Raw genomic sequence first — 57671 nt, forward strand, 5'->3', positions numbered from 1 at the left:
GAACTTGAGGAAATTGGTATCGAATGTTTTGATATCAAGCTATCTCGAAGTGGAATTAATCCTTTTTTTGAAATCATGACATTTTACTCAATTCTAAAAGTAGCATCTTTATTAAAACCAGATATAATTCACTCCATTACTGTAAAACCAAATATATATTCTGGCATAATTGGTAGGATCATTCATAGACCTGTAGTGAAGAGCGTTACTGGTTTAGGCGTTATTTTTTCTAACGACTCTATTTTTTTTCGTTCAATAAGGCCATTAATAACTAATTTATATAAACTCGCAGGTTCATCTAAACGCGGTGCTTTTGTATTTGAAAATCATCATGACCTGAGTTTTTTCAAAAAAAATAAAATAACTAACTCTCAAAGTATGTACTTTGTTGAAGGAGCCGGCGTTGATCCGAATATATTTTCATATGATGAAAATATATTCGGAAAACCGAAAATTAAACTACTTTTTGGAGCCAGACTACTGAAGGATAAAGGGCTCGATACGCTTATTATGGCACTTGATGCGTTGCATAAAGAACGGGATGATTTTGAATTATCTATCGCAGGTATTTATGATCTACGTTCTAGGAATTCATTGGCTAAACAAGAAATCGAAGATATTTGCTCTAGACCATTTGTACAATGGTTGGGACGACGTAATGATATGGATGTAGTTATCAAGGAAAATGATCTTGTTGTATTGCCAACACGTTATGGCGAAGGTATTCCTAGGATACTTATTGAAGCTGCATTCTGTGGTCGCCCAGTACTGACGACTAATGTCCCCGGATGTAATGAGTTTATTGAGAATGGCGTCAATGGATACCTTGTTGAGCCCGCAAATGTTGATGCATTAAAAAGAATGCTTTCTCACATTTTTGATAATCAAGATGAAGCCAAAATATTTTCAGCCAAACTCTATGATAAAGTCAAATATGACTATTCAGACTCATCTATCATAGCTAAATTTCAAAAAATCTACTGTAATTTACAGCAAGATTCTCATCTTTAATTTTCTTTAAAAGATGGGTGAGTATTTATCGAACACTTGTATATAAATCATCCAGTTGTTATATCACGAAGATGTTAGTGTAAATTACAAGCGGGTTTATCTGTGGTGTCAGGAGTATAGGATGGCCGTAAGTGCAAGTGATTGAGCGCCTGTTATTATTGCGCCCTGCCTGAAATAGTTTAATGTATGTGATCATGGATGCACAGCTGACTGACTTACATGGATGATTTCACCAAAGAATGCCTAACCATCATTGTGGTATATGAGATATCAGGCATGTAGGTGTCGCATATTCTCTGCATTACTCTATTCTGTAGTTATCCAGCGGTAATTACGAATAGAGTAGAGTCATGAGTTGGCTTGGTAGCCTCGGGATCCATGGGCTCATGAACATGATGTGGCATTGAGGTTGATGCAACTGGCCGAACCTACGCAAGTAGTTTATTGGGCATTTTATCTGCTGCTTTCGGGATGGGTGTCCCAACGGACATTAGTTCTGGGATATGGCTCATGCGATAAACATTATGAGTTAATAGTAGATAAATTATAATGGATATTGCCGAATTTATCGCGTGGCTATCTTATTACACTTGGGTTTTCAGTAATCTGGTGTAATGGTGATTTTGGCAGTAATAAAATGACATAACGAAGTGAGTACTGTATTTAATTGAGAAGAGGTCAATAATACTTCACCGTTTTAGCAGTGGCTTACTTAATCCGTTTTACATCGGTATGTTTTTCACTCGCCGCTTCATGGTAAATATCAGCTAGCCATCCAGCTATTTCATCTTCAGCTAAAAAGGATGCAATAATGACGTCATATATACGAGATGACTTTCCCTCGTTGCTCTCCATCCGGAATAGCTGCCATTCATTGGCAATTTTTTTAACACTGAGACGGCGACCAAAAAAATCATAAATAAGCATAATAAAGCCCTCTATCTCAATAGATGCTATGCTATCAGTTAACGTCTGTAGAATATGAACAGCAAGATGAAAACGATGCGAATCTCAAGCATGTGAACTTAGTTTGAAGGGGGTATCGCTACTTAACGAAGGCTCGGTTTCACGACTGAGTCTTTTTGTTTATGAATCATCCACAACAGATTAGTCCCAATACTTTTATCACCCAGGCAAGCGTCACTTAGTTTCTTACTCGCAATATAAATAGATTGACATCGCTGAGAGATAGTTTGCAAGAGCTCACATTTTATTCAAGGCAATGGTATCAATAGCCATATAAAAGCTGTTGGGAACGAGGGGCTGTACTGCCAGTTGATGTAGAAAATTGGCCAGGTAGAGGAAGTGATTGTCCGGTTTTAAATACAAAAGGCCGCCACTAGCATCTAATTACTTGTAGACATGATGTTTCGTGGCGGAAGCAAGACCTAATCCATAACCTTTTACAGGGTCTCATAGCTTGCTTACAGGTTGACAGACATGAAAGCGCTGTGGATTTGGCACTAAAATGATTGATCAAAAAGTGATCAATTACAATTGATTTGAAATGACATGCATCACATAACCACAAGTATGCTCGCTAACTCGCTTATTTATATAACGAGGCCCACACAAGGTATGGGGAAGCAAGTAATATATGCAGAATACTTATTTTAACGTTGGTTTCTCAATGGCTGTTTGGGAGCATAGAAGGATTTCAACCTTCTCTTTAGCACTGCAAGCTGGGGGAGGTTAAATCAGAGGATCATCATTTAATAATCATCCTCAACGTCTTTAGCTGCCGAGCGAAAAATGAGCCAGACTATCACCGCGATGATCACAACAATACCGGCTATTATCAACGTTATCTTCAATTCCAAAATTGCCTTATTCAAAGTGTTATTAATACTCATCGCGGTTGAGTAACTAATAAAATAGCGTATAACGCTCGACATTGCTGGATTGAACGCTTTCTCCGATCAATTAAGTTATGTGATAGCGCTGGCAGGGATGCTAGCAGATATTAAAAGCATAATCGATATGCTACATAGCAATTAGGAGTATTGCTTAGTGGCGATGGTGAGTGTCAAAATTAATGCACGAAAACAGTGCATATCATCAGTAGATAGCCATTCTGATTAAATAGAAACCTTTATTTAATAAATTATTTGCCATGATAGACAGCTTCAATATTGTAACCATCTGGATCAAGAACAAATGCAGCATAATAGTTTTCATGATAATGAGGACGGTAGCCAGGCTCTCCATTCGATATTGCACCAGCTTCCATGGCAGCATTATAGAATTGATTGACCTCATTTTTGCTTGCAGCACGGAAAGCGATATGGCTTCTTGGGGTATAAGGTTTACCTTCCATTACCCAAAAGTCACCGCCGGGATCATCCCCATTGGCTGAAGTTTTCACACCAAAACCACAGGCATCACCAAGGTTTAGACGTATCTCGTAATTGAGAGGTGCAAGCGCTGCACTGTAAAAATCTTTACTTATTAATATATTAGTAACGTTAATCCCCGTATGGTCTATCACTCTTTATCCTTTCTATTAAATGCCAGCCATTAATCTCATTCGAGTATAACTCACACAGAACATCTTATAATTTGATGCTAATCTCAATCCTTATTAAGACATTGCATAACTTGCAGCCACGCTGTTTCTGTTTCTTTTCCCAGTTGTTGGAATACCTGTCGTAGCAGTTGCATTTGTGTCTCTGTTAATTGAGATTCAAGCTTTTTACCGGCGGGGGAGAGAGATAACTGCCGCACTCTTTGATCATATTCGGCGGTGGTAACCGTGATTAGCTCCATTTTAACTAATTGTTTTAATGGTGCATTAAGCGCTTGTTTGCTGATTTTCAGAATTCCCAACAAGGCATTGATGGCGATATCAGGATTGTGTCCGACAAAGTACAGGATGCGGTGGTGAACCCGACCTAATCCTCGCTGAGCCAGTAATTTATCCGGTAGTTCAGTAAATGTCCGATAACCAAAATAGAACTGTTCGATGGCTTGATGCAGTCGTTGGTCTTCCTGTTGCGGGACGTTTTTGGAGGTTGCCATCGGATTTTTATCACAAATTAAAAAATAATTAGGTCAATACTATTGACGTAATCAGCCGTCCATTTTACTGTCCATAAAGGTCAAGTATGTTGACCTTTATGGAAGGACTGCCATGAATAAGACTGTAGTGGATCAGAATAATCGATTTTCCTCACGGCTGCACGATCTTCACCCCTCGCCTATACGGGAAATACTCTCTGTTATTGAACGGCCTGGGATGATCTCATTTGCTGGCGGCTTGCCTGCGGTTGAAAGTTTCCCGCACTTGCACCTGGAAGGAATGCCGCAATCGATGTTGCAATACGGGGCCAGTGAAGGGGAAACAGAATTGCGCAGGCATATTGCGCAGAATTTATGTAGGCGCGGTTTATCTTGCACTGAGGAGCAGGTCCTGATTATTTCAGGCTCGCAACAAGGAATTGATCTGGTCGCTAAATTATTTATTGATGCAGGAACACCTGTCGCTGTTGAGTCGCCCACTTATTTGGCGGCATTGCAGGTATTTCGGTTCTTCGGGGCACAATTTGTGGCTTATGATTCGGCACAACCTGATATTGATAAACTCAAAACAGAAAAGCCTGCTTTTGCCTACAGCATCCCAACTTTTCAGAATCCAAGTGGTCACTGTCTTGATAGTACACAGCGGGCCACATTAGCAAAGGCGTGTGATGACCTTATGTTGCCGCTGTTTGAAGATGATCCCTATCATGACCTGGTCTATGATCCGTGTGAGCGAAAGCCGGTATGTGCCTTATTACAGCACGCACCGTGGATTTATCAGGGGTCCTTTTCTAAAAGTTTATCCCCGGCATTGCGGTTAGGCTATCTGGTTGCTTCGTCAGAGTTAATTCCTTATCTGACACGGCTAAAGCAGGCGGCTGATCTACACAGTAGCCGAATCAGCCAATGGCTGGTATTGCAACAGCTAGGTGCCGCCAACCATGCTGAACATATGGACCAACTGGCCACATATTATAAGAGTCGTCGTGATGCATTTGAGATCTCTTTACAACGCCATTTTGGTTCTCTTGCCACTTGGGAGAAACCTGCCGGTGGGTTATTCTTCTGGCTCACACTTAATCATTGTATTGATACTCGTAAACTATTGCCTAAAGCACTCGAAAAAAATATTGCATTTATGCCGGGCGAATCGTTCCTGCCATATCCGTCAGAGGGCTGTGGCCAGTTACGACTTAACTTCAGTCATGCAACAGAAGAACAAGCTGATATTGGTTTACAGACGTTAGCTGCTTTGGTGAGAGAAGATTGTTAATATTCTAAAATAGCTTACAAATAGAATGGCGAGAGCCGCAATAATAGAGAAAATTAATTAATAGGCGGGAGTCTTTCCCGCCAATATATTTTTGTTATTAAATATGTCTATGAGAAAGGATGTTCTTTCTTTAGAATTTTATCAATTATATTTAATACGCCAGAGTCGTTATTTGATTCGGCCTGATACTTTGCTACATTCTTAATGTTGTCTGGAGCATTTGCCATGGCATAACCAAAGCCGGCGTACTGTAACATTTCAATATCATTGCCACCATCGCCAAAAGTTACGACTTGTTGATCAGTTACATCCCACATTTTTTGGAGTAGTTTAATACCATTGGCTTTATGAATGCCGGGTATTATAAGGTCTACAGAACCATGTCCACTTGATACCGGGGTCACTATATCTGCGAGTTCTTGCTCGATAAATTTCATAAAGTCTACCAGTTTCTCATTGGGTAAACTTATCGCAAATTTGAATGCAGACTCTGTTACTTGATCGAAATTATCGATAATTTTAAGGCGATGGTAGTATTTACTCATTGTAGTGTAGAAATAATTATCTGAAGAGCTCAGCATGTAAGCGCCATTTTTGCCACAAACAATGACATCAAGATAGGGTATTGGTAGTAATGTTTTTAGCACTTTATTACAATCTTCATCAGAGATTGAACCGCAGAAAATTTCAGTATTCTTGTTACTGACATAAGCCCCATTTTCAGCAACAAAAGCGATTTCATTGGCAATCTCAGGGAAGAATGAAATTAGCTGATAATATTGATTACCACTGGCAACAACAAATTTTATTCCATTTTCTTTTAGTTGTGAATATTGTGTAATAAACCGTTCCCTATCAAAACTCATCTGATCATTGAGAAAGGTTCCATCCATATCAACAGCAATGATTTTAATGCTCATACAATTTCCCTCTTTAACATCTTGGTTTGATAGAGAATATCTCGGCATAGTATACCTAAAAAAAAGCTAGCATAATTTTGCTAGCAGGTAAAATTACCATACTCAGTCACACTTTTATCTTCAAAAAACAGATTGACCCACTATCCACCGGCTTTATTTATCGGTAGATAAATGTTTAGTCACTGGAATATTTCAGTTTGAATGCCCCAACTGCTATGACAATAAATGTCAGGGCAACCACTGTGAATGCAGTGTAGAGGTCAGTTATATGTGCAATAAAACCGATCAGTGCCGGCCCCCCTAAAATACCGAAATAACCCAGCGTTGCGACCATGGCTACCGACATGTTCACGGGCATTACACTTTCCTGGCCAGCCAGCGTGATAAGTACCGGAACAATATTAGCTGCACCTATTCCTACCAGTGCAAAGCCAAATAACGTAAATTTCCAGTCAGGTATTATGACGGCAATGGCATAGCCGGTCATGGCGATGATACTGCTAAAAATCAGTACATGCTTGCGTCCCAAAATACTGACAACTTTATCACCAGTGAAACGCATTACAGACATGGTGCCACCGAAAATAGCAAACCCCCAACCGGCATGTGCTATGTCAAGGCCACGGTCATTGGTTAGAAATACGCCACTCCAATCTAATACTGCACCTTCCGCCATAAAACAAATCATGCACATAAGTGCCATTAATATGAGCCTGAAGTTTGGGCGTGGTTTTATTTTTGGCTGTTGATTAGGTTCTTTATGATCGCCAAAAGGGATTAATTCCTTGAAAACGACTGAGGTAATTATAGCCATTATCACGACGGCAATCAGCGTTACGGGGAGGGGCATTAAGCCAAGAGTAAATAATATTGCACCGCCGCCAGCACCCGCAATTGAACCAATGCTGAATAAACAGTGGAAACCTGACATCAGTGGTTTATCCGAGGATTGTTCAACCAGAGAGCCTTGGACATTAACCGCAACGTCGACTAAACCAATGCCTGCGCCAAAAAAGAACAGACATAGTGCCATCAAAGGGAACTGATCAATAATTGCCAATGTGGGCAGGAAAACAGCGCTAACAACGATACCTAATAGTATTATTCTTCTACAGCCGAAGCGGCCAATCAGTTTGCCAGAGAATAGCATTGCCAGTAGGGAGCCTGTTCCCAAGCAAAGTAATAACATCCCCAAAGAGCCTGCATCAAAATGAAGTCTATTCTGTGCATAGGGCACCAACGATGCCCAAAGGCCCATAGCAAATCCAGCGACAAAGAAGATAGAGCGCGTAGATGTGCGTGTAGCCGGTGTATCCAGAGGGTAGTCGACGACATGGCTAGACATTTAAGCACCTTTCTCTGGTAAGTGGCAGCGAGCAAGTAATAAGTATAGCCACTTTATAAAAGACTTATATTAAGTTGTGAAATATACAGTGGGTACCTGGCTTGTCAAGAACATTTTTGCCTATCAAGGTGGTTTGCCGACTAGAGAAAAGGGCATACGACGGTTAGGATAGCCTGAAGATGGGCGAGGGGGCTCTAGAAAAAGTTTCTCATCATAGATACCGCTGAATACTAGATCTCAAATACTCGAAAATTATTATAGGCATCAAGAGTGTATTCTGATATTCCATTGTGATAATCGTACTTAATGTTGTCGCGATAGACAAAATGGGGTATGTGTTTGCAATCAAATTTTTTGAGTAATTGAGCAGATAATTCTGCAATGCAATTTTGACTGATATGTTCTCCTGAGATGGCTATGGTTGCAGGGTTAATCATGGCGATCAACGATGAAGTAATATAAATAAGTCGTTGTTGCACCAGTTCATGGTGAGAATTTATATTAGTCCCTAGATTGTCATAAAATGGCAGTTGCGACACTTCACCTGCAAATTGACTTGCACCACGTAGCATTTTACCTGAAATAACAATGCCACAGCCGGCACAATGTCTTGGTGGCATAAAAATATAGGCGATAGGTTCATTTATATTACGGCAGTGATTACGATAAAAACCAAATGCGGTATAATTCATGTCATTCCCCGCCTGAACAAAAATACCGAATCGGTTACTTAATAATTCAGTGATTGCCAATCCCTCCAGGCGGGTAATATCGCAAGTAAGTATTTTTCCATCCACAATGACACCGGGCAATCCTAGCCCTATTGCTTTGATATTATTGTATTTATCTGAAAATTCTTGAATTTGCGCGAGCAACATATCTTCAGTTAAATCAGAATATATTTTATCGTACTCAACAATGATTTTGCCATCTGCAGACCTTAGGGATGACGATATAACGCCGGAGGTATCGCTCCCTTCAATATAAATACTTAATATGCTAAAGTAATTTGAGTTGTATATATAGCGCTTTGCTGGCCGGCCACCACGTGATTCATCAATAGATTCTTCAATGATTTCGCCCTTTGAACATAATTCATTCAAAATGGTGCCACATGTTGCCAAGCTTAATCCAGTTTGAGCAGATATATCGCCTTTGGTTGCGGATGACAGCGATTTTAATGTGCTTGCAACCAACATAATATTTTTTTGTTTCATCTGCCGGGTGGTATTAAGCGGTACAGTAGTCATTTTCTTCACCAAATATTTAATTGAAATGAATATAACATGTTCGTATTTATGAAGAAATAATTATCATGGCATTTATCCGTATGGTTGTGGTGATTAAACTTTGCTATAAATGAGTACAGTTGTCGAGCTATAACCACCAGTGGTATTTTCTGTTTTCGTGACTCTCGCGTTTCACGATATTGATGCTTTAGAGGCTGCCTTGTAAAGGGACTATTTGATGGAACCATTACTGACGGATCGTTTGCTATTAATACCTTTAACCCTACAGGATGCTGACCAGATACAGCTAAAATTTCCGGTATGGGAAGTGGTGAAGTATTTAGATGCTTCTGCCGTACCTTGGCCTTACCCAGCCGATGGTGCCCTGACCTTTGTCCGTGATATTGCATTACCTAAGATGCAATGTGGTAGCCGTTTTTTCTGGTCAATCAGGCCGAAGGTTTCACCAGAGACCTTGATTGGTGTTATTAATTTGGCCTGTGATACAGACGATCACCGTGGCTTTTGGTTAAGCCCTGTGTGGCAAGGGCAGGGGTTAATAACGGAAGCCAGTGATGCAGTCACTCACTTCTGGTTTACACAATTGGACCAGCCTTATTTACGAGTGACAAAGGCCGCACCGAATAAGGCGTCAGCCGCCATATCACGTAAAAATGGTATGCGTTTGGTTGCAACGCAGGAGCGAGACTACGTTAGTGGGCATTTCCAGACGGAAATATGGGAAATCAGTCGCGAAGAGTGGTTGAGAAATAAGCGCTGAACCATGGCATGCCAGCTTTGAGGTTATTAATGAGACTAACCGAATGAATAAAATCTGTGGTTGGGCGACAGACTCTTGTTGATAGGGTTGCTAACATGGTGCATATACCGCACAAAGGAGGAGTACAACAATGGGAAATCGCATCACTTTAGCGCGTGTTTACGATGTTCAGCCGCCATATCAAGCCAATACCTTTCTGACTGATCGGCTGTGGCCGCGAGGCATTAGCAAAACCCGGCTGTTAGGGGTGGTATGGTTAAAAGAAGTGGCGCCGGAAAATGCATTACGAAAATGGTTTCATCAATGTTTAGATTGGCCAGAGTTTGTGGTGCGTTATCAGGCCCAGCTTGATAGCTCAACGGCCTGGCAACCTTTACTAGACGTACTGAAACAACAGCCAATTACGTTGCTGTATGGCAGTCGCGACACGCAACAGAATCAGGCGGTAGTGTTACGTGATTTTCTGCTTAGCAAGCTATAGTATTTTCTCTTGTAATACCCATACTGCGGCTTCAACCCGCGATTTCAGCTTCATTTTTTTCAACAGATGTTTGACATGAACTTTAACGGTGCTCTCTGCAATCAGCAATTTCCGGGCAATGGTTTTATTCGGTAACCCTTTAGCGATCAGCTTCAATATGTCGCGTTCACGTGGGGTGAGGGTGTTAATATCGCGCTCATTATCAGACCGATTCTCGCGGAGGTTGATTGCCAGTATCGACATCAATGCGTCGCTGAGAACCATTTGTCCTGCTGCTGCATCATACAATGAGACCAGCAAATCTTCAGGGTCCATATCTTTTAGCAGATAACCATCGGCCCCGCGTTTTAAGGCACTGATGACATCATCCTGATGGTCAGAAACGGTAAACACTACAATTCGCCCGGATAGTGGCTGCTGACGCAATCTATCCAGTGTTTCCAATCCATTCATGCCCGGCATGTTTAAATCCAGCATGATCAAATCAGGATCAAGATTGGTGGCGAGAATAATACCTTGAGCACCGTTGCTGGCCTCACCTGCGATGGATAACCCAGGTGCCATGCTGATTAATTGCTTAATACCGTGCCTTAGCATCGGGTGGTCATCAATCAACAGGATGGTCGCGGCGTCTTGTTCACTCATGAATAGTTCCTGTAGCTGAGAGGGTAAATACCTCGAACGGAAGGGTTGATCGATATTCTTCCTCATCCTTGACTATTACCCCATAACCAATAGGGAGTACCCCCTAATAGTCAACGGGTGTATTACTCGGTTTCAAGAAAACATTCACATCGGCAACTAAATGAAAAGAGGCTCTTTTTTGCCAGTAAACCTACTACCCACAAATGATGTATGGGTATTGTTAGCTAAAAGTTAACTTCACATCCTCTTGATGTAAATCAACTTTGAAATAGCCTCTGGTGCCTAGGGTGACGCATTACTTCCCGTTTGTGGTCACCCTGACTGAGGTTTTTATGTCGCACTCTCCGACACCATTAACTAACTCATCATCTTCCGCTATCCCGGCAAAGTTAGCCGGTGGTCAATCAATACCGCAGTGGTACCCGGAAGATCCACAGTTCTGGCAACAGGTAGGGCATAGTGTTGCCCGGCGAAATTTGTGGATTTCAGTACCAGCATTGTTACTGAGTTTCTGTGTCTGGATGCTGTTTAGTGCGGTCGCAGTGAATCTGAATAAAGTGGGCTTTAACTTCACCACCGATCAACTGTTCATGCTGACAGCATTACCCTCAGTATCGGGGGCACTGTTACGTGTTCCATACTCGTTTGTCATACCGGTCTTTGGTGGTCGTCGCTGGACGGCTATTAGCACATTGTTTCTGGTTATCCCCTGCCTCTGGTTAGGTATCGCGGTACAGGACAGCACCACCCAGTATGGAACATTTGTATTGATTTCATTGTTGTGTGGTTTTGCCGGTGCGAACTTTGCCTCTAGCATGGCTAATATCAGTTTTTTCTTCCCGAAAGCCAAGCAGGGGGGGGCGCTGGGCCTCAATGGGGGATTGGGGAATCTTGGCGTCAGTGTGATGCAACTTATCGCCCCTATGGCTATTTCGGTTGGGGTGTTCAGTGCCTTTATGGGCAGTGGCTATCCACAAGCGGATGGTAGCCAGCTCTGGTTGCAAAACGCAGCCTATATCTGGATCCCCTTTTTGCTGATATTCAGTGTGGCGGCCTGGTTTGGTATGAATGACTTGTCTGCTGCAAAAGCGTCGATTATCCAGCAATTACCGGTCCTGAAACGTGGCCATTTGTGGATTTTGGCGGTGTTATATCTGGCAACTTTTGGTTCATTTATCGGTTTCTCAGCCGGATTTGCCATGTTGGCAAAAACACAATTTCCTGATGTTGTCATCCTGCATTACGCTTTCTTCGGCCCGCTATTGGGCGCACTGGCTCGTCCAATGGGCGGTGCGCTCTCTGATCGCTTTGGCGGCATTCGCGTCACCTTCGTCAATTTTATCCTGATGGCAATATTTGCGGCATTACTCTTCCTCACCTTACCGGGAACCAATGTTAATGGCTCCTTCTTTGCCTTTTTTGGCGTATTCATGCTGCTGTTTCTGACGGCGGGACTGGGCAGTGGATCAACGTTTCAGATGATTGCGGTGATCTTTCGCAAGTTAACTGTCGATCGAGTGACCCTCGCGGGGGGGAGTGATGAACAAGCGCAGCATGATGCCGTCAGAGAGTCAGCGGCGGCACTGGGTTTCATCTCAGCCATTGGCGCTATCGGCGGTTTCTTTATTCCTAAATCCTTTGGTACGTCGCTGGCCCTAACCGGTTCACCGGCCGGCGCGATGAAGCTATTCGTGGTTTTTTATGTGGTTTGCGTATTGATCACCTGGTTTGTCTACGGGCGCAAGCTTAACGCGGGTATGGCGACCAAAAAACCACGTTGACCGGTACGGTCCGATAAATAAGCAACATTGAGCAATGTTAATCCACTTATAAAAATAAACAGGGCCGTTATGTCCCCAATCAGGAGGTCTCCCGATGAGCAAATTTCTTGACCGATTTCGTTATTTTAAACAACTTGCCGAGCCTTTTGCACAAGGCCATGGCCAGACACTGGACACCAATCGTGATTGGGAAGATGGCTATCGTAGCCGCTGGCAGCATGACAAAGTGGTACGTTCAACTCATGGTGTGAATTGTACGGGTTCATGTAGCTGGAAGATTTATGTCAAAAATGGGTTGGTCACTTGGGAAACCCAGCAAACTGACTACCCGCGTACCCGCCCGGATTTACCTAATCATGAACCCCGTGGTTGCCCTCGTGGGGCCAGCTATTCCTGGTATTTGTACAGTGCTAATCGGCTGAAGTACCCGATGATGCGCAAGCATCTGTTGCAATTGTGGCGTGCTGCCAAAGTGCTGCACAGTGATCCGGTGGAGGCATGGGCTTCAATTGTTGGCGATAGCGTACAATCAAAGGATTATAAACAGGCTCGTGGCCGGGGGGGCTTTGTCCGTTCGACCTGGCAGGAAGTGAATGAACTGATTGCCGCCGCTAACGTCTATACCGCCAAACAGTATGGGCCGGATCGGATTATCGGTTTTTCACCGATTCCAGCGATGTCGATGGTTTCCTACGCGGCGGGCGCGCGCTATCTATCACTGATAGGCGGCGTTTGCCTCAGTTTCTATGACTGGTATTGCGATTTGCCTCCGGCATCACCGATGACCTGGGGTGAGCAAACTGACGTGCCAGAATCCGCTGACTGGTACAACTCATCCTACATTATTGCCTGGGGTTCAAATGTTCCGCAGACCCGTACACCCGACGCCCACTTCTTTACCGAAGTCCGTTACAAAGGGACCAAAACTGTAGCGGTGACGCCGGATTATGCAGAGGTCGCTAAACTGTGTGACCAATGGCTGAATCCGAAACAAGGAACAGACAGTGCCATGGCTATGGCAATGGGGCATGTGATCCTCAATGAATTCCATCTACAACGACAAAGCAGCTACTTTGTTGAATACATGCGTCAGTACACCGACATGCCGATGCTGGTATTACTTGAACCTCGTCATAGCGGCGATTATGCCGCCGGGCGGTTACTGCGCGCCGCCGATCTGGTGGATAATCTGGGAGAGGAGAATAACCCAGAATGGAAGACCATTGCCATTGACGCTAACAGCGGGCAGTTGGTAGCGCCGCAAGGGTCTATCGGTTATCGCTGGGGTGAAAAGGGTAAATGGAACCTTGAGCAGCGCGAGGGCAAAACGCAGCAGGAAGTCTCATTACAACTCAGTTTATTGGGTCAACATGATGCTATTGTTAATGTCGGATTTCCCTACTTTGGTGGCGAAATCAGTGAGAATTTTCAAAGTGTTGCGCTAGAGGAAATACTGCAACACAAGTTGCCAGTAAAACGGTTGCCATTAGCCGATGGCAGTGAAGCACTGGTGACCAGTGTTTATGACCTGATGATGGCAAACTATGGCCTGGATCGTGGTTTGGCTGATGACAACTGCGCCAGCAATTATGACGATATAAAAGCTTACACTCCTGCCTGGGCTGAAAAAATTACTGGCGTTGCACGTCAGGATATTATCCGCATTGCGCGTGAATTTGCAGATAACGCCGAGAAAACCCATGGCCGTTCGATGATTATCGTCGGGGCCGGTATTAATCACTGGTATCACATGGATATGACCTACCGTGCACTGATTAATATGCTGATTTTCTGCGGCTGTGTCGGGCAAAGTGGCGGCGGTTGGGCGCACTATGTGGGGCAGGAAAAACTGCGACCACAAACCGGCTGGTTACCTTTGGCATTTGGCCTCGATTGGCAACGTCCACCGCGCCATATGAACAGTACGTCATTTTTCTATAATCACTCCAGTCAGTGGCGTTATGAGACCGTCAGCACCACCCAATTACTCTCTCCCTTGGCCGACAGTTCGCGCTTTAGCCCAAGTCTGATTGATCTTAATGTGCGCGCTGAACGTATGGGGTGGCTGCCTTCGGCCCCGCAACTGAATTGCAATCCATTGACCCTTGCCGCCAGCGCACAACAAGCCGGTCAAACACCGGTAGAATATACCGTCGATAGCCTTAAAAACGGGTCACTGAGATTTGCCGCTGAACAGCCAGATGATCCACAAAACTTCCCGCGAAACTTGTTTGTCTGGCGTTCCAACCTACTGGGTTCTTCCGGCAAAGGGCATGAATATATGCTCAAGTATTTGTTGGGTACGGAAAATGGTATTCAGGGTAAAGATTTGGGCCAGCAAGGTGGGGTGATGCCGGAAGAGGTTGAATGGCAGGAACAGGGAGGCGAAGGCAAGCTGGATTTAGTCGTGACATTGGATTTCCGCATGTCTAGTACGTGTCTCTATTCAGACATCATTTTACCCACCGCAACCTGGTACGAAAAAGACGACATGAATACCTCGGATATGCATCCGTTTATTCACCCGCTGTCTGCGGCGGTAGATCCTGCCTGGGAGTCTAAAAGCGACTGGGATATCTACAAAGATATTGCCGAAACCTTCTCTCGAGTTTGCGTCGGCCATTTAGGTCAGGAAACCGATGTAGTGACCTTACCCATCCAACATGATTCGCCAGCCGAACTGGCACAGCCATATGGTGTAAAGGACTGGAAAAAAGGTGAATGTGAACTGATACCGGGCCAAACCGCGCCGCACATTGTGGTGGTCGAGCGCGATTACCCAGCAACCTATGCTCGCTTTACTGCCTTGGGTCCCCTATTGGATAAATTAGGTAATGGCGGCAAAGGGATTAACTGGAATACCCAGACTGAAATTGATTTCCTCAAAAAACTTAACCATACCCAGCCTGACGGCCCTGCCGCCGGACGACCAAGAATTGATACTGCTATTGATGCCGCAGAGGTGATTTTATCCTTGGCCCCTGAAACCAACGGTCAGGTGGCGGTAAAAGCCTGGCAGGCTTTGGAACAACTTACCGGTCGCCAACATGCTCACTTAGCTCTGAATAAAGAAGATGAAAAAATTCGTTTTCGCGATATTCAGGCGCAACCACGCAAAATCATTTCCAGTCCAATCTGGTCCGGCTTGGAAGATGAGCATGTTTCCTATAATGCTTGTTACACCAACGTTCATGAGTTGATCCCGTGGCGCACCCTTTCAGGCCGGCAACAACTTTATCAGGATCATGAATGGATGCGTGCTTTTGGTGAGAGTTTGTTGTGCTATCGCCCGCCAATAGATACTCGTGCCGCCCAACCTTTGCTTAATAAGAAGCCGAACGGTAACCCAGAGAAAGCACTTAACTTCCTGACACCCCATCAGAAGTGGGGCATTCACTCAACCTACAGTGACAACCTGTTGATGCTGACACTGTCGAGAGGGGGGCCTATCGTTTGGTTGAGTGAAGATGATGCCAAAGATCTGCTGATAGAAGATAACGACTGGATTGAGGCGTTTAACAGTAATGGCGCATTAACTGCTCGTGCCGTCGTCAGCCAGCGAATTCCGTCAGGCATGACCATGATGTACCACGCACAGGAGCGCATTATTAATATCCCCGGTTCTGAAATTACCGGCCAACGTGGCGGTATTCATAACTCAGTCACCCGTATCAGTCCAAAACCAACCCATATGATTGGCGGATATGCGCAATTAGCCTACGGCTTTAACTACTACGGCACGGTAGGGTCCAATCGCGATGAGTTCGTGGTGGTGCGCAAGATGAATAAGATTGATTGGCTGGATGACGAACAGCAAAACCAGAGCAAAACCGGGGGCAAACTATGAAAATCCGTTCACAAGTCGGCATGGTTCTGAATCTGGACAAATGTATTGGCTGTCATACCTGCTCAGTAACCTGCAAAAATGTTTGGACCAGCCGCGAGGGTATGGAATATGCCTGGTTTAACAACGTGGAAAGCAAACCGGGGCTGGGTTATCCGCACGATTGGGAGAATCAGGATAAATGGAAGGGGGGCTGGATCCGCAAGATTAATGGCAAATTGACCCCCCGTATGGGGAGCCGAGTCGGGGTCCTCGCCAAGATATTTGCTAACCCTGATGTACCAGCATTAGATGATTATTACGAACCCTTCGATTTTGATTACCAGCACTTGCACAACGCACCGGCTGGAAAACATCAGCCGGTAGCTCGCCCACGTTCGCTGATTACCGGTCAACGAATGGAGAAAATCGAGAACGGCCCTAACTGGGAAGAGATTCTGGGCGGTGAGTTTTCTAAGCGATCTAAAGACCAGAACTTCGCCCATATTCAGAAAGAGATGTATGGGCAATTTGAACATACCTTCATGATGTATTTGCCACGTTTATGTGAACACTGCCTTAACCCCGCCTGTGTCGCAACTTGCCCCAGTGGGGCAATTTATAAACGGGCTGAAGACGGTATTGTGCTGATTGATCAGGATAAATGCCGAGGCTGGCGTATGTGTCTGACCGGTTGCCCGTATAAAAAAATCTATTTCAACTGGAAAAGCGGCAAGTCGGAGAAGTGTATTTTCTGCTATCCACGCATTGAGTCCGGTGAACCGACCGTTTGTTCAGAAACCTGTGTGGGGCGCATTCGTTATCTGGGGGTACTACTGTATGACGCGGATGGCATTGAACAAGCCGCGGCTACTACTGATGAGAAAAACCTCTACCAACGGCAAATGGATATTTTCCTCGATCCCCATGATCCGCTGGTGATTGCCGAAGCGCAGAAACAGGGGATTCCCTTAAGTGTCATTGAGGCCGCCCAACGCTCCCCGGTTTACAAAATGGCAGTGGAATGGAAATTGGCACTGCCGTTGCACCCCGAATACCGGACCTTGCCGATGGTATGGTATGTCCCGCCGTTGTCACCGATTCAGTCTGCGGCAGACTCTGGCGCGCTGCCCCACAGCGGGGTGCTACCGGATGTGGAAAGCCTGCGTATCCCGGTTCAGTATTTAGCCAACTTACTGACTGCTGGTGATACTCAACCGGTATTAATGGCACTGAAACGGATGCTGGCAATGCGCCACTATAAACGGGCTGAAACCGTTGAGGGTAAAACTGATCTCAGTGCACTGGAGGCCGTGGGGCTAACAGAGGCGCAAGCGCAAGAGATGTACCGCTATCTGGCGATTGCTAATTATGAAGATCGCTTTGTCATTCCATCCAGCCACCGTGAAATAGCCCGTGACGCTTTCCCGGAAAGTAAGGGGTGCGGCTTCAGTTTCGGCGATGGTTGCCATGGCAGTGACAGTCGTTTCAATTTGTTCAATAGCCGCCGCATTGATGCCGTTGATGTCACACGTAAGACTGACCAGGGGGCCATTCATGATTAGTTTGAGAATCATTTCACGTTTGCTGGAATACCCAGATATTGATCTGTGGCAAAACCGGCAAGAAGTTGTTGAGGCGCTCGACAGCGCCGACGAACTCACGACGGAACAGGTTCATCGGCTCAGGCAATTTATCAATACATTATGTCAGAGCGAATTGCTTGAGTGTCAGGCTAGCTATTGTGGCTTATTTGACCGGGGGCGAGCCACCTCACTGTTGCTATTTGAACATGTGCATGGTGAGTCGCGCGATCGTGGTCAGGCCATGGTGGACCTCATGGCACAGTATCAACGTGCGGGGTTAGTGCTTGACTGTAAAGAGTTGCCTGATTTCCTGCCACTTTATCTTGAGTATCTGGCTAACCAGCCAGTGCAGGATATCACCTTGGGTTTGCAGGATATTGCACCCATTTTGGCGCTGCTGGGGGCACGTTTACATCAGCGGGATAGCGACTATGCCCAGTTGTTTGATCTGCTGTTAGTGCTGTCTGGCAGTGCTATTCGCAGTGAAAATCTTGGCGATAAAGTGGCGGGTGAAAGCCGGGATGACACCGCCAAAGCACTGGATGCGGTATGGGAAGAGGAGCAAGTGAAATTCCTCGGCACGCAGGGGTGTGCATCAGCTCAGCAGGGGATGCCCCCCAAACACCTTGCCGATGCCGTACTACCACAATATCTCAGTATTCAGTCTGCCTCAGAGGGCAAAAAAGTCGTTCAGTCCCATGTGGTGACGGACCGTAAAGGAGCCATCTTATGAGCTTTTTGAATAAATTCTTTTTTGATATTTATCCTTACATGGCAATGGTGATTTTCTTTGTGGGCAGTTGGTTGCGTTACGACTATGGGCAATATAGCTGGCGAGCAGGTTCCAGTCAGATGTTAGATAAGAAAGGTGTATGGCTGGCATCTAATTTATTCCACATCGGTATTCTGGGGATATTCTTCGGCCATGTGCTGGGTATGCTGACGCCACATTGGATGTATGAATCGTTCTTACCGATAGAGATAAAACAAAAAATGGCGATGATTGCTGGCGGTGCCTGCGGTCTGATGATGTTAGTCGGTGGGGTCATGCTGCTACACCGCCGCTTGACTAATTCGAGGATCAGAGCAACCAGTACCCGGGTAGATATCCTGATTCTGATATTGCTGGTGGTACAAGTTAGCTTGGGGCTACTGAGTATTCCGTTTTCTGCTCAACATATGGATGGTAGCGAGATGATGAAATTGGTCGGTTGGGCGCAGTCAATTGCGACTTTCCGCACCGGAGCATCGGCCTATCTGATAGATGTAGCCTTGATTTTCAAGTTGCATATTGTCTTGGGATTGACCCTTTTTGTTTTATTCCCGTTCTCACGCTTGGTACATATCTGGAGCGTACCCATCGAATATTTAACGCGCCGTTATCAACTGGTGCGTAACCGCCACTAAGCGTGTCGATTCAGCCCGTAGGTCTCTCTATCAACCTACGGGCTAACGATGGGCTTTAACCGGTGGAGTTTTGTTCGCGTAACTTAGCCAGAGCCACTTCTGAAGCGTTTATATCTTCCCGCGGGCGCTGTTTGGGCATTGTATCTACCGGTGCGGCAGCTACCTCAGTGGCGCGCTTACGTAAACTAAACCAACCGGCAACCAATAACACGGCCACCACCGGCAATGTGGCGATAGTCCAGGTTCCATTCGGATAGTCGAAAGCCATCATCACTAAAACACCTGCCAGGAAAAACAGTGTCAGCCAGGATGTGACCGGCGCACCGGGCATTTTAAAGGATACGGGTTTTGCTGTTCCCTGCTTTATTGCCTGACGTAATTTCATCTGACAGATAATGATGAATGCCCATGAGCTGATAATGCCTAAAGAGGCAATATTAAGAACGATTTCAAATACCTGTGATGGTACCAGATAGTTAAGTAGCACGCCGAAGACATAAATACCCACGGTAACCAATATGCCGGCGTAGGGAACAGATTGTGGGCTCATTTTGGACATGAATTTAGGTGCTGAGCCACCCATGGATAATGAGCGCAGAATACGACCTGTCGAGTAAAGGCCAGAGTTCAAACTGGAAAGTGCGGCAGAAAGTACCACGATATTCATGATGGTCCCGATATAGGGGACGCCTAAGTTACTAAAGAAGGTGACAAAAGGGCTTTGGCCGGCCTGATAGGCATTCCATGGCAGCAGACACACCAGTAGCACCACAGAACCGACGTAGAATAGGCCAATCCGCCAAATCACACTATTAATTGCCTTTGGCAGCATCTTTTCCGGGTCTTTACATTCACCGGCCGCCGTACCAATTAATTCAATACCGGCAAAGGCGAATATCACCCCTTGAACCAATATCAACGCGGGTAACAACCCGTGGGGGAACAATCCGCCATTATCGGTTATCAGGTGTATACCGGTGGGATGCCCGGCAACACTTTGCCCTGTGCCGAGAAAGATCACACCCACGACCAGAAAGATAGCAATGGCTGCGACTTTGATCAGTGCAAACCAAAATTCCATTTCAGCAAACCATTTAACGCCAATCATATTCATGGTGGCAACAATTGAGAGCGCACCCAGTGCAAATAACCACTGCGGAACATCAGAGAACGTCCCCCAATAGTGCATATAAAGGGCCACCGCAGTGATATCGACAATCCCGGTCATGGCCCAATTAAGGAAATACATCCATCCGGCAACATAGGATGCTTTCTCACCGAGGAATTCGCGGGCATAAGAAACAAAGCTGCCACTGGTTGGGCGGTGCATAACTAATTCACCGAGCGCTCTAAGAATAAAAAACGAGAAAATCCCACACACCAGATACACCAAGGCCAGTGCGGGGCCAGCCATTTGCAAGCGGGCGCCGGTGCCTAAAAATAACCCCGTACCAATAGAGCCACCGATAGCGATCATCTGGATATGACGTCGGCCCATACTTTTGTGGTAGCCAGTATCATGAGAGTCTAGCCAGCGTTTTTTGGCGGCGTGATGGGTCTTTGCAGTGTGTTTTCCTGACATCATAGCTTTCCCTATTTTCCTGTCTGTCGTGCAATCATCGTGAATGTATTACAGCAACTGATTGCTAAAGGTTAATGCATAAATAGCGTCTTAGCGCCTTCGATTATTATGGTTTCTATTGCTGCCACTGGATTCTGGGAGGGCATGCTATCGTTTCTATCGTGATGAGGCAAAAAAATATTCACTTATAAATTATTTTTTTTGTTCTATTACCGGAATCAGTAATTGCAAATGAAAGGTTAAATTATATACAGGAAAAATGTTTTTATGGTAATGTATTACTTATGCTTATAGGGCGAAATATCAGTATTTCTTAACTCATTGTTACATTTATGAAAGTAGAATTTTTTTGGATCGGAGTTATAGATTGGCTGTATATTATTCAACGATAAACCCTTCTTAGATTGAGTGTATTTATTAAGATTATTGCTTCACATAAAATTGCAATTTATCTTATTATAGATAAAAATAATATATTGTTTTTCTAAGTGTTAAATTTATAATTTATAATTTATTTTTGTGTAGCGCAGTTAATATTTACGATGATATTTATCAAGCAATTAGATTGTTGTATTAACGTGACTCAATCTAATAGGTAAGTTGCAGAAACTCTTATTCGAATAGCCTCGACTTAGTGCTGTGCATAAAGCGTACTGCGTAAGATGCAATATGAGATCTAACACACAGTTTTCCGAGAATGATATTGCATTTTCTCACCTTCAATGATGATACTAATAACGCAATAGTTATATTTATTGCCATAATTTTATTGAGGCGTGTTACTGGTAAAGCAGGCAAGACCAAAATAAAAGTGTCCCCCGTCCGCGGGTGCATTTTTGTTTTGGTCTTTTTTTTTGTTTTTTTTAAGTGATAAATTCAGGGGAATAGCGATGGATTACCAGCAGTTAGGATTGAAGATCTTAGCGTTGATCGGGGGGAAGCGTAATGTCAGTAAGTTAACACATTGCGCCACCCGCTTGCGTTTTGAGTTTAACGATGACACTAAAGTTGATGCTAAACAGATTGAAAAACTGGAGGGTGTGATCAGTGTGGTCGAGCGAGGAGGCCAGTTTCAAATAGTTGTCGGCAACAACGTGCAGCAAACCTATCGGACGATATTGAAAGAGATTGGCAGTGTGCCAACAGCAGAGAAGCAGGGCAATAAAAATAAAACCAAAAATGGTATTTTCAGCCAGATAATCAGTGTGATTTCTACCACCTTTACCCCTGTCATTCCGGCTATTACCGGAGCCGGGATGATTAAGGCGTTGCTGGCAATTTTGAAACTCACCGGTGTGATTACAGCTAGCAGTACCACTTATCAGTTGCTCGATACCATTGCGGATGCGGCATTCTTTTTCCTGCCGGTTCTGCTGGCATATGGTGCCGCGATTAAGTTTGAATGTAATCCTATTTTGGCAATGACGATTGCCGGGGCACTGTTACACCCTAATTTGGCACAAATGTTGGTAAAAGGTGACGCGGTTAGTTTTATCGGTATTCAGGTTAGATTGGCTGATTATGCCGGTTCGGTATTACCGATTATCTTTACCGTTTGGTTGATGTCTTATGTCGAGCGCTTTGCCGAGCGAATTTCGCCCTCGATGATTAAATTTTTTACCAAGCCAATGATTATATTATTGATTACTGCTCCTTTGGCATTAGTCGTGATCGGGCCATTTGGTATCTTTCTTAATGATATGGTGGGCAGTGGTGCTGCCATTATAAACACGAAAGCCAGTTGGCTTATTCCCATGTTAATGGGGGCGCTGCAACCCTTCTTGGTTATTACGGGCACGGCGTGGGCCATGACCCCGATTGCAACCATGCAATTGACTAAGCAAGGCTATGAGATGATCAATGGCCCCGGTATGTTGGCATCCAATATTGCTCAGGGGGCGGCGACACTCTGTGTCGCCTTCAAAACAAAGAATAAGAACTTGAAACAACTGGCATCTTCAGCAGGCTTCACTGCACTTTTGGGGATAACCGAGCCGTCATTATATGGTGTGACCCTGAAGCTGAAACGCCCGCTGGTGGCGGCAATGATCGGCGGGGGCTGCGCTGGTGTTTATGCGGGGTTAAGTGGTGTGGTGCGTTACGCCTTTGTATCACCAGGGCTTGCTGCATTACCGGCGTTTATTGGCGAAAACCCAATGAACATTGTGCACGCATTAATAACCTGCGTTATTGCTATTGTGGTCACTTTCGCCCTGACCTGGGTATTGGGCTTTGAAGACCCGGTAGATGAACAATCGCAAGTTGATGAAAGTGATAACGTTCCCTTGTCTGCCTCTGTGGCGAGAACTACGGGGACAGCGGCTCAGGCAGCAGTCATAAGTAGTCCATTAAGCGGAAAATTAATCCCATTAGGCCAGGTTAACGATGATGTGTTTTCTCTGGGATTGTTGGGGCAGGGGGTGGCTATTATCCCTGATGTGGGTGAAATGCGCGCCCCAGTAACAGGTGAAATTATGACGTTCTTACCCAGTAAACATGCCGTCGGAATTAAATCAGACGACGGGGCTGAGGTTTTGATTCATATCGGTATTGATACCGTCAACTTAAATGGTCAGCACTTCAGTTCGACGCTGCAAGTGGGGGATCGTGTCATGGTGGGCGACCTACTGGTGAGTTTTGATATCACCGCCATTACTCAGGCAGGCTACGATATCGTCACACCGGTATTGATTGTAAACAGTGATGCGTATTCGCAGGTTAGCAGTGTAGCTTGCGGGCCAACTCAGTTTGGTGAGCCGATTATTACTCTGGGTGCACGTGGTTAGGGGGCGGTTATGATTTATCAACAATTACAGAACTTCCCAGCAGGATTTCTCTGGGGCGGTTCCACCTCTGCCTATCAGGTTGAAGGTGCTTGGGATGAAGACGGTAAAAGTCCATCGATCATTGATATGTGCCAGCATCCAGCAGGGACGGCAGATTTTAAAATCGCCAGTGACCACTACCATCACTATAAAGAAGACGTTAAGTTATTTGCCGAATTAGGCTTAAAGGCATACCGATTTTCTGTCGCCTGGACCCGCATTATCCCTGATGGTTCGGGGGCGGTTAATCCTGCGGGGATCGCGTTTTATCAGAATTTGATTGATGAACTTAATCATTACGGCATAGAGCCAGTTGTCACACTTTACCATTTTGATTTGCCCTATTGTCTGGAGCAGCAGGGTGGTTGGGGGCATCGCGCCACGATTGATGCCTTTGTTGAATACGCCAAAGTGCTCTTTAGCCATTTTGGTAGCAAAGTAAAATATTGGCTGACGATTAATGAGCAGAACACCATGATCCTCCATCCTGGGGCAATTGGTACTCCGCCCAATGGTCAATTACCGGATAAAAAATCCTTATATCAGCAGAGTCACCATATGATGTTGGCACAGGCGCAGGTGATGGCGTTGTGTCATCAAATGTGCCCGGAAGGTAAAATTGGTCCGGCGATAAATACCACATCGATGTATCAGGAAACCTGTGCACCACAAGATGCTATCGCAGCCCATAACTGGGAAACATTACGCTGCTGGAGTTTTCTCGATGTGGCGGTGTATGGTCGTTACAATGCGTTGGCGTGGCGTTATTTGCAGGATCGTGGATTAGCGCCCACGGTGGAAAGTGGCGACAGTGAAATCCTGTCACAAGGGCGGCCGGATTTTGTCGCGATTAACTATTATTCGACGGCGACTATTGCTGCCAGCCGGGGCGATGCCTCAGATATCACGGCCCGTGCCGGAGATCAGCAGATCATGTTGGGTGAACCGGGAGTGTATCGCGCAGCAGAAAATCCGTTTGTGGATAAAACCCGCTATGGCTGGGTGGTCGACCCCATTGGTTTACGTCTCACGTTACGTAAGACGTATGAGCGCTACCATCTGCCCATCCTGATTAGCGAAAATGGTATTGGCGCACCGGATTCGCAGCAAAGCGACGATCAGGTTAACGATGACTATCGTATTGATTTTCTGCGTAAACATATAGAGCAAATGCAGTTGGCTATCAGTGATGGCGTAGAGCTAATGGGATACTGCCCGTGGTCTGTTATTGATGTTGTCAGCACGCATCAGGGCTATGGTAAGCGCTATGGCTTTATTTATGTCAATCGGACTGAACATGATTTACTCGACCTAAGGCGTATAAAAAAAGCCAGTTTTACCTGGTATCAACAAGTCATTGCCTCAAATGGTCAGTATCTTTGACCGTAGTTTGATATTCTGGGCGGTAGAGAACCGCCCATGGCACATGAACAGTTGGCATACTAGACAGCCCGGTAGACCGGGCTAATCATGATATAAAGTCATTGCGGCGCAAAGACAGGGGTGGCTAGAAAAATGGATGTCATTAAAGTATTGAATAACAGCCTGGTCTTATCTGTCGATGCCAACAATAATGAAGTTATTGTTATGGGGAAAGGTATTGGATTTAATAGCAAAATTGGTGATGCGATTGATGCTGGGAAAATAGAAAAAGTCTATGTGATACAAAACACTCAAACCAGTAGAGAATATGTTAGGTTGATCGAAAATACGCCAGAAGAGTATATATCTTTGGTGCAGAATATTATGAGTGACGCCAATGCCAGCCTGAAGGGAAAGCTTAGTGAACAGCTATTTTTTACTCTAACGGACCATATTACCTTTGCCATCGAACGTTTTCACAAAGGGATTTCAATCCAAAATAGATTGTTATACGAAGTAAAAAGATTTTATCCGCATGAATTTTCCATTGCGCAACAAGCAGTTAAATACTTAAATGAGAAACTCAATATTCAGTTACCTGAAGAGGAAGCGGGAAATATAGCTTTCCACTTGGTTAATGGTCAAACTGATATTCAGAGTATGGAAAGTACACTGCTCTCAGTTAAGATGTTGAAAGACATATTTAATATTATAAAATACCATTTTAATGTCGTAATTGATCAAGACTCGCTAAATTACCAACGCTTTTTGACGCATATGCAATTTTTTATCCAGCGAATGATTGAACGTAACCAGATAGAAACCAAAGATGACTTTATTTTTGAACAAATGATCCGCGAGTACCCTGGTGAGTACCGTTGCAGTATGTTAATCGGTGAATACATCAAAAACCTGCTCAGTATTACTCTCTCAAATGACGAAATGTTGTACTTAATCATTCATTTAGTTCGTATTGCAGGCTCGTCAATAGATGAAGAGTAGCACCAAATAACAACAGGTGGTATTTCAGTATAGGTTTGTCTGTCAGCGACAAAAAAGTATAACAGACAAATCTCACATCCTTCAGATTATTTAATTACAAAACACCAAGTTAAGTTAATTAAAATAAACTTGACGATAGCCTCGCAAATACAATACATCGTTGCACCTTAACTGTTCTTTTATTTTAAATAGAGTGGTAGTTTGCCATTCTATATTCACATTTGAATTTTTTTTTGTTGTTTTTAACATCAATAATAATTTTTAAGTGCCAGGTTGGTCGATGCCTCATTGAGATACATCAGTCAAAAAATATCAAATCACTATAACCGGCTAAAGCATTAGATCCGTTACCTCCCGTTCCTTAGGTGCTACCCAATAGTAGGTCTAAAATGAAAAAAATAAATCAGGATGTCGTGCTTACTCCCGTCGAACAGATTGACATGTCGGGGAAATCTGCAATCAAGAGAGTTATTGCACACTTAAATCAGATGAACATAAATACTATGCCAATGGCATTATTTATGACTATTTCAGCTATTGTATTCATTTCGGCTTATGCCAGTTATTTACCCAAAAATATGATTGGCGGGCTGGCTGTAATCATGACGATGGGTTTTGTTTTATCACATATCGGCCGCCACATACCGGTGTTGAAAGATATCGGTGGGCCAGCAATTTTGTGTTTAATGGTACCCTCGGTTTTGGTTTATTTTGGTATTTTCCAAACCAACACCTTGGATACTGTCCACTTGCTGATGAAAGAGGCGAACTTACTCTATTTTGTTATCGCCAGTCTGGTGGTCGGCAGTATTCTTGGGATGAACCGCGTGGTGCTTATTCAGGGAATGACCCGGATGTTTGTCCCGCTAGTGGTGGGAACCATTACGGCGGTGGTTACGGGGTTGCTGGTGGGTAAATTATTTGGTTTTACTCTTTATCACACCTTCTTCTTTATTATTGTACCTATCATCGGTGGCGGTATTGGTGAGGGCATCTTGCCATTGTCGTTGGCTTACTCGGCTATCCTTGGTCAGGCTCCTGATGTGTATGTGGCCCAACTGGCACCGGCTGCGGTGGTGGGGAATATTTTCGCTATTATTTGTGCCGGGGTGCTGGCTCGTATTGGTCTGCGTCGCAAGGATCTCAATGGCGAGGGGATGTTAATTCGCTCGGCACAAGATAATGCGGTATTTACCGCCCAGGAAGGGCCAAAGCAAGCCGATTTCCAACTGATGGGCGGTGGGTTATTAATGACCTGTGCTTTCTTTATTGTCGGGGGCTTATTTGAAAAGATTGTCCACATTCCCGGCCCGGTGCTAATGATTTTGATTGCGGTGATGTGTAAATATGCGCAGGTTATTCCGTCGAAAATGGAACAAGGTGCGCACAGTTGGTATAAATTCGTCTCCACCACACTGGTATGGCCGCTGATGATTGGATTGGGGATGCTGTATGTTCCACTGGAAAGTGTCGTCGCCGTATTCTCTGTCGGTTATGTGGTGGTGTGTGGTGCGGTGGTGTTGTCGATGGCCGCGGTCAGTTTTATTATCGCACCCTATCTGAATATGTATCCGGTTGAAGCGTCGATCGTCACCAGTTGCCACAGCGGGCTAGGTGGCACCGGTGATGTTGCTATTCTCTCTGCCTCGAACCGAATGTCACTGATGCCATTTGCCCAGATAGCAACCCGTATCGGCGGTGCGTCCACCGTCATTGGGGCTACGTTACTGTTGGGTTGGATTATGTAAATAACTGCCCGATAAGACTGAGGTCATCAGCGGCATCCCTGAGCGGATGCCGCTGGTTTTTTATCAGGACAGTTTTTGTGCGTGCTGGTTGATAAAAACAGCTTCGAGGCAGTGCGGCTCATTACTGGCAATACTGCTTTAAGACTTCTTGCTGGCTGGGTAGCAACTTGTAGAGATAAACTGGCCGACCGGTCGCACCGTAAAGTACCTTAGTGCTTAAAACGTCGGTATCAGAAAGGTAAATCAAATATTTGCGACAAGAAACCCGTGAAATACCAATGGCGTTCGCCATTTGTTCGGTTGAAAATTCCCCATCCTGCATTTCCTGAATCCATTCACACACCGTGCGCAGTGTTTGTGCTGTCAGCCCCTTGGGTAGCTTCTTGCGCTCAGTTGGCGTCGCATTGCTACGCCGCAGTAATGAGTCGACATCTTCCTGAGCACAATATTCACGTTGCCCCAGCAAACTCTGTTTTTCCCGGTAAGTGGAGAGTGCCTCTTCGAAACGCGAAAACTGGAAGGGTTTAATTAAATAGTCCACTACACCGTATTGCAGCGCTTTCTTAATGGTATTCACATCGGTGGCAGATGAAATAACAATCACGTCAGTATGTTCGCTGAATTCACGCAACACTGGCAGCAAATCCAAGCCATTGTCTTGGCGCATAAAAACATCTAATAACACCAGGTCAATGGGGTGTTCTGTTGTCATCAAATGCTCTCTGGCTTGCTGTAAACTGGACACTGTACCGCAGCAGTTAAAGCCTGCCACTTGGCTCAGATAGCACTTGTTCAGCTCAGCTACCATTGCATCATCATCTACTATCAATACATTAATCATGATTTACCGCGCTGATGTTGTTTGAAGGAATGTCATTCGGTGTGATGTCGTAAGGAAGGCTGATAAAGAACTGGGTAAAAACGCCCGCTTCAGAATCAAATTCTATATTGCCACCAATACTCTCTAAACTCTGACGCACCAGGCTCAAACCGATACCGTGCTCATTTCCTTTAGTGGAAAAACCATTATCAAAAATACGGCTTTGCAATTCTGATGCGATACCCGGCCCATCATCGCTGACAACACAATGTAGCCGGCCATTTTGATAGTGGAAGCTGACATTGATCTCCCGTTGACTCAGGCTACCAATGGCGTCCATGGCATTCTCGATTAGATTACCCAACACCGTAATCAAAGTGGTGGTCACTTGCTCATTATCGGTATCGGGGAGCAGGCTTTCGTCACTGATGGATAGGGTTATCCCCAAATCGCGCGCACGGTTAATTTTCCCCAACAGGAAACCGGCTATCACCGGCGATTTTACTTTACGCAACAGCGATCCAATTTCTGCCTGATAATTATTGGAGGTTTTAACGATGTAATCTTCAAGTTGCTGATAATACTTCATATGCAACAGACCCAAAATGACATGAAGTTTATTCATAAATTCATGTGACTGCGCCCGTAACGCGTCGGCATAGTGCACCATACCGGTCAAGCGTTGCATCAGTTGGCTCACTTCAGTTTTATCGCGGAAGGTGGCAATAGCACCGATAATATCGCCTTTTACTATTACCGGCACGGTGTTGGTCAGTAATATGCTGCCATTAAAGTTTATCTCTTCATCACGGCGAGCGATGCCCGTTTCCAATACTTGCTGTAAGTACAAGCGCACCGGCCAATATTTGCTGGCATTACTTAATAATAAGTTCTCCATCGGCCCACTTTGTTTAAATAAGCGCTTTGCTTCATGGTTAACGACGGTAATGCGTGAGTTGGCATCAACCGCAATGACGCCTTCCTTAATGGATTGCAACATGGCGTTACGCTGTTCGAATAAATTAGATATTTCATACGGCTCGAAACCTAGCATAATTCGTTTAAGCGCTTTGACTAAAAACCAGGTGCCCAAGGAGCCAATCAAAGCTCCGAATAATATGGTCCAGGGAATGGTCCAGCGAGTTTCGCTCACTACCGAATCGATACTGGTCAGTGAGATACCAATGGCGACCACCCCTAACTGTTTGCCGTGCGGCTCATAGACCGGAATAAAAATACGTAATGCTTGCTCAAGGACGCCACGGTTTATCGCACTGTTCTCTTTCCCCTCAAGCGCAGGTTGCAGATCATTACCGATAAAGTGTTGACCGATCATTTCAGGATTAGGGTGTGAATAACGGATGCCTTTCATATCGGTAACCACGATGAACAACAGACCATTGGCTTTCTGAACTTCACTGGCATAAGCCTGAATCTGCCGTCCGGCAGCCGGGTCACTCAATCCGTTAATAATCGTGGGCGAGAACGATAATGTACGTGCTACGGCAACGGCCTTGTCTTGCAAACTATCCTGTGCCATTTGACTGAGCTGAATAAAGAACAGGGTGTGAACCACCAACAGCACCGAGACAATGACCCCAGAAACCATCAAGGTAATCGTGGTGCTGAGCCGTAACGGCACTTTTTGCTTTGCTGCCGTTGTTGCGTTGTTCATGTCATGCTCCAGAGACACTGACCAGTGTGATGCATCGACCGCTAGATTGAGGTAATCGGGGGTGGGTGAATCAGCGGTAAGCTAAATAAACGGGTAAACTCAATTACCCTATAGTTTACGCCGTTTATTTATTAGGATGCTAAGACTTAGAATTACTTTAACTACATAACGATTTATATAATTATTCAAACTGAATGCTGTCAGGCGGTTGTCCCATTTGCCGCGCAAGGAACCGCTACAAGCGGTTTTATCATCAATTTGCCAAGCGCGGGACGGAGGCGATGATCAATTCAATCTCTTTATCGGCCAACTCGTCATGGGCCGCTGCCGATAAACTGCTATCAGTGATAACCACATCAAAATCAGTTAACGGTAATGCCAGATAGGTGGCTATTTTGCCGTATTTTGACGCATCAGCCAGTAGCACGCGCTTACTGCTGACTTCACAGACTGCCCGTTTGACCACCACCTTATCTTCGTCTGGCGTAGAGATACCCCGCAATCCCCAGCAGGACGCGGAAATAAAAGCGATATCGATGGACAAGTTTCGTAGGGCGCGGGCTGCTGCCTCACCGACACATGAGCGGTTTTCACGACACAGTGTGCCGCCGGAGTGAATCATTCTGCATTGGCAGGATTCAATCAGAAAGTTGGCGATCACAAAGTCATTAGTCACCACCAATAAATCATCTCTGGCTTCCAATTGGCGCGCCAATGCCAGTGTCGTTGTTCCCGCATCAAGATAAATACAGCTATTACGTGGAATATGCAGTGCGGCTGACATGCCAATGGCATTTTTCTGGCTGCTATACATCAGTGTCTTATCCAGATGCGAGGGTTCTGCGGCCAGCCGCTCGGTGGAACGCACCCCACCTGACACTGATAGCACTGCGCCTTGCTCTTCCAGCTTCTGCACGTCACGGCGAATAGTCATGTGTGATACGCCTAAACGATCAGTCAGTTCAGCAATGCTAACCACTCCACGTTCGGCAACCAGTGCCAGTATCTGTTGGTGACGTTCAACCGGTATCACGTTAACTCCTCGCCAAATTCACCCACTTGCGGGCTATAGGATGGTAATTAATGTGATTATACGTCAAGAGTGAAAATTTCTTTCTCATTTTTTAACGTAAATGTTACGCACCGCGGTGAAATGGGTGATGTTACGGGTAAAAAAAGGCGGTAAAAATAGCTAATCGATTAATTTTGCTGCTGAATGCAGGGGTGAGCTACTGAATGGGTAAATGTGAAATGATGTGATTTAATGATTTTTGGTGTTAATTATTGTGATTTCACTCACGATAACAGCCCTTACCTCCGGCTATGCTTAACATAAGAAATCAAATTATCACCAAAATTAACACGGAGAGAATATGACTCACGCAGAAACACTATCAGTATGCGTTATCGGGCTAGGCTCTATGGGAATGGGGGCCGCACAGTCTTGTATTAAAGCCGGGCTACAGACCTACGGCGTTGATCTTAATCCGCTGGCACTGGAAACCTTACGAAAAAATGGCGCGATAAGTGCCCAAGTCAGCGCGGATGATTTTGCCAAAAAATTGGATGCCGTTGTGGTGCTGGTGGTGAATGCTGCCCAAGTAAAACAGATTCTATTGGGCGAGCAGGGGTTGGCGGCCAAATTAAGGCCCGGCACTGCCGTTATGGTGTCGTCAACTATCTCAGCCCAGGATGCCAAATTGATCGAGCAAGGGCTGTTGGCACATAACCTCATTATGTTGGATGCGCCAGTATCGGGCGGCGCAGTTAAAGCTGCTGCGGGTGAAATGACGGTAATGGCCTCCGGTAGTCGTGCTGCTTTCGAAAAGTTACAGCCAGTATTAGACGCGGTAGCCGGGCAGGTTTATCGCATCGGTGATGAAATTGGCCTGGGCGCAACCGTGAAAATTATCCACCAGTTGTTAGCCGGGGTCCATATTGCTGCCGGTGCCGAAGCGATGGCTCTGGCCGCGCGCGCGGGGATCCCGTTGGATACGATGTATGAAGTTGTCACCCATGCCGCGGGTAACTCGTGGATGTTTGAAAACCGTATGCGCCATGTCGTAGATGGTGATTATTCGCCCAAATCGGCGGTAGATATTTTTGTAAAAGATTTAGGGCTGGTGACCGATACCGCCAAAGCGCTGCACTTTCCTCTGCCATTGGCATCAACTGCCTTCAACATGTTTACTTCAGCCAGTAACGCCGGTTTTGGTCAGCAGGATGACAGCGCGGTAATCAAGATTTTCAGTGGTATTACCTTGCCGGAAAAACAGGAGAATATCTGATGCGACTCGGTGTAATTGCGGATGATTTTACCGGCGCGACCGATATCGCCAGTTTTCTGGTGGAAAATGGCATGTCGACGGTGCAAATCAATGGTGTGCCTGATGCCGATTATCATGTGAATGCCGATGCGGCAGTGGTCAGCCTGAAATCACGATCTTGCCCAACGGCAACTGCGGTGGCGGACTCACTGGCGGCCCTGGCATGGTTACAAACGCAGGGCTGCCAACAATTCTACTTCAAATACTGCTCAACCTTCGACAGCACCGCGCAAGGCAATATTGGCCCGGTCACTGATGCATTACTGGATGCACTGGGTCAGCAACAAACCATCATCTCTCCGGCGCTACCGGTGAATGGAAGGACGGTATATCAGGGCTACCTGTTTGTGATGGGGCAACTGCTGGCGGAGTCGGGAATGCGTAATCACCCAGTGACGCCGATGACAGACAGCAATCTCTTGCGGCTGATGGACGCACAAGCGCGCGGTCGCAGTGGATTAATCAACAGTACAGTGATGGACCAAGGGGTTCAGGCGGTGAGATCACAGCTCGCTCACCTAAAGGAAGAGGGCATACGTTATGTGGTGCTGGATAGCTTAAACGAGAGTCACTTGCTCACGCAGGGTGAAGCAGTACGCGACATGGTACTGGTGACCGGGGGATCCGGCTTGGCCATCGGTCTGGCACGGCAATGGGCTGGTGATGAGTCCCATCAGCCGCAAGCCACATCTGCTGGTGCACCACAAGGCAAACTGTGTGTGGTGCTGTCGGGGTCATGCTCGGCGATGACCAACCGTCAAGTGGCTCGTTATGCACAACAAGCGCCTAGTCAATCGGTAGATATCGCCCGTTGCCTAAATGAACCTGAATCTTATGCTGAAGAGTTATGCGCGTGGGTAATGGAAAATGCGGGCGGTCCGTTGGCACCGTTACTGTATGCCACCGCTGAACCCGAGGTGTTACAAAAAATTCAGCAGCAGTGGGGGGCGGCTGCCAGTAGTGAGGCGGTAGAGCGGCTGTTCGGTACCATTGCACACCGTTTACAACAACTTGGCTTCCAGCGTTTTATCGTGGCTGGTGGCGAAACCTCAGGGATTGTTGCGCAGTCACTGGGTATTCAAGCTTTCCATATCGGCCCGGCAATCTCACCGGGAGTACCTTGGGTAAAATCCACAGATCATCCGGTTTCACTGGCGTTGAAGTCAGGTAATTTTGGTGACGAAAACTTTTTTGCCAGAGCACAAACGGAGTTCGCAGTATGAATGAGCAGCAAGCGCGGGAAGAGATGGTTAAGTTAGGCGCGTCCTTTTTCCAACGGGGCTACGCCACTGGCTCTGCGGGAAATCTGTCAATGAAACTGGCTGATGGCACATTATTGGCCACACCAACAGGTTCCTGTCTGGGTGAACTGCATGCGGAACGGTTATCAAAAGTCAGTTTGGAAGGTGAATGGATCTCAGGTGATAAACCGTCAAAAGAGGTCAGTTTTCATCGCGCAATCTATCTTAATAACCCTGCGTGTGAAGCGGTTGTTCACCTCCATTGCCTCTATCTGACAGCGCTTTCCTGCTTACAAGGGCTGGATAGCCGTAATGCCATCAAGCCCTTTACACCTTATGTGGTGATGCGGGTCGGCGATGTCCCGGTGGTGCCATATTATCGTCCAGGTGACACACGGTTGGGTGAAGAGTTGGCAAAGCTGGCACCCCATTATCGTGCTTTCCTGCTGGCAAATCATGGCCCGGTTGTGGTGGGTAAAAGCCTACGGGAAGCCGCTGATAATATGGAGGAGCTAGAGGAAACCGCTCGTCTGATATTTACGCTGGGTGACCGACCTATTCGCTATTTGACTGATGACGAAATTGCAGAGTTAAGGAGTTAAAGATGCCTAAGTTTGCGGCTAATTTATCAATGATGTTTACCGAGGTTCCTTTCCTGGATCGCTTTAAGGCGGCCAAAGATGCCGGTTTCAGTGCGGTGGAATTTCTATTCCCTTACGACTATCCGGCGGCACTTCTTGCACAGACACTGGCAGAAAACAGTTTGCAGCAAGTGCTGTTTAATACCGCACCTGGAAATACCAGTAGCGGTGAATGGGGGCTGACGGCACTACCTGGCCGGGAGCAAGAGGCGCGCCGCGATATAGATTTGGCGTTGGAATATGCATTAGTGCTAGGGTGCCCGTCAGTCCATGTGATGGCCGGTGTGGTGCCGGTGGGGGCTGATCGTGCAGTTTATCAGCAGACATTTGTTGAAAATATTCGCTATGCGGCTGACCGCTTTGCCGAACATAATATTAAGGTAATGATTGAGGCGTTAAACCCGAAAATAAAACCTAATTATCTTTTTTCCAGTCAGTATCAAACCTTGGAACTGGCTAATGTTATCGACCGGCCTAATGTATTTACCCAATTGGATCTCTTCCATGCGCAAATAGTGGATGGCAACCTCAGTCAGTTAATTACCTCTTTAGCTGGGCGCTATGGCCATATTCAAATTGCCTCGGTACCGAATCGTCATGAGCCAGATGAAGGGGAGATTAACTACCCGTACTTATTCGATCTACTCGATAGTATTAACTATAGCGGCTGGATTGGTTGCGAGTATCAACCACGGGCTAATACGATGGCAGGCTTAGGCTGGATAAAACCTTACCAATCATAGCTGTTGTCATCGAACACTTCACCGGGTTGTTTGAATCACAGAAATAATAATTACAGAGTCGAGAAAACATCGTGATGTCGTTTGGCGGCCGCGCGCTATTTCTTCGTTACTCGCATTAGGCGGGTGTGGCTCAGAATAAGATTAATAGAAAAGTGCCAATAAGCACATAACAAACAACCTATGTAATATTTTTTGTTATCGAGGTTTAAATAATGTCTACCTCCCTACTGCTGACTATTGCTGTTGCCAGCGTTTTACTTTTATTAATATTAGTCATTAAAGCCAAGGTCCATCCCTTTGTTGCGTTATTGGTTGTCAGTCTGTTGGTTGCAATAGCAACAGGTATTCCGGTCAGTAATATCATGAAAGTGATTATGTCCGGTATGGGCGGATTGCTTGGTTCGATAACCATAATTATTGTGCTTGGGTCAATGCTGGGAGGGCTGATTGAAGCCTCCGGTGGTGCGGAATCTCTGGCTCAACGATTTACTGGCTCATTGGGGATCAAGCGCACGGTCATGGCATTAACCCTGACTGCCTTTATTTTGGGGATCCCGGTATTTTTTGAAGTTGGCTTTATCATTGTTATCCCGCTTATTTATGGTTTCGCTAAAGTTGCTAAAGTATCACCCATTAAATTTGGCCTACCTATGGCCGGGGTCATGCTAACAGTACATGTGGCCTTGCCAACTCATCCGGGAGCAGCGGCGGCGGCTGGGCTATTGGGTGCGGATATGGGGCGGCTAATGATGATTGGCATCCTTATCTCTATTCCAGTCGGGCTGATAGGGTATTGGGTCGCGAAGAGTATGAATCGGCGTAACTATGCGCTTTCAATTGACGTTTTGGAGCAGTTGCAGTTGGCAAAACCTGAAACCGGGATTGCTGCTGAACCGGCGAAGGATATTCGTGACCGAATCCCGGGGGCGGGTTTAATTGCTTCACTTATCATTATTCCCATCGCCTTGATCATGCTAGGTTCGTTGGCTGCTACCGAGTTGCCTGAAGAGAGCTTGCTGCGGGAGGTTATTGTGCTTATCGGTACGCCCGCCATTGCATTGTTAATTGCTCTGGGGTTAGCAACCTATCTGTTGGGTATTCGCCGTGGCTGGGGCAAGGACAAAATAGAACAGATTATGGGGGATGCTATTCCAACGTCGGCGGCGGTCATTATGGTTGCTGGCGCTGGTGGCGCTTTTGGTAAGGTTCTGGTTGAGTCTGGTGTTGGCAAAGCATTGGCGGTTTCACTGGAAGCTATCCACTTGCCTTTAATTCCCGCGGCTTTTCTGCTCTCGCTGGCATTACGTGCTTCTCAAGGCTCGGCTACCGTGGCAATCCTGACTACCAGTGGTTTGCTGACCCAAGCGGTTACCGGGCTTGATAGCATGCAGTTAGTATTGGTGACCCTTTCGGCGTGTTTTGGTGGCTTGGGGTTATCCCATGTTAATGATGCTGGATTTTGGGTGGTAACACGTTATCTGGGGCTTTCCGTCGCTGATGGATTAAAAACCTGGACAGTATTGACGACGCTGATGGGGCTAACCGGATTTGCTTTGGTATGGTTGGCATGGGTCTTGGTATAAAGAACAGCAGTCGATAGGAATAAACTAATAATAAGAGTCCGCAGGCCAGGCGGATTCTTATTACATTCACTTTCCCTGTGGCGATTATTCCCCAACACTTTGCCAGTAATCACTCACTATTATGCTAATTTAATGTCAGCTTACCTACTAATCTACTACCGCTAATTAAATCATTCCTACGTCGTTACGCCTATCACATATCGCTAATATCATGATACTGCAATAGTATCGTTGTTCTCTCGTCTGACCAAAAATAATCAATCTTATTGAAAACAACTGATATACAGCTTTCTAAACCTAAGCTATCTTAGCTTAAGAATTTCATGATTAATTGATAAAACCAAAGGTGAAAGAAGCCAAGATTCATTATTACCATTTTATATAAATTAAAATGTGAAAGTATTACTGTCGCCTAAAATAAGTGGTAGAGGCAAAAAAAAAGACAGAAAAATAAACAAAAGGTAAACGGGAGATAGCGAATATGCCTACAGATGATAGCAAGAATGGAATTATCGACTACGTATCCACCGGGCATCTACCTGACCCAGACACTGTGGTTAAATTGGTGCAAGAAGCTCATAAACGTTTTGGTGCAGATACCGAAGGTGTAGTTTCTAGCGTTTATCCTGCATTGGAACGCGTTTCGCCGAATCTGTTTGGCGTCTGCATGGTTGGCACCAACGGTAAAGTGCATTCTGCCGGTGATGTAGATGTTGAGTTTACCATCATGAGTGTCTCCAAACCCTTTGTGTTTGCGCTGGTTTGTCAGGCTATCGGAGCCAAAGTTGCACGTGAAAAACTGGGCGTGAACAGCACCGGTATGGCATTTAACTCCGTTACTGCGATTGAACGCACGCCAGATGGCCGCACTAACCCGATGGTGAACTCCGGTGCGATTGCCACCACCAGTCTGGTACCTGGATCAACCAGTGATGAGCAGTGGAAATTTATCTATGACGGATTGTGCCGTTTTGCCGGACGCAAGCTGACACTAAACGAAGAAGTGTATCAATCTGCTTGTGAAACCAACTTCCGCAACCGTGGTATCGCTAATGTGCTGCATGGTTATGGCCGTCTGGGGTGCGATCCTCTTATTGCTACCGACTTATATACCCGCCAATGTTCGCTGAATGTCAGCGCCAAAGATCTTGCGGTGATGGGCGCGACACTGGCTGATGGTGGGGTTAACCCACTGACTCGCGAGCGGGTGGTGGACAACGATGTATGCCATTACGCATTAGCGGTAATGGTAACAGCAGGGTTGTACGAAACGTCTGGTGACTGGCTTTATGACATTGGTCTGCCGGGCAAAAGCGGTATTGGTGGTGGAATTGTGACGGTGTCACCTGGAAAGGGGGGGTTAGGGACGTTTGCACCGCTACTCGACAGTGCGGGTAACAGCGTTAAAGGGCAACTGGCTGCCCGGTTCTTATCACGTAGTCTTGGGATGGACATGTTTGTTTCTGAGCCTTACACCGAAAAGAGTTGAGTTACACGATCTGAGCATTGCGCTGACAGTCATATTGTTTCGTGTGCAAGGTTGATTTAAGAACGAGAGCACTTGGTAGACGAAATTATCTCGCAAGCCAAAGGGCTCAAAAACAAGAATACATGTCAAAAGGACAGAGAATTTATGGCGAATCAATCAACTCACCGCGCTGGCGCGGAAGTTAAAGAATCCTGGGTGCCGATGATAACCATCGCATTAGCCCAGATTCTGATGTCATTCAACGTTGCTTCCCTACCGGTCGCATTGGGTGGGATGGTAAAAAGTTTTAATGTGCCACCCACCACGATCGCCACCGCGATTGTTATGTACTCATTATCTGTTGCGGGCTTCGTGATGTTGGGCGCCAAACTCAACCAACGTTTTGGGCCGCTGGTGGTATTTCGCAGCACAGTACTGCTGTTTGGTATCGCGCAGGTCATGATGACATTCAGCCCGAATGTTACTGTAATGATCAGTGCGCAAGCATTAAGTGGCTTGGCGGGGGCGGCTTTGGTGCCAGCTCTGGTCGCTTTGATTGCTGAAAACTACCGTGGTACACAACAGGCGACGGCGCTCGGTGCTTTAGGCTCAGCTCGAGCCGGTGCGGGTGTCGCGGCGTTTCTGATTGGTGGTGTCCTGGGTACCTATATCGGCTGGCGTCCAGCGTTCGGTATTTTGATTGTGTTATCGGCCGTGATCTTTGTGCTGAGTTTCCGATTGAAATCTGATAACGGTCGTCCTGAAGTGGGCATCGATGTGTTTGGGGTGGTACTGGCGGCATCGGCGATTATTCTGCTGTCGTTTGGTTTTAATAACCTGAACCGCTGGGGCTTCGGTCTGGTGCGTGATGGTGCGCCCTTTGATTTGTTAGGCTTCTCACCCGCGCCCTTCATGATTGTATTGGGTATTGTGCTGGGTCAGGCGTTTGTGGTTTGGACCCGTCGCCGTCAGGAACAAGGTAAAACACCGTTACTGGCACTGGAAGTGATTACCTCATCTACGGAAAAAGCGGCAGTATTCGCTATGTTTGCTGTGGTCGCACTGGAAGCGATGTTGAACTTCTCAGTGCCGTTGTATATCCAGATAGTGCAGGGCAGTACCCCGATGGCCACAGCGATTGCCATGATGCCATTTAACTTGTCAGTGTTCTTCTCCGCGATGCTGATAGTTCGTTTCTACAAGAAATTGACACCACGCAAAATTGGCCGTTATGGTTTTATCACCTGTACCATCGCACTGTTGTGGTTGGCATTCGTGGTGCGCAATAACTGGAGTGAGTTCGCGGTACTGTTCGGTCTGGTGGTATTCGGTCTGGCACAGGGCGCATTGGTGACCTTACTGTTTAACGTATTAGTCAGTGCATCACCGAAAGAGTTGGCAGGCGATGTTGGTTCGTTGCGTGGTACGACTAACAACCTGGCAAATGCTATCGGTACTGCGGTTGCCGGTGCTTTGTTGGTCGGTTTGCTCAGTGCTAACGTGCTGCGTGGTGTGGCTGAAACGCCAATTCTGACGCCAGAAATTCAGGCTCAGATCAATATGGACAGCATCAACTTCGTCAGCAATGACCGCCTGCAAGGTGTGTTAGCTCAGACGACGGCGACACCGGAACAAGTTGCCGAAGCGGTGCGAGTCAATGAAGAGGCGCGTTTACGAGCGCTGAAATTTGGCTTACTGATTATGGCGTTGCTATCACTGCTGGCTATCTTCCCAGCAGGCCGCTTGCCTGATTACTTACCGGGTGAATTGCCTGCGGATAATCTGGATCCTAAAGCCCGCAAATAACATGCTGTATTGATAGAAGAAAACGCTAAAAAGAACCTGGCAGTGTGCTGCGAAAACAGCCACTGTCAGTGTTCAACCCGCTTTAAATCCCATCAGCTATAATCTCATCGACAGTGCGCCTTGTGGCGGCGCTGATGACTGATGCTCGTTTTACAACTTCAATATCGTAATCGCCGCGAACTGCAAGTGATGCATAAACTCACGCAGGATCAGCAGGCGTGCGGCAAACACATTATCTGCCGGTATCCCTTCAGAGGCTGCGGGTCTACCCATCATTACCGCCGCCAGCCTGTCAAACACCCGCTCTACCGCCTCAAGTGATAAGTGCATTTCGCTCTGTAAAGGCAAACCCGCGAGCAGAGCTATCTCGGCTATCTCGCTATCGGTGGTGACTAATTGCGAGGTTTTATTCAGCGCAGGGCTAATACGGATAACTTCATCTTCAACCACCATAATGGCGGTTTCCATCTCATCAGCCGTTGGCGGATTATGGCGGAAGTAGCGCTGAGCTGTATGGGTATCACCCACGGTAAGTGGCCATTGAGCACCAGTCGGGTCAATAATTACCGTGCTTGCATCACGACCAATATGCAGCAGGGTGATGACCTGCGCGCTATTACTGAGAGATGCGCGGATAGTTTCATATTCGGTCTGAATGCTATGCATTATCTACCACCTAAAGGGCTAGCGTTACTCAATTAATCCATGTGGAACAACCAAATTACCCCGGAAAACCTGCGGATTTACATGTTTACCCGCGCGGGCATCAATTAAGTCGACCACCTTTCTCGCCAATGTTTCTAATGAATACTCGATTGCTGGCACTGCTGGGATACCGGGTAATTGCACTGAACCATCCAGGCTGAAAACCATCACTTTATCAGGAACGGTATGCTTGAAGACATGCAATAGCGAGATGGCCTTTTGCGCTTCGATTTCATCCATTACCAACAGCGCATTAAATTGTGCGCCGTTATTCAATAGTGTCTGCAACGCCTCTGAAGAGGAGTGAACGTTACCCATCACTAAACTGCGGTTATAGGGAATCAGGTAATTCTCCAACGCCCGTTGATAACCCAGTAGCGTCTGTTCCGCCACCGTGCCAGAGGCATGATTTAACAGCGCAATATGTCGGCGGCCCTGACTGACCAAATAGTGACAGGCAGTTTCTGCTGCGAATGAGTGGTCGAATAAAATACTGTTAGGGGTAGAGGACTCAAGACAATCAATCATGATGATATTTTCATCATGAGATGGCAGCGCAAAGCGTGCGCCGATGATGATAATGGCATCACACAAACCATTGGCGAGCTCAGCGACAGCATTTGCTACCCCGATGCTATTGTCGGCAAAACGCAGTAATAAATGCTTTTGATGCTGGCTAAACTGTTTTTCCAAGGCAAACAGATAACTGGTTGTTTGCTGAATGTGTTCAGTAGCGCAAATCACACCGACACACCCGGTTGACTGTGCAGTCAGAAACTGGGCGATGACATTCGGTTTATAATTCAGAGTCTCAACGGCCTTCATCACCGCCAGACGGCTCTCTTCCTTGACGCCGCGTGTACCGCTTAACACCCGGGACACTGTAGCTTTAGATACGTTGGCTAACCGCGATACATCATTAATAGTCGACATAACTTCACTCCACTTTATCTGATCAATGGCCAGAGGGCCTGGTCAGTTCCCTATTTCCTTGGTTCCAGTCTTACTGCATCTATTCTATACCGCGATCATCATAACGGAAACCGTTGTTACCAAGGAGTATCCAATAAAACAGCTCCCAGTGCTTAGCTTTTTGTGACGTCTTTCACAACTGCATATCTTTCAGTGGTTAAATATTTGAGCGCGCTCTCATATCTATTCTGTTTGCATGGAAACCGGTTTCCATTTTGTTTCCAATGAGGCTCAATATGACAAAATTACTCTGAGGCGATACGTAATGAAAAAGATAATGTTGTGCTGCTCCGCCGGGATGTCTACCAGCATGTTAGTGAAAAAAATGTTGGCTGAGGCAGCAACGCGCGGACTTGAGGTTCAGATTGATGCTTTCGGTGCCAGTGAATTCAATGAACAGTTCAGCCGCTATCAGGTTGTGCTATTGGGACCACAGGTGAAATATATGCAACGTGATTTGGCGGCAATCGCTGAGCCTTTAGGGATCCCGGTGATGACTATCGACATGATGGATTACGGTATGCAACGCGGTGATAAGGTGCTCGACTTCGCCTTATCTCTTATTAATGCAGTGAAATAAAAGGTATCTGCCATGAGTTCTCTTTACCAAGCAATGGTTGGAATGATAGAGCAAACCATTACGCCACTGGCTGGGCGGCTGGGGCAACAAAAGTACATAATCGCCATTCGTGACGGGTTTACCTCGGCACTGCCGTTTATGATTATTGGTTCATTTATGCTGGTGTTCATTTTTCCGCCGTTTTCTGCGGACACCACATGGGGTTTTGCCCGTGGTTGGTTAAACTTCTCAAGTACCTATCGCGAGCAATTGATGCTGCCTTTCAATCTCAGCATGGGGGTGATGACCTTCTTTATCTCGGTGGGGATTGGTGCCAGCCTTGGGCGGCAATATAAGTTGGACCCAATCATGACCGGTCTGCTGGCATTGATGTCCTTTTTGCTGGTAGCAGCACCTTATGCTGATGGGCACATTTCAACCCAATATTTCTCAGGACAAGGGATTTTCACCGCCATCGTGACCGCGGTGTATTCCACGGAGTTGTATGCATTCCTCAAACGCCACAATATTACTATCCGCCTGCCGAAAGAAGTGCCGACCGGGGTTGCACGATCTTTTGAAATTCTGATCCCCGTAGTGGCAGTGGTTGCGACATTGCATCCACTAAATTTATTTATCGAATCCTCCACAGGAATGATTATTCCAGAAGCGATTATGCACCTGTTGGCACCTTTAGTTTCTGCCTCAGATTCGCTACCTGCCATTTTGTTGTCGGTTCTGTTATGCCAAATTTTGTGGTTTGCCGGTATCCATGGAGCATTGATTGTGACCGGTATCATGAACCCGTTCTGGATGACCAATTTGGCGCTAAATCAAGCGGCTTTAGCTGCCGGAGCGCCGTTACCTCATATCTATTTGCAAGGTTTCTGGGATCACTACCTATTGATCGGTGGTGTGGGTTCGACTTTACCGCTGGCCTTCCTGCTATTACGCAGCAAAGCCATTCATCTGCGTACTATTGGCAAAATGGGGATAGTCCCAAGCTTCTTTAATATTAATGAACCGATTCTGTTTGGTGCCCCCATCATCATGAACCCGGTGTTCTTCCTGCCTTTTATCTTCGTTCCGATGATCAACGCTACATTGGCCTATATCGCGACCAAATTGGGGTGGATAGCGCAAGTTGTGTCATTAACCCCGTGGACGACGCCTGCGCCAATTGGTGCTTCCTGGGCTGCCAATTGGGCGTTTAGTCCAGTAGTTATGTGTCTGTTATGTATGGTGTTCTCGGCGGTGATGTACTACCCATTCCTCAAAGCTTATGAGCGCAGCCTGCTGAAAGCCGACCAGGAAAAAGAGCAACAACTGAGTTTTGCTGAGTCAGCCGAAACCCGCTAAGTCGTGATTAGATTAATCTTTATGGAGAGTATGATGAAGTATCAATTTCCACATGATTTTTGGTGGGGCAGTGCCAGTTCAGCCCCGCAAACCGAAGGTGAAAGCTTGAGTGGTGGTAAAAGTGCCACTGTCTGGGACACTTGGTTTGACAAGCAACCGGGGCGTTTTCATCAGCAGATTGGGCCGCAACAGACATCAACGTTTTATCAACATTGGCAGCAAGATATTGCTTTATTGAAACAGTTAAATCACAACAGTTTCCGTACCTCCATCTCATGGGCGCGACTGATCCCCAACGGACGAGGTGAAGTGAATCCGCAGGCAGTGGATTTTTACAATGGTGTCATTGACGAACTGCTGGCACAGGGGATAACCCCATTTATCAATCTGTTTCATTTTGATATGCCAACAGTCATGCAGGAGTTGGGGGGGTGGGAAAGCCGCTATGTAGTGGACGCCTATGCTGAATATGCCGATACCTGTTTTCGTTTATTTGGTGACCGGGTACAACATTGGTTTACCTTCAACGAACCAATCGTGCCAGTCGAAGGTGGCTATCTCTACGATTTCCATTATCCGAATGTAGTGGATTTCAAACGGGCGGCCACGGTGGCTTATCACACCGTGCTGGCTCATGCTTTGGCGGTGAAAAAATATCGCCAACGTGAGTTAGGTGGTGAGATTGGCATTATTTTAAATCTCACGCCGTCGTATCCGCGTTCTGAAAATCCTGCGGATGTAAAAGCGGCTAATATCGCCGACTTACTTTTTAATCGCAGTTTCCTCGATCCAGTATTACGCGGCGAGTATCCGGCTGAGCTGACGGCATTACTGAAAGATTATGATCAGCTGCCTGCCTGCCAACCTGGAGACAGTGAATTAATTGTTGAGGGTAAAGTAGATTTACTCGGTATCAATTATTATCAGCCACGTAGAATTAAATGCCGCGATAGCCGGGTTAATCCAGAAGCCCCCTTCATGCCAGAATGGCTGTTCGATTATTATCAGATGCCAGGCTGCAAAATGAACCCGCACCGGGGTTGGGAAATTTATGAACCCGGTATTTACGATATCCTAACCAACTTACGAAAAAACTACGGCAATCCGCGCTGTTTTATTTCAGAAAATGGTATGGGTGTCGAAAATGAACAGCGATTCAGCCGCAACGGTCAGATAGATGATAGTTATCGTATTGAGTTTGTTTCCGAGCATTTAAAATGGGTTCACCGTGCTTTGGCGCAAGGGAGCCATTGCCTTGGTTATCATATGTGGACGTTTATTGATAACTGGTCATGGTGTAATGCCTATAAGAATCGTTATGGCTTTGTTCAGTTAGATTTGAAAACGCAGCAACGTATTGTGAAAAAAAGTGGCGAATGGTTTGCGGCAACGGCAAATAATCAAGGTTTTGATGAGGTAGAGCGAAATGATTGATTTGGAAGAGGCCGTAATGGAGATTATCGTCAATGCCGGTCAGGCCAGAAGTCTTTGTTTTGAGGCATTGCGAGCCGCCCGTGAAGGTGATTTTGTTCAAGCGCATGCACTGTTATCAGAATCGGATGGCTTTACCAAGGCCGCACATCGGATGCAAACCAAGCTTATCGAACAAGATGCCGGGGAAGCCAAAACACCGATGACACTGATTATGGTCCATGCTCAAGATCATTTAATGACATCGTTATTAGCCCGTGAATTAACCAATGAATTAGTATTATTATATCAGCGAGGATAAATCGCCTTGGGTAAATGAAATTCATTGTGTAAGTCAAAGAAATATTTAAATTAACTATTGCACTGAGGTCAAATATGAATATTTAACCATGGCTGGTTATTTGCCAAAAAGATACTTCTGGGTATAAAAATAAATAAATCATTAACTCTTTAAAAATGGGTGAGCTGAGTATCGCCTTTATTTTGAGAGCCTAATACTTTACTTCACATTATCCTAAATAGAGATGGTTATTATGAATAAGTTTATACTGGTTGGACTTACCAGTCTTTTATCATTGCCTGTATTCGCTGAAGTGTCCTGGGAGACCCCACAAGGGAATCTGAAATTATACGGTGATGTTGAGATTAATATGGATGCTGCCAGTAAAAGTGGGCAGCTCACTTCTCTACGCACCAGTGCAAATAAAGACTGGAAAGCGGGGAGTATAGAGCAATGGGATATTAATGGCAGAATACTGATCGGTCTGGATGGTTATCGGCGTATGAATAATGGCAATTTCGCAGGTTTCACTGTACAGCCACTGGCTGATATTGGTGGTCATATGAACCTCGATGATGCAGCCTTCTTCTTTGGTCATGAGAAAGATTGGAAGGTGAAAGTCGGTCGCTTTGAAGCCTATGATATGTTCCCACTGAATCAGGATACGTTTGTCCAACACTCAGGTAATACTGCGAATGATCTTTACAGTGATGGCTATGGTTACATCTATATGATGAAAGAAGGCCGTGGGCGCAGCAACAATGGGGGTAACTTCCTGGTCAGTAAAACTCTGGGTAACTGGTATTTTGAAGTTAACACCATTCTAAAAGACGGAACCACGTTATTTGCCAATAATACTTATCATGGTAATACGCTGGAAAATGAAAAAAATGTGGCGTATGTTCGTCCGGTGATTTCGTGGAAACAAGATAGCCTTTCTGCGGCTATAGCAATGGAAAGTAACGTTATCAGTAATGCCTATGGTTATCGTGATGATCAGGGCCAGTTTCAGGACCAATCGAAACGTAATGGCTATGGGGCAACATTCACTTGGAATAATCAGGATAAAGATCCTGACAATGGTATTGTCGCTAATCTGAGCTCAGCTTATATGGATGCAACCAATGAGAAGAACTTCAGTGCCGGGGCTAATATCTTATGGCGAAACTTTGAAATTGGTTATATTTACGCGCACAATGATATCGAATATTTCAACAGTGCAAATGCAGGGGTAGTTACCTCGGGGATATTAACCTCGCCTGATAAATATGATGTTCACACGATCCACACCTCCTATAAAATTGCCAATATCATGGATATGAATAACTTTAATTTATATCTTGGTGCTTACTGGTCTAAATTGGAAGTGTCACCTGACAATAAAGTGGTTAATGCTGAAAACGATGACCGCTACGGTGTACGTGCCAGATTTAAATATTTCTTCTAATAGATTACTGGCGACCACATGAATTAAATTGGTTATTTAATATTTTACTCAGATTAAATTTCACTTAAATAAATGCCTGTCTGCGGAATTAGGTTATGCACGCCTGTGGTATTTCCGCAGCAGGCCAGGTTGTTTTCTACTCTTGTCCCCCTCAGAACCAGCGAATAAAAAACCTTCTATTTGAATTATTTTTGCACTTTCCTAAGAAGAAATTGCGTAGTGCGCCGCATTTTTAAACAAAAATTCAAGAAACTAAATATTTTTTGATGCGGATCAAGACACATTTCCTTTGTTTAGTGTTAATGTTAATAAATCTCATTATCAACTTCATGTGCGTTACTCATATTATGCGAACTTGGCACAAACTCTTTCTGCTTTGCTGCTGTTGGTGGCTATCAGCCTCATTAGCCTGGGCTGCGACGGATTACCCGCAGTTGGTTAATGATATCCAATCCCGTCTCGATAAAACGTCTCAGTTGTACCAACAACAGAACAATGATGAAGCCCGTACTACGGTGCAGATGGCGTACTTTGAAGTTTTCGAAAACCTCGAAGGCCCGATTCGTATCAATATCTCTGCCCAGAAGAGTTATCAGATGGAAGCCGCTTTTGGTGAAATCCGGCGCATGATTGGGGAGGGCAAGCCGCAAGCAGAAGTTGATAATAAAATTAATTGGCTTAAAAGTGAACTCACTGCGGTACTGCCTATACTGACCGATGGGCATAAACTTAATGCAGAACAGCAACATGCAGCTTATGAAAACAGTGAAATTGCACTGTACTGGCAGCAGAGTTTCAAGATCATTGATGACTTACTGGCACAAGCCATAAGCGAATATCAAGAAGGGAAGTTCGCCGCGGCCAGCGAAAGCGTGCAACAGGCTCATTATCAGGGTTTTAAAAACTCTGAAATGGAAATGTCAGTGCGGGGCAATCGTTCCGCACAAGCAGCAGCGGCAATTAACCAACAATTTACCGCATTAATCGATCTCACTCGCGAGCCAGACCAAATAACGGAAGTTGCCTATCGTGTCACCGGTTTACTACAAACTATCGAAGACACCCTTCCAGGCTTACCCACAACGCGTGAACAGCAACCCGTCACCGCAGATCAAGCCAACGTTGGGCAATCTTCGGCATCGGCTGCTAGTTCTGACGGACAAGCTAATGCCGATTGGGCGGCTGTTTCCAGTAAGATAAATCAGGCCATCAGCGATGCTATTAGTCAGTACCAAAAGGGGCAGACTACACCGGCAATGATGGCTGTGCAGGATACCTACTTTGATTTGTTCGAAGCCAGTGGCATGGAGAATAAAGTTGGTTCGCGTGATGCTGCATTTAAATCGACGTTAGAGGGGCATTTCACTCGTTTAGTCAGCCTGATGAAAGCCGGTCAGCCAGTCGAACAGTTACAAGCCGAAGCCGTCGCGTTGCAAAAGGATTTGGCCAGTGCTGTAGAGATGCTCGGTGGGGGGGATGAAACCAACTGGAGTCTGTTCATCTACAGCCTGCTGATTATTGTGCGTGAAGGGCTGGAAGCTTTACTGATTGTTGCCGCGATAGTGGCTTATCTGGTGAAAAACAACCATCAGGATAAATTACCGCTCATTCGTCAATCCGTTGTAGTGGCCTTAATCGCCAGCGTGCTAACCGCTTTCGTCTTCCAGTGGTTATTTGCTAATTCAGGGCAAAGTCGTGAGTTATTAGAAGGTTTCACCATGATGATTGCCGTGGTGATGCTGTTCTCAATGAGTTACTGGTTATTGTCGAAGACTGAAGCACGGCAATGGAAAGCTTATCTCGAAGGGAAATTTTCTAAATCACTCAGTAGTGGATCGATGGTCGGGTTATGGCTGACAAGCTTCCTGGCGGTGTATCGCGAAGGTGCTGAAACTGTACTGTTCTATCTGGCCCTGATGGGCGATGCCAGTACCACTAGCGGCCACTTGTCGATTCTGGCAGGTTTTGGCGTTGGCTGTGTATTCTTGCTGGCAGCTTATCTGGTCATGCGCTTTACCGTAGTCAAATTGCCACTCAAACCCTTCTTTATGTTTACCGGTGGCTTTATGTACCTAATGGCGTTTGTATTTGCCGGTAAGAGTGTTCTTGAACTAATTGAAGGTAAATTGTTTGAGCCGACATTGCTACCGGGCGTACCTGAAATCAGTTGGTTGGGGATCTATCCATATCTGGAAACATTGATTCCTCAAGGGATATTACTGATTGCTGCGCTGGTTGCTCTTTGGGTAATGCAACTGCGTGGTCGTACTGTCTCAGCGTAATGGTCCGGCATGATGCCGGTGTGAATAACGACAATGTAATTATCATTTGATACCAGAGGGTGTGCTACATGACCATGAAGAAAACGATTATTGCCAGCAGCATTATCGCCAGCATTTTTGCAGCGCCTGCTGCTTTCGCCTTTAAAGAGTATCCGGCTGGCGAGCCTATCAAGATCAACGATATGGAAATTGCTGCAGTTTACTTGCAGCCAATCGATATGGAACCGCGTGGCATGGGTTTGCCTGCCGCGAAAGCTGACATTCATCTGGAGGCAGATATCCATGCCACCGAAGGCAATAAGAATGGATTTGGTGCCGGTGAGTGGATGCCGTACCTGACTATCGCTTATACCTTGGTGAATACGGATACTGGTACCAAACAAGAAGGCACATTCATGCCGATGGTTGCCAGTGACGGTCCACACTACGGTGCCAATATTAAAATGATGGGTGTAGGTAACTATAAAGTTACTTACCATATCAGTGAGCCATCTAAAGCCGGATTACATCGCCATACTGATAGCGAAACGGGTGTTGGCCGCTGGTGGAAACCGTTTGATGTGAGCTATGACTTTAAATATACCGGTTTGAATTGATAACAATGGCCGCGATGACTAAAACAGTTATCGCGGCTTTTTCTTAATGCTGGATGGTCAGCGCGTTTTTATCCGCGCGATGTAAAAGCTGATCAGTGATAACTGGCAGGTGTTGTGATTATCTTGCCCAAGGTGTGTGCTAATGAGTTATTTTTTTGTTTCCGTGCTACAAGCCTTTTTACCGGTAGCGTTGTTATTGGGGTTAAGTTGGGCATTCAGGCCAGCTCCTGCATTGAACCGGGTGGTATGGATAACGATACTCATGGCTATCTTGGGTATTTGGGCCGGTACCCATTACCCAAAATCGCAGCAATTGCAGTTAGTTCTGGCGGGGGGGCAACTTCTCGCACTGCTGTTATTCTTGTTAAGTCAATTTACGCTCCGCCGATCGTTAGGTTATGTCTGGCAAGCCCTGTTGGTATTGGGCGCGGCATTCAATTGGGGTAATAACCCGAATCTCGGTGCCTTTACCAATACCCATGTCATCAACACCGATTTACTGCTTAATTTGGCGGCTATTGTCGTGGCATTTGGCTGGGTGATTTTCAGTGCCGTATTATTGCTGATGATGGTCAGGCAATTGCCTCGTTGCCGTTGGCCACTATTGATACTGATAACGGTATTACTGATTTTGCCACTCAGTGGCGACGGCATTCTGTTATTAATGAAGTTACAGGTTGTGCCACTGGCCAAATCACTACTCAGTTATGTCGCTTTAGTTACCAATGGGCATGCCTGGTTGAGTTACATTTGTGCGCTGCTTCTGGCATTTACGACGCTGTGTTACTTGATACCGTTACGGAATTCCCGCCGGATCGTCGGTGAAAATTCAGACCCGATTGCTCACCGTAAAGCATTAGCTGATTACCGTAATGTACGCCGAATCTTTGTTTTTTCCTTGCTGGCATGGGTAATAGCCGCAGGTGCTCAACTCTACTGGGATAAAGTCGCTTCTCAACCGCCCCAGTTGTCCGAGGCTTTACCCGTGACACTCTCGGCTGATGGTTTAGTCCGTATTCCAGTAGAGCAGGTACGTGATGGTAAGTTGCATCGTTTTGTCTGGGTCGCCGATGATGGTAAAGCAGTACGTTTCTTTATTATTAACCGTTATCCCGATCGTCTGCGCCTGAGTGTGGTTTTCGATGCCTGCTTGTTGTGTGGTGAGCAAGGGTATGTCATGGAAGGCAATCAGGTCATTTGCGTTGCCTGCGCCGTGCATATTTTCATTCCGTCGATCGGTAAAGCAGGGGGCTGTAATCCGATACCGTTGGAGGGGTGGAAAAGTGACGATAAAGAGTTAGTCATTCCCAAAGCCTCTTTGGAGGCGGGTGTCAATTACTTCACCACGGTAGTAACGCTTGATGTAATTGATCCGGTTGATAAAACTCGCCTCACCAATCAAAAGGCCGAATATAAGTACAGTTATGGCGAGAAGACCTATTTCTTCTCATCTGAGGCGAATTACAACCGTTTCCGTGAACACCCGGAGCAGTTTGTGACGCCGGTTGCCAGTAGTGAAGACAGTGACACGCAGGAGAATCCATAATTATGTTATGGCGCATGCTCAAGCAGTCTTGGTTCAGGAATGTCCGGCGTAAATCCCTGGCGGTATTTACGGTCTTCCTTGCTGCCGGACTCATCTCGTCATTGTTGGCGGTATCGATAGATATTGGCGATAAAATGTCACGTGAGTTGAAGTCTTATGGTGCCAATATTTTGATTGAACCTGCTGGGCAGGTGGCACTGCCGTCATTATTCGGCGAGCAGAGTAACCCACTTACCGGGCAGGATTTCCTCGATCAAGCTGAGTTACCCAATATCAAAGATATTTTTTGGCGTAACAATATTGTCGGTTTTGCGCCATTACTGAGCGGCGAAACTGATGTTAAGGGGCAAATTATTCCGCTGCTGGGGACCTATTTTAACCAGGCGGTTGATGTACCCGATGAAGAGGACTATCACACCGGTCAGCAAATTATCAGCCCGTATTGGCAGGTTAGTGGTAACTGGCCGCAGGAGCCAGTTAAAGCCGATGCGACAACGGCTGAGGCATTGTTAGGTAAACAACTGGCACAGCAAACTGGTTGGAAAGTCGGTGATGAGTTGCACCTCAACGGTGCCTCTGGCCCACTAACGGTGAAGATAAGTGGGGTGCTGAGTAGTGGTGGTGAAGAAGAGAGCCGCCTGGTATTACCCCTAAGCGCAGTGCAATCACTCCTCGGCTTGCCAGGAAAAATCCAGGCAGTGCGGGTTTCAGCATTGACTGTGCCAGAAAATGAGTTGTCGCGTAAAGCGCGCGAAAACCTTGAAGCCCTTAATGCCGAAGAATATGACCTGTGGTATTGCACTGCTTATGTTTCTTCAATTGCACACCAATTGGAAGAGGCTATTTCTGGCTCCGTAGTGCGGCCAATTTGGCAAGTTGCTGCATCTGAAGGGGTGGTGATTGAAAAGATACAACTGCTGTTGGCGGTGGTTACGCTGGCGGCGTTGATTGCTGCGGCAATGGGGATTGCATCGCTGATGACCAGCACGATTATGGAACGCGCGAAAGAGATTGGTTTGATGAAAGCATTGGGGGCGCGTCAGTGGCAAATTTTGATGCTGTTTTATCTTGAAGCAGCAATCAGTGGCTTGATTGGTGGTCTGGCAGGCTGTTTGGCTGGCTGGGGCTTGGCAAAAACCATTGGCCTGATGTTGTTTGGCGCTCCACTCAGTTTTGCCTGGATGGTGGTGCCCTGTGTGCTGGTGATATCCGTGTTGATTGCCGTCATAGGTACCTGGTTCCCTGCCCGGCGTATTGCCAGTCTCTATCCGGTGGAGGTGCTTTATGGCCGTTAATCATCGGGCAATTCAGCATAAAGGCAGTAATAGTATGTTCTGGCGATTAGTATTACGTGCACTGCGCCTGCGGATGCAACGGGTCAGTGTGGTATTTGCCGCACTCACTGTTGGTGCAGCGATTGTCACCGCAATGTCAGCAGTTTATTTCGATATTAATGCCAAAATGAGTCAGGAGTTACGAACCTTTGGTGCCAATTTCTATATCGGCCCAGGGCATGGTAACTCTTTTGAACAACAGCGATTTCAGCCAATTATAGATGCGGCACCCAAAGGGCTTATCAATGCTTCCAGCCCCTATATTTATGGTATGGCCCGCACCGAATTGGAAAAAGTGGTGCTGATGGGGGTATGGTTTGAATCCCTACAACAGCTCGTTCCCTACTGGCAAGTCACCGGCAACTGGATCGGCGTCAGTTTTGATGATCGCAATGCCATGATTGGTGTCAAACTTGCCGAACGCTTGCACGTCAAAGTAGGCGATACCATTACATTGGTGAATGGAGCGACTCGCCAGCGTCTTCAGGTCAAAGGTATTGTTGAAGCGGGTGACGCCACGGATAACATGTTAATCGTCAATCTTGAACTGGCACAAAAATGGCTCAATCAACCGGGGCATATCAGCAATGCGCTCCTTAGTGTCAGTAATGATGTGGGGCAGGTTGAAACATTTGCCAGCCGCCTGCGTGAGCAATATCCCGATCTTGAAATTCGGCCAATCCGTAAGGTTTCGGCTTCTGAAGGACAAGTGCTTGATAAAATAAAAGGGCTGATGGGGCTGGTCTCGGTGGTGATCCTCATTTTGTCATCACTGTGCGTTAACACCACCTTAATGGCGATAGTGGGTGAGCGTTCAAAAGAGTTCGCCTTGCAAAAAGCATTGGGTGCCAGTGGTGCCGATATTATTCGTCAGATGCTGACTGAAACACTGATTATATCGCTGGCTGCCGCAGTCTGTGGTGCTTTGCTTGGGTATGTGTTGGCGCAAGTATTGGGCCAGACGGTGTTCAGTGCGGCAATCGCTTTGCGAGCACCAGTACTGCCATTGACCCTGATATTGTCATTGTTAGTCGCCGCCGTGGCGGCCATTGTTCCCACCCGTCGGGCTATTCATATCGAACCCGCTAAAGTCCTGAAAGGAGAGTAGCAAATGACATCGCCATTAACACGGGTGAAACCTGAATACACCGCGGATGCCGTCATTGAAACCCGACATTTATATAAGCGTTTTGGTCAAGTTACAGCGCTGGAAGACATTAATATTCGCATTAATCGTGGTGAGTTTGTCGCGATTATGGGGGCGTCCGGCTCAGGTAAAACAACATTAATGAATATCCTGACCTGTCTGGATACCGTTAGCGAAGGGCAGGTGTTACTTGACGGTATTGATGCCGCAGGCTTAGACGAAGAAGGCCGCAGGCAGTTTCGGGCTGACAAGATAGGGCTGGTTTTTCAACAATTTCACCTGATTCCTTACCTGACTGCGTTAGAGAACATTATGTTAGCGCAGCATTATCACAGTGTGGTTGATGAAGACGCCGCGCGGCAGGTTTTAGAACAGGTCGGGATGACACCACGTATGGGGCATCTGCCTAGCCAACTCTCTGGTGGTGAGCAACAGCGAGTGTGTATTGCACGTGCGCTTGTTAATCAGCCCCCTATCATTTTTGCTGATGAACCGACCGGCAACCTTGATGAAGAGAATGAACAGCGGGTGCTGGATCTGCTAAACCATATTCATCGTCAGGGTAGAACCATTGTCATGGTTACCCACAATCCAGATTTAGGGTGTGTTGCTGATCGGATAATCCGGCTCCAGCACGGTAAATATCTTAATGAAGAGAGCCGTCATCATGTGGCGTAATCGGTTAAAAGTTATCGGCATGTGTGGTGTGTTATTGCTACTTAGCGCGTGCAAACAAGAAGAGTTGGTGGTGGGTGAAGCGGCCCCGCAATTGGCAGCTTATGACCTAAAAGGCAAGCCGGTGGCACTTGATCAATGGAAAGGTAAGCAGGTGTACCTCAATTTCTGGTCAGCTAGCTGTGGCGGTTGTCTGGCTGAAATGGCGGCATTGGATAAACTGAGTCAGGAATATCGGGATGATATCGTGGTTGTGGCGATTAACACCGATCCTGAACAGGTGGATATCAATCCGGTGTTGGCACAGCGGAATATTAGTTATCCGGTTATTCGTGATCAATTAGGTATCACACAAGAACGCTACCAGGTTATTGGCACCCCGACTTCTTTTCTGATTGACCGCAGTGGTAAAGTGACGCAATTGCATCAGGGCGCGCGTAATGAGCAGGCGCTGGTTACGTTGTTCCAACAATGGGCGGCGGGTGCATAATGAAAGCAGTGCTGTTGTTAAGCGTGGGTGCCCTGCTGCTCAGTGTCACGGCTCAGGCAGCCACTGACGGTGAGCATATTTATAAACAAACCTGTTCAAGTTGCCATGGGCGTTCGGCTGATCGCAAAGGCTTGGATAAGGCACCGCCACTGATATCGTTATCGCGTGATGAAATTGTTGATGGTCTAACTGCTCGCCGCGATGGCAAGATTGTTGGCCGGGGCAATAAGGCCAAAGCACATCTGACGGATGACGATATTCAAAAACTGGCCGACCATATCGAAAACTTAAAAACGATTAAACACACAATGCCTTGATGTAATATTATCTTTTATTTCAATTTGTTGACTGATTTAAATAAACCAAATCTCGTGCCGAATTTGTTTGTTCCGACGGCTTCATTTGATAATGTTAATGCTGTATTATATGTTGCATATTAAATACATCTTTAAGTTATCTGAGGAATATCAGTATGGGAAATGCATCAGCACTGCTGTGTTATAAAGAGTTACCTGTCTGGAATAGTACCGCTGTACCGGCGATGTTCCGGGAAAAACACAATACCAAGGCAGGTACTTGGGCCAAACTGACCATTCTAAACGGGGAGATGGATTTTCTGATCCTCGATGAAGCGGGGAATACTTTGGCGAGGCATAGCTTCTCTTGTGAGCAGCAGCCACCCTTTATAGAACCCCAAGTCTGGCACCGTATTGCCGCATGTTCAGATGACCTGCAATGCCAACTCAGTTTCTATTGCACGGCAGAAGATTTTTATCATAAAAAATACAATTTAACCCCGACGCACTCTGAAGTCATTGAAGCCGTGGAAATGGTTAAACCGAGTAAAGCATTAGATTTAGGTTGTGGTTCTGGTCGTAATTCTTTGTATTTGAATTTATTGGGTTTTGATGTCACGGCGGTAGACAAAAATAGCGATAGTATCCATAATTTACAGCAGATTATAGTACAGGAAAATCTGCAAAATATTACCGCCAGCACTTACAATATTAATGAAGCCAGTGTGGACAACCGCTATGATTTTATTTTATCGACTGTGGTCCTGATGTTCCTACAACCGGAAAGAATTCCCTCTATTATTAATAATATGCAGGAGTGTACCTTGTCCGGTGGTTATAATTTGATTATCTCTGCCATGTCTACGGATGACTTCCCTTGTACTGTGCCGTTCTCCTTTACATTAAAGTCGGGTGAGTTAAGCCATTACTATAAAGATTGGGATATTATTAAGTACAACGAAGATGTTGGGCAATTACATAAGACCGACGCCGAAGGTAATCGGATAAAACTGCGCTTTGCGACACTATTGGCGAAAAAACGGTAATTGCACCGTAGGTACCTAACCTGCGACTTAGTTGGGTTTAATACAGCATATTAAATCGCGGGTAATTTAACCGCCGCGGGGGGTAAGTTGGGTTCTTTACGCAAACAACTGACAATATAATCAATAAATACGCGCAGCTTGGGGGGTAAATAGCGGGTTGGCGGGTAGAGTAACCATAAGCCACCGCTGTACGAACTGATAAAGCGCCATTCTGGTAATACCGGTACTATCAGTCCCTGTTGCAATGCTGTTCTGGCCGTAAAATAAGGTAGGCTGCCGATACCTATATGCTGCAAGACAGCATCTAGCCTGACACCGGTATGGTTAGCTGCGTAGCGGCCCCGTACCGCGACAGTTACCGCTTTGCTACCTTGACGGAATTTCCAGCGGGCGTCTCCCGGCGTCTCTCCGAGATAAATACAGCTATGGTGCGCTAAATCATGAGGATGCAGGGGAACCTCATGGGCGGCGAGATATTCGGGTGTGGCGCACAACAAATGTTCGATAGTCATCAATTGCCGGCCAATCATTCCAGCAGGGGGTTGGTCAGTAATACGAATTGCCAAATCGATATTTTCATCAATTAAATCAACGTAGCGGTCATCTAAGATCAGTTGTACATCTATTTTACTGTGGCGGCGCAAGAATTCAGGGATATGCGGGTGAACGACAAAACGGCCAACCGCTTTTGGTACACTGATACGAATAAGCCCTTCCGGTTCCAGATTGTACTGGCCACTGACTTCCATCACTGAATTGGCTGCACTAAGCATCGCATGACAGCGTTTAAAAACCTCTTCGCCACTTTCGCTCAATCGCAATTTACGCGTAGTTCGTTGCAATAAGCGCGTAGCCAGCGCTTTTTCGAGTCGGCTGACGCTACGGCTGATTGCTGAAGGTGAAACGCCTAACTGGCGTGCAACTGCCGAGAAACTGCCGGTCTCTACCACTTTAACGAAAATAGCCATTTCGCTTAGCAGAGTCAGAGGCGTATTTATGCTCACAGCGCAACAGTCCTTTGAGGTTATGACGGATTATCACGATAGACTGACATTAATATAATCATAATGGAAATGATAAAAGGATAATGATTGTGACTACTCGTCTATTTTTTGATAACGATACGCTGGCTACGGATGTAAATATCCTGAGTTGTACTCCTGATGGTGAGCGATTTGCTTTAATATTGCAGGCTACTATTTTCCATCCACAAGGCGGTGGGCAACCTTGCGATACCGGTATGATTGGCGGCAGCCCGGTATTACATGTGGTGCAGCAGCAACATCAATTAGTTCATTATGTGGCGCTGCCCGTTGCATTAGGGATACAACCTGCGTGTATCGACAGTGACCGGCGTTTTCTGAATGCACGCATGCATTCCGC

49 protein-coding genes (2 of these 49 only partly in view) are annotated in these 57671 nt (G+C 46.1%); 35 read left to right on the forward strand and 14 right to left on the reverse strand.

Annotated elements, in window-relative coordinates; genetic code table 11:
- On the forward strand, nt 1-1011 hold the 3' portion of the coding sequence (locus Q2T72_RS09665) for a glycosyltransferase family 4 protein (RefSeq protein ID WP_372569080.1). 138 nt of this gene lie to the left of the window's left edge; the window shows 1011 of its 1149 coding nt (coding positions 139-1149); its start codon lies off the left edge, out of view; it ends in the stop codon at nt 1009-1011.
- Nucleotides 1012-1719: 708 nt separating this feature from the next.
- Here Q2T72_RS09665 and Q2T72_RS09670 read toward each other — a convergent pair.
- From Q2T72_RS09670 to Q2T72_RS09680, 3 genes are all read right to left on the reverse strand, one after another.
- Nucleotides 1720-1938, reverse strand: a complete 219-nt coding sequence (locus Q2T72_RS09670; protein ID WP_372569081.1) for a hypothetical protein — start codon at nt 1936-1938, stop codon at nt 1720-1722.
- A gap of 1177 nt (nt 1939-3115) precedes the next feature.
- Nucleotides 3116-3499: a VOC family protein gene (locus tag Q2T72_RS09675; protein ID WP_372569082.1), complete on the reverse strand. Its 384-nt coding sequence runs from the start codon at nt 3497-3499 to the stop codon at nt 3116-3118.
- 83 nt (nt 3500-3582) lie between these two features.
- Entirely contained in the window at nt 3583-4029 is a 447-nt protein-coding gene (locus Q2T72_RS09680; RefSeq protein WP_083159106.1) for a MarR family winged helix-turn-helix transcriptional regulator, read from the reverse strand.
- Between the two features lie 112 nt (nt 4030-4141).
- On the opposite strand from Q2T72_RS09680, the gene Q2T72_RS09685 reads away from it, so the two are divergent.
- A complete protein-coding gene (locus Q2T72_RS09685; RefSeq protein WP_083159105.1) occupies nt 4142-5302 on the forward strand; it encodes a PLP-dependent aminotransferase family protein in 1161 nt (386 codons plus the stop codon).
- Nucleotides 5303-5409: 107 nt separating this feature from the next.
- Here the strand turns inward: Q2T72_RS09685 and Q2T72_RS09690 are convergent, their stop codons facing one another.
- From Q2T72_RS09690 to Q2T72_RS09700, 3 genes are all read right to left on the reverse strand, one after another.
- Nucleotides 5410-6222 (reverse strand): Cof-type HAD-IIB family hydrolase, encoded by an 813-nt coding sequence (locus Q2T72_RS09690; protein WP_372569083.1) that lies wholly within the window; start codon nt 6220-6222, stop codon nt 5410-5412.
- A 175-nt stretch (nt 6223-6397) separates the two neighbouring features.
- On the reverse strand, nt 6398-7567 hold the full coding sequence (locus tag Q2T72_RS09695) for an MFS transporter (protein ID WP_083159103.1): 1170 nt from the start codon (nt 7565-7567) through the stop codon (nt 6398-6400).
- Nucleotides 7568-7797: 230 nt separating this feature from the next.
- Nucleotides 7798-8817 (reverse strand): ROK family protein, encoded by a 1020-nt coding sequence (locus Q2T72_RS09700; protein WP_372569084.1) that lies wholly within the window; start codon nt 8815-8817, stop codon nt 7798-7800.
- A 217-nt stretch (nt 8818-9034) separates the two neighbouring features.
- Here Q2T72_RS09700 and Q2T72_RS09705 point away from each other — a divergent pair, with 217 nt between their 5' ends.
- Nucleotides 9035-9577 (forward strand): GNAT family N-acetyltransferase, encoded by a 543-nt coding sequence (locus tag Q2T72_RS09705; protein WP_083159101.1) that lies wholly within the window; start codon nt 9035-9037, stop codon nt 9575-9577.
- A gap of 130 nt (nt 9578-9707) precedes the next feature.
- Nucleotides 9708-10058 (forward strand): DUF488 domain-containing protein, encoded by a 351-nt coding sequence (locus Q2T72_RS09710; protein ID WP_083159100.1) that lies wholly within the window; start codon nt 9708-9710, stop codon nt 10056-10058.
- On the opposite strand, the gene narL is transcribed toward Q2T72_RS09710, so the two are convergent.
- Nucleotides 10053-10703: a two-component system response regulator NarL gene (gene narL / locus Q2T72_RS09715; protein ID WP_042569642.1), complete on the reverse strand. Its 651-nt coding sequence runs from the start codon at nt 10701-10703 to the stop codon at nt 10053-10055. The two genes, Q2T72_RS09710 and narL, sit on opposite strands and share 6 nt — an antisense overlap.
- A 332-nt stretch (nt 10704-11035) precedes the next feature.
- Here narL and Q2T72_RS09720 point away from each other — a divergent pair, with 332 nt between their 5' ends.
- From Q2T72_RS09720 to narI, 5 genes are all read left to right on the forward strand, one after another.
- Nucleotides 11036-12484, forward strand: a complete 1449-nt coding sequence (locus Q2T72_RS09720; protein WP_227746592.1) for a NarK family nitrate/nitrite MFS transporter — start codon at nt 11036-11038, stop codon at nt 12482-12484.
- Between the two features lie 94 nt (nt 12485-12578).
- Nucleotides 12579-16331, forward strand: a complete 3753-nt coding sequence (locus Q2T72_RS09725; RefSeq protein ID WP_102970428.1) for a nitrate reductase subunit alpha — start codon at nt 12579-12581, stop codon at nt 16329-16331.
- Nucleotides 16328-17872, forward strand: coding sequence for a nitrate reductase subunit beta (gene narH, locus Q2T72_RS09730; protein WP_372569085.1), 1545 nt, complete (start codon nt 16328-16330; stop codon nt 17870-17872). The genes Q2T72_RS09725 and narH overlap by 4 nt, the downstream gene beginning before the upstream one ends.
- The gene (gene narJ / locus Q2T72_RS09735) at nt 17865-18626 is read left to right on the forward strand and encodes a nitrate reductase molybdenum cofactor assembly chaperone (protein ID WP_083159098.1); all 762 of its coding nucleotides are present in this window, start codon (nt 17865-17867) and stop codon (nt 18624-18626) included. Before narH ends, narJ begins: the two co-directional genes overlap by 8 nt.
- Nucleotides 18623-19300, forward strand: a complete 678-nt coding sequence (gene narI, locus Q2T72_RS09740; RefSeq protein WP_372569086.1) for a respiratory nitrate reductase subunit gamma — start codon at nt 18623-18625, stop codon at nt 19298-19300. The genes narJ and narI overlap by 4 nt, the downstream gene beginning before the upstream one ends.
- A gap of 55 nt (nt 19301-19355) precedes the next feature.
- On the opposite strand, the gene ansP is transcribed toward narI, so the two are convergent.
- The gene (gene ansP / locus Q2T72_RS09745; RefSeq protein WP_372569087.1) at nt 19356-20885 is read right to left on the reverse strand and encodes an L-asparagine permease; all 1530 of its coding nucleotides are present in this window, start codon (nt 20883-20885) and stop codon (nt 19356-19358) included.
- An 887-nt stretch (nt 20886-21772) separates the two neighbouring features.
- Between ansP and Q2T72_RS09750 the strand changes: the two genes are divergently transcribed.
- The 4 genes from Q2T72_RS09750 to Q2T72_RS09765 all read left to right on the forward strand — a co-directional run bounded on the left by Q2T72_RS09750 (nt 21773) and on the right by Q2T72_RS09765 (nt 27819).
- On the forward strand, nt 21773-23668 hold the full coding sequence (locus tag Q2T72_RS09750) for a beta-glucoside-specific PTS transporter subunit IIABC (RefSeq protein WP_372569088.1): 1896 nt from the start codon (nt 21773-21775) through the stop codon (nt 23666-23668).
- A gap of 9 nt (nt 23669-23677) precedes the next feature.
- Nucleotides 23678-25090, forward strand: a complete 1413-nt coding sequence (locus Q2T72_RS09755; RefSeq protein WP_372569089.1) for a glycoside hydrolase family 1 protein — start codon at nt 23678-23680, stop codon at nt 25088-25090.
- 132 nt (nt 25091-25222) lie between these two features.
- Entirely contained in the window at nt 25223-26071 is an 849-nt protein-coding gene (licT, locus tag Q2T72_RS09760) for a BglG family transcription antiterminator LicT (protein ID WP_372569090.1), read from the forward strand.
- Nucleotides 26072-26460: 389 nt separating this feature from the next.
- Entirely contained in the window at nt 26461-27819 is a 1359-nt protein-coding gene (locus tag Q2T72_RS09765; protein ID WP_372569091.1) for a 2-hydroxycarboxylate transporter family protein, read from the forward strand.
- A gap of 121 nt (nt 27820-27940) precedes the next feature.
- Here the strand turns inward: Q2T72_RS09765 and dcuR are convergent, their stop codons facing one another.
- From dcuR to ygbI, 3 genes are all read right to left on the reverse strand, one after another.
- A complete protein-coding gene (gene dcuR / locus Q2T72_RS09770; protein ID WP_083159092.1) occupies nt 27941-28660 on the reverse strand; it encodes a two-component system response regulator DcuR in 720 nt (239 codons plus the stop codon).
- Complete coding sequence (locus Q2T72_RS09775; protein WP_083159091.1) at nt 28653-30314, reverse strand: sensor histidine kinase; 1662 nt, start codon at nt 30312-30314, stop codon at nt 28653-28655. The genes dcuR and Q2T72_RS09775 overlap by 8 nt, the downstream gene beginning before the upstream one ends.
- Nucleotides 30315-30567: 253 nt before the next feature.
- Nucleotides 30568-31347 (reverse strand): DNA-binding transcriptional repressor YgbI, encoded by a 780-nt coding sequence (ygbI, locus tag Q2T72_RS09780; RefSeq protein WP_083159090.1) that lies wholly within the window; start codon nt 31345-31347, stop codon nt 30568-30570.
- A gap of 340 nt (nt 31348-31687) precedes the next feature.
- On the opposite strand from ygbI, the gene ltnD reads away from it, so the two are divergent.
- The 7 genes from ltnD (at nt 31688) to Q2T72_RS09815 (ending at nt 40123) form a co-directional block, all read left to right on the forward strand.
- Nucleotides 31688-32602, forward strand: coding sequence for an L-threonate dehydrogenase (ltnD, locus tag Q2T72_RS09785; RefSeq protein WP_083159089.1), 915 nt, complete (start codon nt 31688-31690; stop codon nt 32600-32602).
- A complete protein-coding gene (otnK, locus tag Q2T72_RS09790) occupies nt 32602-33864 on the forward strand; it encodes a 3-oxo-tetronate kinase (protein WP_372569092.1) in 1263 nt (420 codons plus the stop codon). Before ltnD ends, otnK begins: the two co-directional genes overlap by 1 nt.
- Nucleotides 33861-34484, forward strand: a complete 624-nt coding sequence (locus tag Q2T72_RS09795; protein ID WP_372569093.1) for an aldolase — start codon at nt 33861-33863, stop codon at nt 34482-34484. Before otnK ends, Q2T72_RS09795 begins: the two co-directional genes overlap by 4 nt.
- Nucleotides 34485-34486: 2 nt before the next feature.
- Nucleotides 34487-35266: a 2-oxo-tetronate isomerase gene (gene otnI / locus Q2T72_RS09800; RefSeq protein WP_083159086.1), complete on the forward strand. Its 780-nt coding sequence runs from the start codon at nt 34487-34489 to the stop codon at nt 35264-35266.
- A 212-nt stretch (nt 35267-35478) separates the two neighbouring features.
- On the forward strand, nt 35479-36849 hold the full coding sequence (locus tag Q2T72_RS09805; protein ID WP_083159085.1) for a GntP family transporter: 1371 nt from the start codon (nt 35479-35481) through the stop codon (nt 36847-36849).
- Between the two features lie 481 nt (nt 36850-37330).
- Entirely contained in the window at nt 37331-38338 is a 1008-nt protein-coding gene (gene glsA, locus Q2T72_RS09810) for a glutaminase A (protein WP_083159084.1), read from the forward strand.
- Between the two features lie 144 nt (nt 38339-38482).
- Entirely contained in the window at nt 38483-40123 is a 1641-nt protein-coding gene (locus Q2T72_RS09815; RefSeq protein WP_083159083.1) for an MFS transporter, read from the forward strand.
- 150 nt (nt 40124-40273) lie between these two features.
- On the opposite strand, the gene Q2T72_RS09820 is transcribed toward Q2T72_RS09815, so the two are convergent.
- Both Q2T72_RS09820 and Q2T72_RS09825 read right to left on the reverse strand, forming a co-directional pair.
- Nucleotides 40274-40789, reverse strand: coding sequence for a hypothetical protein (locus Q2T72_RS09820; protein WP_083159082.1), 516 nt, complete (start codon nt 40787-40789; stop codon nt 40274-40276).
- A gap of 24 nt (nt 40790-40813) precedes the next feature.
- Nucleotides 40814-41761, reverse strand: a complete 948-nt coding sequence (locus Q2T72_RS09825) for a LacI family DNA-binding transcriptional regulator (protein WP_083159081.1) — start codon at nt 41759-41761, stop codon at nt 40814-40816.
- A 304-nt stretch (nt 41762-42065) separates the two neighbouring features.
- On the opposite strand from Q2T72_RS09825, the gene Q2T72_RS09830 reads away from it, so the two are divergent.
- The 14 genes from Q2T72_RS09830 (at nt 42066) to tehB (ending at nt 56288) form a co-directional block, all read left to right on the forward strand.
- Nucleotides 42066-42380: a PTS sugar transporter subunit IIB gene (locus tag Q2T72_RS09830; RefSeq protein ID WP_042569652.1), complete on the forward strand. Its 315-nt coding sequence runs from the start codon at nt 42066-42068 to the stop codon at nt 42378-42380.
- A 12-nt stretch (nt 42381-42392) separates the two neighbouring features.
- Nucleotides 42393-43718, forward strand: a complete 1326-nt coding sequence (locus Q2T72_RS09835) for a PTS sugar transporter subunit IIC (RefSeq protein WP_083159080.1) — start codon at nt 42393-42395, stop codon at nt 43716-43718.
- Between the two features lie 33 nt (nt 43719-43751).
- Entirely contained in the window at nt 43752-45152 is a 1401-nt protein-coding gene (locus Q2T72_RS09840) for a glycoside hydrolase family 1 protein (protein WP_083159079.1), read from the forward strand.
- Complete coding sequence (locus Q2T72_RS09845) at nt 45145-45450, forward strand: PTS lactose/cellobiose transporter subunit IIA (protein WP_083159078.1); 306 nt, start codon at nt 45145-45147, stop codon at nt 45448-45450. The genes Q2T72_RS09840 and Q2T72_RS09845 overlap by 8 nt, the downstream gene beginning before the upstream one ends.
- 223 nt (nt 45451-45673) lie before the next feature.
- Nucleotides 45674-46876, forward strand: a complete 1203-nt coding sequence (locus tag Q2T72_RS09850; RefSeq protein ID WP_372569094.1) for a carbohydrate porin — start codon at nt 45674-45676, stop codon at nt 46874-46876.
- Between the two features lie 347 nt (nt 46877-47223).
- Nucleotides 47224-49158, forward strand: coding sequence for an FTR1 family protein (locus tag Q2T72_RS09855; RefSeq protein ID WP_372569095.1), 1935 nt, complete (start codon nt 47224-47226; stop codon nt 49156-49158).
- A gap of 68 nt (nt 49159-49226) precedes the next feature.
- Entirely contained in the window at nt 49227-49754 is a 528-nt protein-coding gene (locus Q2T72_RS09860) for an iron transporter (RefSeq protein ID WP_083159075.1), read from the forward strand.
- Nucleotides 49755-49896: 142 nt separating this feature from the next.
- Nucleotides 49897-51300, forward strand: coding sequence for a Fe-S-containing protein (locus Q2T72_RS09865; RefSeq protein WP_372569096.1), 1404 nt, complete (start codon nt 49897-49899; stop codon nt 51298-51300).
- A 2-nt stretch (nt 51301-51302) separates the two neighbouring features.
- The gene (locus Q2T72_RS09870) at nt 51303-52595 is read left to right on the forward strand and encodes an ABC transporter permease (protein WP_372569097.1); all 1293 of its coding nucleotides are present in this window, start codon (nt 51303-51305) and stop codon (nt 52593-52595) included.
- 34 nt (nt 52596-52629) lie between these two features.
- Nucleotides 52630-53742 (forward strand): FtsX-like permease family protein, encoded by a 1113-nt coding sequence (locus Q2T72_RS09875; RefSeq protein WP_193784820.1) that lies wholly within the window; start codon nt 52630-52632, stop codon nt 53740-53742.
- 3 nt (nt 53743-53745) lie between these two features.
- Entirely contained in the window at nt 53746-54459 is a 714-nt protein-coding gene (locus Q2T72_RS09880; protein ID WP_083159071.1) for an ABC transporter ATP-binding protein, read from the forward strand.
- 19 nt (nt 54460-54478) lie between these two features.
- On the forward strand, nt 54479-54946 hold the full coding sequence (locus Q2T72_RS09885) for a TlpA disulfide reductase family protein (protein ID WP_193784819.1): 468 nt from the start codon (nt 54479-54481) through the stop codon (nt 54944-54946).
- Nucleotides 54946-55263, forward strand: a complete 318-nt coding sequence (locus Q2T72_RS09890; RefSeq protein WP_372569098.1) for a cytochrome c — start codon at nt 54946-54948, stop codon at nt 55261-55263. Before Q2T72_RS09885 ends, Q2T72_RS09890 begins: the two co-directional genes overlap by 1 nt.
- Nucleotides 55264-55418: 155 nt before the next feature.
- Nucleotides 55419-56288, forward strand: a complete 870-nt coding sequence (tehB, locus tag Q2T72_RS09895) for an SAM-dependent methyltransferase TehB (RefSeq protein WP_372569099.1) — start codon at nt 55419-55421, stop codon at nt 56286-56288.
- Between the two features lie 50 nt (nt 56289-56338).
- On the opposite strand, the gene Q2T72_RS09900 is transcribed toward tehB, so the two are convergent.
- The gene (locus tag Q2T72_RS09900) at nt 56339-57292 is read right to left on the reverse strand and encodes a LysR substrate-binding domain-containing protein (RefSeq protein WP_372569100.1); all 954 of its coding nucleotides are present in this window, start codon (nt 57290-57292) and stop codon (nt 56339-56341) included.
- 89 nt (nt 57293-57381) lie between these two features.
- Here Q2T72_RS09900 and Q2T72_RS09905 point away from each other — a divergent pair, with 89 nt between their 5' ends.
- On the forward strand, nt 57382-57671 hold the 5' portion of the coding sequence (locus Q2T72_RS09905) for an alanyl-tRNA editing protein (RefSeq protein ID WP_372569101.1). The gene runs 337 nt beyond the window's last position; 290 of the gene's 627 nt are visible here — the first part of the coding sequence; it begins with the start codon at nt 57382-57384; its stop codon lies beyond the right edge, outside the window.

Source organism: Yersinia sp. 2466 StPb PI (assembly GCF_041538325.1).
Classification (GTDB): Bacteria; Pseudomonadota; Gammaproteobacteria; order Enterobacterales; family Enterobacteriaceae; genus Yersinia; species Yersinia enterocolitica_E.

Coding starts and splice junctions, on each gene's coding strand:
- Q2T72_RS09670 (WP_372569081.1), bottom strand. CDS start 1,938: ATGCTTATTTATGATTTTTTTGGTCGCCGTCTCAGTGTTAAAAAAATT.
- Q2T72_RS09680 (WP_083159106.1), bottom strand. CDS start 4,029: ATGGCAACCTCCAAAAACGTCCCGCAACAGGAAGACCAACGACTGCAT.
- Q2T72_RS09685 (WP_083159105.1), top strand. CDS start 4,142: ATGAATAAGACTGTAGTGGATCAGAATAATCGATTTTCCTCACGGCTG.
- Q2T72_RS09690 (WP_372569083.1), bottom strand. CDS start 6,222: ATGAGCATTAAAATCATTGCTGTTGATATGGATGGAACCTTTCTCAAT.
- Q2T72_RS09695 (WP_083159103.1), bottom strand. CDS start 7,567: ATGTCTAGCCATGTCGTCGACTACCCTCTGGATACACCGGCTACACGC.
- Q2T72_RS09700 (WP_372569084.1), bottom strand. CDS start 8,817: ATGACTACTGTACCGCTTAATACCACCCGGCAGATGAAACAAAAAAAT.
- Q2T72_RS09705 (WP_083159101.1), top strand. CDS start 9,035: ATGGAACCATTACTGACGGATCGTTTGCTATTAATACCTTTAACCCTA.
- Q2T72_RS09710 (WP_083159100.1), top strand. CDS start 9,708: ATGGGAAATCGCATCACTTTAGCGCGTGTTTACGATGTTCAGCCGCCA.
- narL (WP_042569642.1), bottom strand. CDS start 10,703: ATGAGTGAACAAGACGCCGCGACCATCCTGTTGATTGATGACCACCCG.
- Q2T72_RS09720 (WP_227746592.1), top strand. CDS start 11,036: ATGTCGCACTCTCCGACACCATTAACTAACTCATCATCTTCCGCTATC.
- Q2T72_RS09725 (WP_102970428.1), top strand. CDS start 12,579: ATGAGCAAATTTCTTGACCGATTTCGTTATTTTAAACAACTTGCCGAG.
- narH (WP_372569085.1), top strand. CDS start 16,328: ATGAAAATCCGTTCACAAGTCGGCATGGTTCTGAATCTGGACAAATGT.
- narJ (WP_083159098.1), top strand. CDS start 17,865: ATGATTAGTTTGAGAATCATTTCACGTTTGCTGGAATACCCAGATATT.
- narI (WP_372569086.1), top strand. CDS start 18,623: ATGAGCTTTTTGAATAAATTCTTTTTTGATATTTATCCTTACATGGCA.
- ansP (WP_372569087.1), bottom strand. CDS start 20,885: ATGATGTCAGGAAAACACACTGCAAAGACCCATCACGCCGCCAAAAAA.
- Q2T72_RS09750 (WP_372569088.1), top strand. CDS start 21,773: ATGGATTACCAGCAGTTAGGATTGAAGATCTTAGCGTTGATCGGGGGG.
- Q2T72_RS09755 (WP_372569089.1), top strand. CDS start 23,678: ATGATTTATCAACAATTACAGAACTTCCCAGCAGGATTTCTCTGGGGC.
- licT (WP_372569090.1), top strand. CDS start 25,223: ATGGATGTCATTAAAGTATTGAATAACAGCCTGGTCTTATCTGTCGAT.
- Q2T72_RS09765 (WP_372569091.1), top strand. CDS start 26,461: ATGAAAAAAATAAATCAGGATGTCGTGCTTACTCCCGTCGAACAGATT.
- dcuR (WP_083159092.1), bottom strand. CDS start 28,660: ATGATTAATGTATTGATAGTAGATGATGATGCAATGGTAGCTGAGCTG.
- Q2T72_RS09775 (WP_083159091.1), bottom strand. CDS start 30,314: ATGAACAACGCAACAACGGCAGCAAAGCAAAAAGTGCCGTTACGGCTC.
- ltnD (WP_083159089.1), top strand. CDS start 31,688: ATGACTCACGCAGAAACACTATCAGTATGCGTTATCGGGCTAGGCTCT.
- otnK (WP_372569092.1), top strand. CDS start 32,602: ATGCGACTCGGTGTAATTGCGGATGATTTTACCGGCGCGACCGATATC.
- Q2T72_RS09795 (WP_372569093.1), top strand. CDS start 33,861: ATGAATGAGCAGCAAGCGCGGGAAGAGATGGTTAAGTTAGGCGCGTCC.
- otnI (WP_083159086.1), top strand. CDS start 34,487: ATGCCTAAGTTTGCGGCTAATTTATCAATGATGTTTACCGAGGTTCCT.
- Q2T72_RS09805 (WP_083159085.1), top strand. CDS start 35,479: ATGTCTACCTCCCTACTGCTGACTATTGCTGTTGCCAGCGTTTTACTT.
- glsA (WP_083159084.1), top strand. CDS start 37,331: ATGCCTACAGATGATAGCAAGAATGGAATTATCGACTACGTATCCACC.
- Q2T72_RS09815 (WP_083159083.1), top strand. CDS start 38,483: ATGGCGAATCAATCAACTCACCGCGCTGGCGCGGAAGTTAAAGAATCC.
- Q2T72_RS09820 (WP_083159082.1), bottom strand. CDS start 40,789: ATGCATAGCATTCAGACCGAATATGAAACTATCCGCGCATCTCTCAGT.
- Q2T72_RS09825 (WP_083159081.1), bottom strand. CDS start 41,761: ATGTCGACTATTAATGATGTATCGCGGTTAGCCAACGTATCTAAAGCT.
- Q2T72_RS09830 (WP_042569652.1), top strand. CDS start 42,066: ATGAAAAAGATAATGTTGTGCTGCTCCGCCGGGATGTCTACCAGCATG.
- Q2T72_RS09835 (WP_083159080.1), top strand. CDS start 42,393: ATGAGTTCTCTTTACCAAGCAATGGTTGGAATGATAGAGCAAACCATT.
- Q2T72_RS09840 (WP_083159079.1), top strand. CDS start 43,752: ATGAAGTATCAATTTCCACATGATTTTTGGTGGGGCAGTGCCAGTTCA.
- Q2T72_RS09845 (WP_083159078.1), top strand. CDS start 45,145: ATGATTGATTTGGAAGAGGCCGTAATGGAGATTATCGTCAATGCCGGT.
- Q2T72_RS09850 (WP_372569094.1), top strand. CDS start 45,674: ATGGTTATTATGAATAAGTTTATACTGGTTGGACTTACCAGTCTTTTA.
- Q2T72_RS09855 (WP_372569095.1), top strand. CDS start 47,224: ATGCGAACTTGGCACAAACTCTTTCTGCTTTGCTGCTGTTGGTGGCTA.
- Q2T72_RS09860 (WP_083159075.1), top strand. CDS start 49,227: ATGACCATGAAGAAAACGATTATTGCCAGCAGCATTATCGCCAGCATT.
- Q2T72_RS09865 (WP_372569096.1), top strand. CDS start 49,897: ATGAGTTATTTTTTTGTTTCCGTGCTACAAGCCTTTTTACCGGTAGCG.
- Q2T72_RS09870 (WP_372569097.1), top strand. CDS start 51,303: ATGTTATGGCGCATGCTCAAGCAGTCTTGGTTCAGGAATGTCCGGCGT.
- Q2T72_RS09875 (WP_193784820.1), top strand. CDS start 52,630: ATGTTCTGGCGATTAGTATTACGTGCACTGCGCCTGCGGATGCAACGG.
- Q2T72_RS09880 (WP_083159071.1), top strand. CDS start 53,746: ATGACATCGCCATTAACACGGGTGAAACCTGAATACACCGCGGATGCC.
- Q2T72_RS09885 (WP_193784819.1), top strand. CDS start 54,479: ATGTGTGGTGTGTTATTGCTACTTAGCGCGTGCAAACAAGAAGAGTTG.
- Q2T72_RS09890 (WP_372569098.1), top strand. CDS start 54,946: ATGAAAGCAGTGCTGTTGTTAAGCGTGGGTGCCCTGCTGCTCAGTGTC.
- tehB (WP_372569099.1), top strand. CDS start 55,419: ATGGGAAATGCATCAGCACTGCTGTGTTATAAAGAGTTACCTGTCTGG.